Origin of the sequence: Nocardioides terrigena (assembly GCF_003047265.1) — a bacterium.
GTDB lineage: Bacteria > Actinomycetota > Actinomycetes > Propionibacteriales > Nocardioidaceae > Nocardioides > Nocardioides terrigena.
The window spans coordinates 1-56,396 of sequence record NZ_PZYY01000002.1 but is presented as its reverse complement, the minus strand read 5'-3'; the positions used below and the strand labels follow the sequence as shown (position 1 = coordinate 56,396).

The 56,396-nt window shown below is 72.1% G+C and carries 53 protein-coding genes and 1 riboswitch (1 of these 54 running past the window's edge); of the genes, 20 read left to right on the top strand and 33 right to left on the bottom strand.

Going from position 1 to position 56,396, the window contains the following annotated elements; all coding sequences use genetic code 11:
• The 4 genes from DAE25_RS04255 to DAE25_RS04240 all read right to left on the bottom strand — a co-directional run.
• Positions 1-110: the 5' portion of an amidohydrolase gene (locus tag DAE25_RS04255; RefSeq protein WP_107765013.1), read on the bottom strand. 1,084 nt of this gene lie to the left of the window's left edge; the window shows 110 of its 1,194 coding nt (coding positions 1-110); it begins with the start codon at positions 108-110; the stop codon falls past the left edge of the window.
• Between the two features lie 73 nt (positions 111-183).
• Positions 184-1,158, bottom strand: coding sequence for a methylmalonyl Co-A mutase-associated GTPase MeaB (meaB, locus tag DAE25_RS04250; protein WP_199907431.1), 975 nt, complete (start codon positions 1,156-1,158; stop codon positions 184-186).
• Complete coding sequence (gene scpA / locus DAE25_RS04245) at positions 1,158-3,335, bottom strand: methylmalonyl-CoA mutase (protein ID WP_107765012.1); 2,178 nt, start codon at positions 3,333-3,335, stop codon at positions 1,158-1,160. Before scpA ends, meaB begins: the two co-directional genes overlap by 1 nt.
• Complete coding sequence (locus DAE25_RS04240; RefSeq protein ID WP_107765011.1) at positions 3,332-5,146, bottom strand: methylmalonyl-CoA mutase family protein; 1,815 nt, start codon at positions 5,144-5,146, stop codon at positions 3,332-3,334. The genes scpA and DAE25_RS04240 overlap by 4 nt, the downstream gene beginning before the upstream one ends.
• Before the next feature lie 153 nt (positions 5,147-5,299).
• Between DAE25_RS04240 and DAE25_RS04235 the strand changes: the two genes are divergently transcribed.
• From DAE25_RS04235 to DAE25_RS04220, 4 genes are all read left to right on the top strand, one after another.
• On the top strand, positions 5,300-6,388 hold the full coding sequence (locus DAE25_RS04235; protein WP_107765010.1) for a glycosyltransferase: 1,089 nt from the start codon (positions 5,300-5,302) through the stop codon (positions 6,386-6,388).
• Positions 6,389-6,482: 94 nt separating this feature from the next.
• Positions 6,483-7,196 (top strand): succinate dehydrogenase cytochrome b subunit, encoded by a 714-nt coding sequence (locus DAE25_RS04230; RefSeq protein ID WP_234410848.1) that lies wholly within the window; start codon positions 6,483-6,485, stop codon positions 7,194-7,196.
• A gap of 19 nt (positions 7,197-7,215) precedes the next feature.
• The gene (locus tag DAE25_RS04225; protein ID WP_234410889.1) at positions 7,216-9,264 is read left to right on the top strand and encodes a fumarate reductase/succinate dehydrogenase flavoprotein subunit; all 2,049 of its coding nucleotides are present in this window, start codon (positions 7,216-7,218) and stop codon (positions 9,262-9,264) included.
• Positions 9,261-10,004 carry a succinate dehydrogenase/fumarate reductase iron-sulfur subunit gene (locus DAE25_RS04220; protein ID WP_056887277.1) on the top strand — a complete coding sequence of 248 codons (744 nt, stop codon included), beginning with the start codon at positions 9,261-9,263 and terminating at the stop codon, positions 10,002-10,004. The genes DAE25_RS04225 and DAE25_RS04220 overlap by 4 nt, the downstream gene beginning before the upstream one ends.
• A gap of 225 nt (positions 10,005-10,229) precedes the next feature.
• Here the strand turns inward: DAE25_RS04220 and DAE25_RS04215 are convergent, their stop codons facing one another.
• The 4 genes from DAE25_RS04215 to DAE25_RS04200 all read right to left on the bottom strand — a co-directional run bounded on the left by DAE25_RS04215 (position 10,230) and on the right by DAE25_RS04200 (position 13,311).
• Positions 10,230-11,180, bottom strand: coding sequence for a hypothetical protein (locus DAE25_RS04215; RefSeq protein ID WP_107765007.1), 951 nt, complete (start codon positions 11,178-11,180; stop codon positions 10,230-10,232).
• 314 nt (positions 11,181-11,494) lie between these two features.
• The gene (locus tag DAE25_RS04210; RefSeq protein WP_107765006.1) at positions 11,495-11,716 is read right to left on the bottom strand and encodes an SCO4848 family membrane protein; all 222 of its coding nucleotides are present in this window, start codon (positions 11,714-11,716) and stop codon (positions 11,495-11,497) included.
• 2 nt (positions 11,717-11,718) lie between these two features.
• The gene (locus DAE25_RS04205; protein ID WP_107765005.1) at positions 11,719-12,777 is read right to left on the bottom strand and encodes a YihY/virulence factor BrkB family protein; all 1,059 of its coding nucleotides are present in this window, start codon (positions 12,775-12,777) and stop codon (positions 11,719-11,721) included.
• Positions 12,778-12,792: 15 nt separating this feature from the next.
• Positions 12,793-13,311 (bottom strand): 2'-5' RNA ligase family protein, encoded by a 519-nt coding sequence (locus tag DAE25_RS04200; RefSeq protein ID WP_107765004.1) that lies wholly within the window; start codon positions 13,309-13,311, stop codon positions 12,793-12,795.
• 61 nt (positions 13,312-13,372) lie between these two features.
• Between DAE25_RS04200 and trpS the strand changes: the two genes are divergently transcribed.
• Entirely contained in the window at positions 13,373-14,422 is a 1,050-nt protein-coding gene (gene trpS, locus DAE25_RS04195) for a tryptophan--tRNA ligase (RefSeq protein ID WP_234410847.1), read from the top strand.
• 69 nt (positions 14,423-14,491) lie between these two features.
• Positions 14,492-15,724: a lipase family protein gene (locus DAE25_RS04190; RefSeq protein WP_199907430.1), complete on the top strand. Its 1,233-nt coding sequence runs from the start codon at positions 14,492-14,494 to the stop codon at positions 15,722-15,724.
• Positions 15,725-15,726: 2 nt separating this feature from the next.
• Here the strand turns inward: DAE25_RS04190 and DAE25_RS23030 are convergent, their stop codons facing one another.
• From DAE25_RS23030 to DAE25_RS04180, 3 genes are all read right to left on the bottom strand, one after another.
• Positions 15,727-15,900, bottom strand: coding sequence for a hypothetical protein (locus DAE25_RS23030; protein ID WP_159083564.1), 174 nt, complete (start codon positions 15,898-15,900; stop codon positions 15,727-15,729).
• A 179-nt stretch (positions 15,901-16,079) separates the two neighbouring features.
• Positions 16,080-17,288, bottom strand: a complete 1,209-nt coding sequence (locus DAE25_RS04185) for an MFS transporter (protein ID WP_107765002.1) — start codon at positions 17,286-17,288, stop codon at positions 16,080-16,082.
• Between the two features lie 139 nt (positions 17,289-17,427).
• Entirely contained in the window at positions 17,428-19,638 is a 2,211-nt protein-coding gene (locus tag DAE25_RS04180) for an NADP-dependent isocitrate dehydrogenase (RefSeq protein ID WP_107765001.1), read from the bottom strand.
• Positions 19,639-19,834: 196 nt separating this feature from the next.
• Here DAE25_RS04180 and DAE25_RS04175 point away from each other — a divergent pair, with 196 nt between their 5' ends.
• Complete coding sequence (locus tag DAE25_RS04175) at positions 19,835-20,935, top strand: aquaporin (protein WP_234410846.1); 1,101 nt, start codon at positions 19,835-19,837, stop codon at positions 20,933-20,935.
• Between the two features lie 3 nt (positions 20,936-20,938).
• Here DAE25_RS04175 and DAE25_RS04170 read toward each other — a convergent pair whose 3' ends face one another.
• Complete coding sequence (locus DAE25_RS04170) at positions 20,939-21,646, bottom strand: hypothetical protein (RefSeq protein WP_159083563.1); 708 nt, start codon at positions 21,644-21,646, stop codon at positions 20,939-20,941.
• A 106-nt stretch (positions 21,647-21,752) separates the two neighbouring features.
• Between DAE25_RS04170 and DAE25_RS04165 the strand changes: the two genes are divergently transcribed.
• A complete protein-coding gene (locus DAE25_RS04165; protein ID WP_107764999.1) occupies positions 21,753-22,727 on the top strand; it encodes a malate dehydrogenase in 975 nt (324 codons plus the stop codon).
• Between the two features lie 107 nt (positions 22,728-22,834).
• On the opposite strand, the gene DAE25_RS04160 is transcribed toward DAE25_RS04165, so the two are convergent.
• The 5 genes from DAE25_RS04160 to DAE25_RS04140 form a co-directional block, all read right to left on the bottom strand.
• A complete protein-coding gene (locus DAE25_RS04160; RefSeq protein WP_107764998.1) occupies positions 22,835-23,239 on the bottom strand; it encodes a DUF3017 domain-containing protein in 405 nt (134 codons plus the stop codon).
• Positions 23,236-24,084, bottom strand: a complete 849-nt coding sequence (locus DAE25_RS04155) for a bifunctional methylenetetrahydrofolate dehydrogenase/methenyltetrahydrofolate cyclohydrolase (RefSeq protein ID WP_107764997.1) — start codon at positions 24,082-24,084, stop codon at positions 23,236-23,238. Before DAE25_RS04155 ends, DAE25_RS04160 begins: the two co-directional genes overlap by 4 nt.
• 35 nt (positions 24,085-24,119) lie before the next feature.
• Positions 24,120-25,712, bottom strand: coding sequence for a bifunctional phosphoribosylaminoimidazolecarboxamide formyltransferase/IMP cyclohydrolase (gene purH / locus DAE25_RS04150; protein ID WP_107764996.1), 1,593 nt, complete (start codon positions 25,710-25,712; stop codon positions 24,120-24,122).
• 27 nt (positions 25,713-25,739) lie between these two features.
• A riboswitch (ZMP/ZTP riboswitch) is annotated at positions 25,740-25,818 on the bottom strand.
• 20 nt (positions 25,819-25,838) lie between these two features.
• Positions 25,839-26,444 carry a phosphoribosylglycinamide formyltransferase gene (gene purN, locus DAE25_RS04145; RefSeq protein WP_107764995.1) on the bottom strand — a complete coding sequence of 202 codons (606 nt, stop codon included), beginning with the start codon at positions 26,442-26,444 and terminating at the stop codon, positions 25,839-25,841.
• A complete protein-coding gene (locus tag DAE25_RS04140) occupies positions 26,441-27,706 on the bottom strand; it encodes a cell division protein PerM (RefSeq protein ID WP_107764994.1) in 1,266 nt (421 codons plus the stop codon). The genes purN and DAE25_RS04140 overlap by 4 nt, the downstream gene beginning before the upstream one ends.
• A 113-nt stretch (positions 27,707-27,819) precedes the next feature.
• On the opposite strand from DAE25_RS04140, the gene DAE25_RS04135 reads away from it, so the two are divergent.
• Positions 27,820-29,709: a SigE family RNA polymerase sigma factor gene (locus tag DAE25_RS04135; RefSeq protein WP_107764993.1), complete on the top strand. Its 1,890-nt coding sequence runs from the start codon at positions 27,820-27,822 to the stop codon at positions 29,707-29,709.
• A gap of 58 nt (positions 29,710-29,767) precedes the next feature.
• On the top strand, positions 29,768-31,000 hold the full coding sequence (locus DAE25_RS04130; RefSeq protein WP_107764992.1) for a hypothetical protein: 1,233 nt from the start codon (positions 29,768-29,770) through the stop codon (positions 30,998-31,000).
• A gap of 70 nt (positions 31,001-31,070) precedes the next feature.
• Here DAE25_RS04130 and sucD read toward each other — a convergent pair whose 3' ends face one another.
• Together sucD and sucC are read right to left on the bottom strand one after the other, a co-directional pair.
• On the bottom strand, positions 31,071-31,952 hold the full coding sequence (sucD, locus tag DAE25_RS04125; protein ID WP_107764991.1) for a succinate--CoA ligase subunit alpha: 882 nt from the start codon (positions 31,950-31,952) through the stop codon (positions 31,071-31,073).
• 18 nt (positions 31,953-31,970) lie between these two features.
• Positions 31,971-33,137: an ADP-forming succinate--CoA ligase subunit beta gene (gene sucC, locus DAE25_RS04120; protein ID WP_056887258.1), complete on the bottom strand. Its 1,167-nt coding sequence runs from the start codon at positions 33,135-33,137 to the stop codon at positions 31,971-31,973.
• 127 nt (positions 33,138-33,264) lie between these two features.
• Between sucC and DAE25_RS04115 the strand changes: the two genes are divergently transcribed.
• A complete protein-coding gene (locus DAE25_RS04115) occupies positions 33,265-34,617 on the top strand; it encodes a cryptochrome/photolyase family protein (RefSeq protein ID WP_107765414.1) in 1,353 nt (450 codons plus the stop codon).
• 6 nt (positions 34,618-34,623) lie between these two features.
• On the opposite strand, the gene DAE25_RS04110 is transcribed toward DAE25_RS04115, so the two are convergent.
• Positions 34,624-35,058 carry a cobalamin B12-binding domain-containing protein gene (locus tag DAE25_RS04110; protein WP_107764990.1) on the bottom strand — a complete coding sequence of 145 codons (435 nt, stop codon included), beginning with the start codon at positions 35,056-35,058 and terminating at the stop codon, positions 34,624-34,626.
• A gap of 213 nt (positions 35,059-35,271) precedes the next feature.
• On the opposite strand from DAE25_RS04110, the gene DAE25_RS04105 reads away from it, so the two are divergent.
• Entirely contained in the window at positions 35,272-36,120 is an 849-nt protein-coding gene (locus DAE25_RS04105) for a M23 family metallopeptidase (RefSeq protein WP_107764989.1), read from the top strand.
• Between the two features lie 17 nt (positions 36,121-36,137).
• Here DAE25_RS04105 and pcrA read toward each other — a convergent pair whose 3' ends face one another.
• The 6 genes from pcrA to DAE25_RS04075 all read right to left on the bottom strand — a co-directional run bounded on the left by pcrA (position 36,138) and on the right by DAE25_RS04075 (position 42,901).
• Positions 36,138-38,552, bottom strand: coding sequence for a DNA helicase PcrA (gene pcrA / locus DAE25_RS04100; protein ID WP_107764988.1), 2,415 nt, complete (start codon positions 38,550-38,552; stop codon positions 36,138-36,140).
• A 45-nt stretch (positions 38,553-38,597) separates the two neighbouring features.
• Positions 38,598-38,957 carry a hypothetical protein gene (locus DAE25_RS04095; protein ID WP_107764987.1) on the bottom strand — a complete coding sequence of 120 codons (360 nt, stop codon included), beginning with the start codon at positions 38,955-38,957 and terminating at the stop codon, positions 38,598-38,600.
• 16 nt (positions 38,958-38,973) lie between these two features.
• On the bottom strand, positions 38,974-39,432 hold the full coding sequence (locus DAE25_RS04090; RefSeq protein ID WP_107764986.1) for a universal stress protein: 459 nt from the start codon (positions 39,430-39,432) through the stop codon (positions 38,974-38,976).
• Between the two features lie 14 nt (positions 39,433-39,446).
• Complete coding sequence (locus DAE25_RS04085; RefSeq protein WP_199907429.1) at positions 39,447-40,868, bottom strand: APC family permease; 1,422 nt, start codon at positions 40,866-40,868, stop codon at positions 39,447-39,449.
• Between the two features lie 93 nt (positions 40,869-40,961).
• On the bottom strand, positions 40,962-41,630 hold the full coding sequence (locus DAE25_RS04080; protein ID WP_107764985.1) for a LuxR C-terminal-related transcriptional regulator: 669 nt from the start codon (positions 41,628-41,630) through the stop codon (positions 40,962-40,964).
• Complete coding sequence (locus tag DAE25_RS04075; protein WP_107764984.1) at positions 41,627-42,901, bottom strand: ATP-binding protein; 1,275 nt, start codon at positions 42,899-42,901, stop codon at positions 41,627-41,629. Before DAE25_RS04075 ends, DAE25_RS04080 begins: the two co-directional genes overlap by 4 nt.
• 144 nt (positions 42,902-43,045) lie before the next feature.
• Between DAE25_RS04075 and DAE25_RS04070 the strand changes: the two genes are divergently transcribed.
• Both DAE25_RS04070 and DAE25_RS04065 read left to right on the top strand, forming a co-directional pair.
• Positions 43,046-44,260, top strand: a complete 1,215-nt coding sequence (locus DAE25_RS04070; protein WP_159083562.1) for a PspC domain-containing protein — start codon at positions 43,046-43,048, stop codon at positions 44,258-44,260.
• Between the two features lie 10 nt (positions 44,261-44,270).
• The gene (locus DAE25_RS04065; RefSeq protein WP_107764982.1) at positions 44,271-44,621 is read left to right on the top strand and encodes a hypothetical protein; all 351 of its coding nucleotides are present in this window, start codon (positions 44,271-44,273) and stop codon (positions 44,619-44,621) included.
• 3 nt (positions 44,622-44,624) lie between these two features.
• Here the strand turns inward: DAE25_RS04065 and DAE25_RS04060 are convergent, their stop codons facing one another.
• Both DAE25_RS04060 and DAE25_RS04055 read right to left on the bottom strand, forming a co-directional pair.
• The gene (locus DAE25_RS04060; RefSeq protein ID WP_107764981.1) at positions 44,625-45,713 is read right to left on the bottom strand and encodes a glycerophosphodiester phosphodiesterase; all 1,089 of its coding nucleotides are present in this window, start codon (positions 45,711-45,713) and stop codon (positions 44,625-44,627) included.
• Between the two features lie 52 nt (positions 45,714-45,765).
• Positions 45,766-46,848: a glycerophosphodiester phosphodiesterase family protein gene (locus DAE25_RS04055; protein ID WP_107764980.1), complete on the bottom strand. Its 1,083-nt coding sequence runs from the start codon at positions 46,846-46,848 to the stop codon at positions 45,766-45,768.
• Between the two features lie 77 nt (positions 46,849-46,925).
• Between DAE25_RS04055 and DAE25_RS04050 the strand changes: the two genes are divergently transcribed.
• Genes DAE25_RS04050 through DAE25_RS04030 form a run of 5 tightly spaced genes read left to right on the top strand, consistent with a single transcriptional unit; the run spans position 46,926 to position 51,361 of the window.
• Positions 46,926-47,468 carry a YbaK/EbsC family protein gene (locus DAE25_RS04050; protein ID WP_234410845.1) on the top strand — a complete coding sequence of 181 codons (543 nt, stop codon included), beginning with the start codon at positions 46,926-46,928 and terminating at the stop codon, positions 47,466-47,468.
• Positions 47,469-47,471: 3 nt separating this feature from the next.
• A complete protein-coding gene (locus DAE25_RS04045; protein ID WP_107764978.1) occupies positions 47,472-48,206 on the top strand; it encodes a YqjF family protein in 735 nt (244 codons plus the stop codon).
• A gap of 47 nt (positions 48,207-48,253) precedes the next feature.
• Positions 48,254-49,294, top strand: coding sequence for an LLM class F420-dependent oxidoreductase (locus DAE25_RS04040; protein ID WP_107764977.1), 1,041 nt, complete (start codon positions 48,254-48,256; stop codon positions 49,292-49,294).
• Positions 49,282-50,220, top strand: coding sequence for an oxygenase MpaB family protein (locus tag DAE25_RS04035; RefSeq protein WP_107764976.1), 939 nt, complete (start codon positions 49,282-49,284; stop codon positions 50,218-50,220). Before DAE25_RS04040 ends, DAE25_RS04035 begins: the two co-directional genes overlap by 13 nt.
• Complete coding sequence (locus DAE25_RS04030) at positions 50,213-51,361, top strand: acyl-CoA dehydrogenase family protein (protein ID WP_107764975.1); 1,149 nt, start codon at positions 50,213-50,215, stop codon at positions 51,359-51,361. Before DAE25_RS04035 ends, DAE25_RS04030 begins: the two co-directional genes overlap by 8 nt.
• A gap of 6 nt (positions 51,362-51,367) precedes the next feature.
• Here the strand turns inward: DAE25_RS04030 and DAE25_RS04025 are convergent, their stop codons facing one another.
• The 4 genes from DAE25_RS04025 to DAE25_RS04010 form a co-directional block, all read right to left on the bottom strand.
• Positions 51,368-51,646 carry a hypothetical protein gene (locus DAE25_RS04025; protein ID WP_107764974.1) on the bottom strand — a complete coding sequence of 93 codons (279 nt, stop codon included), beginning with the start codon at positions 51,644-51,646 and terminating at the stop codon, positions 51,368-51,370.
• Positions 51,647-51,675: 29 nt separating this feature from the next.
• Complete coding sequence (locus DAE25_RS04020; protein WP_107764973.1) at positions 51,676-52,524, bottom strand: hypothetical protein; 849 nt, start codon at positions 52,522-52,524, stop codon at positions 51,676-51,678.
• The gene (locus DAE25_RS04015; RefSeq protein ID WP_107764972.1) at positions 52,521-53,030 is read right to left on the bottom strand and encodes a SigE family RNA polymerase sigma factor; all 510 of its coding nucleotides are present in this window, start codon (positions 53,028-53,030) and stop codon (positions 52,521-52,523) included. Before DAE25_RS04015 ends, DAE25_RS04020 begins: the two co-directional genes overlap by 4 nt.
• Before the next feature lie 162 nt (positions 53,031-53,192).
• Complete coding sequence (locus DAE25_RS04010) at positions 53,193-53,456, bottom strand: hypothetical protein (RefSeq protein ID WP_107764971.1); 264 nt, start codon at positions 53,454-53,456, stop codon at positions 53,193-53,195.
• 72 nt (positions 53,457-53,528) lie between these two features.
• Between DAE25_RS04010 and DAE25_RS04005 the strand changes: the two genes are divergently transcribed.
• Positions 53,529-54,830 carry a glycoside hydrolase domain-containing protein gene (locus DAE25_RS04005; protein WP_107764970.1) on the top strand — a complete coding sequence of 434 codons (1,302 nt, stop codon included), beginning with the start codon at positions 53,529-53,531 and terminating at the stop codon, positions 54,828-54,830.
• 18 nt (positions 54,831-54,848) lie between these two features.
• On the opposite strand, the gene DAE25_RS23765 is transcribed toward DAE25_RS04005, so the two are convergent.
• A complete protein-coding gene (locus DAE25_RS23765; protein WP_234410844.1) occupies positions 54,849-56,282 on the bottom strand; it encodes a DUF222 domain-containing protein in 1,434 nt (477 codons plus the stop codon).
• Between the last annotated feature and the right edge of the window lie 114 nt (positions 56,283-56,396).

Genomic DNA, 56,396 nt, shown 5'->3' with positions numbered 1-56,396 from the left:
AGCTCGGGGTGGGCGTGCAGGTCACGACGCAGGTCGACCAGCTCGTCGGAGTACTTCTCGACGACCTCGTCCACCAGCGACGCGGCGTCGGTCTGGGAATGGTCAGGCATGAGACTCCCCATGCTAGTTGAGGCAGCGACCCGTCCGGTCGGGCTTGCGCGATGCGGGACGGTGCGTGCCCCGTCAGCCCGCGTCGTACGCCGCGAGGATGCGGTCGGCGGCCATCGGGGCCGGCAGCTCCCCGGAGAGCACGGCGGCGCGCACCTCGTCGCGGATAGCGGCGACCGAGGCGGAGCGGCGCAGGCGCTGGTCGAGCTCGTCGCGGACCAGCGACCAGGTGAAGTCGAGCTGCTGGCCGGCGCGCTTGCGGTGCAGCCCGTCCTCGCCGAGGTGCTCGCGGTGGGCCTGGACGCGCTGCCAGACGTCGTCGACCCCGACCTGCGTGAGGGCCGAGCAGGTGACGACCGGGGGCGCCCACTCCCCCTTGCCGTGGACGAGCCGCAGGGCACCGGCGAGCTCGCGGGCCGCGCCCCGGGCCTCCTGCTCGCGGTCGCCGTCGGCCTTGTTGACCGCGATCACGTCGGCGATCTCCAGGATGCCCTTCTTGATGCCCTGGAGCTGGTCGCCGGTGCGGGCGAGGGTGAGGAACAGGAACGTGTCGACCATCCCGGCGACGGTGACCTCGGACTGCCCGACGCCGACCGTCTCGACCAGCACCACGTCGTACCCGGCGGCCTCGAGCACCAGCATCGCCTGGGTGGTGGCCCGCGCGACGCCGCCCAGGGTGCCCGCGGACGGGGATGGCCGGATGTAGGCGTGCGGGTCGACCGACAGCGACGCCATCCGGGTCTTGTCGCCCAGCACCGAGCCGCCGGTGCGCACCGAGGACGGGTCGACCGCGAGCACCCCGACCCGGTGGCCGGCGGCGGTCAGGGACGTGCCCAGCGCCTCGATGAAGGTGGACTTGCCGACGCCGGGGACCCCGGAGATGCCGACCCGCGTCGAGCCCGCCGTGCTGCCGAGCTCGGTGAGCAGCTCCCGGGCGGCCACCCGGTGGTCGGCCCGCGACGACTCGACGAGAGTGATCGCGCGGGAGACCGCCGAGCGCTGCCCGTCCCGGATGCCCTCGACGAGGGCGGCGACGTCGGGAACCGCCATCAGGCGGTGCGCAGCTTGGCCAGCAGGTCGAGCGCCGAGTCGGCGATCACCGTGCCGGGCAGGAACACCGCGGCGGCACCCATCTCCTGGAGGGTCGCCACGTCGTCGGGCGGGATGACGCCGCCGATGACGACCATGATGTCCGGACGGCCCTGGTCGGCCAGCGCCTGCTTGAGGGCGGGCAGCAGCGTGAGGTGGCCGGCGGCCAGCGACGAGACCCCGACGATGTGGACGTCGGCGTCGACCGCCTGCTGGGCGACCTCCTCGGGCGTGGAGAACAGCGGACCCACGTCGACGTCGAAGCCGAGGTCGGCGAAGGCGGTGACCACGACCTTCTGGCCGCGGTCGTGACCGTCCTGGCCCATCTTGGCGACCAGGATGCGCGGTCGGCGCCCCTCGGCCTCCTCGAAGTCGTCGGTCGCGGCCAGCACGCGGGCGACCTTGCCGTCGGGGGCCCCGTCCTCGCCCCTGCCTGCCTCGTCGCGGTACACACCGCTGATCGTACGAATGACGGCCTGGTGCCGGCCGTAGACCTTCTCCAGCGCGTCGGAGATCTCGCCGACCGTGGCCTTGGCGCGGGCCGCGTCGACCGCGAGGGCGAGCAGGTTGCCGTCGAGCGAGCTGTCGCCGGCGTCCCCCCGCTCGGCGCTGTTCGTCAGCGCCTCGAGCGCGCGTCGTACGTCGTCGTCGTCGCGCTCGGCACGCAGCCGCTCCAGCTTGGCGATCTGCTGGCGGTAGACGTCGTCGTTGTCGACCCGGAGCACGTCGAGCTTGTCCTCGGCGGGGAGGCGGAACGTGTTGACGCCGATGACCTTCTGGTGCCCGGAGTCGATGCGCGCCTGGGTGCGGGCGGCCGCCTCCTCGATGCGCATCTTGGGGATGCCCTGCTCGATGGCCTTGGCCATGCCACCGGCCTTCTCGGCCTCGAGGATGTGCGCCCACGCCCGCTCGGCGAGGTCGTGGGTGAGCCGCTCGACGTAGTAGGAGCCGGCCCACGGGTCGATGACCTCGGTGGTGCGCGACTCCTGCTGCAGCAGCAGCTGGGTGTTGCGCGCGATCCGGGCGGAGAAGTCGGTCGGCAGCGCGATCGCCTCGTCGAGGGCGTTGGTGTGCAGCGACTGGGTGTGGCCCTGGGTGGCCGCCATCGCCTCGATGCAGGTGCGGCCGACGTTGTTGAAGACGTCCTGCGCGGTGAGCGACCAGCCGCTGGTCTGGGAGTGGGTGCGCAGCGACAGCGACTTGGGGTTCTGCGGGTCGAAGTCACGCACCAGCCGCGCCCACAGGGCCCGGGCGGCGCGCATCTTGGCGACCTCCATGAAGAAGTTCATCCCGACCGCCCAGAAGAACGACAGCCGCGGGGCGAACTGGTCGATCGTCAGGCCCGCACCGAGGCCGGCGCGGATGTACTCGACACCGTCGGCCAGCGTGTAGGCCAGCTCGAGGTCGGCCGTCGCCCCGGCCTCCTGGATGTGGTAGCCGGAGATGGAGATCGAGTTGAAGCGCGGCATCCGCTGCGAGGTGTACTGGAAGATGTCGCTGATGATCCGCATGCTCGAGGCCGGCGGGTAGATGTAGGTGTTGCGGACCATGAACTCCTTGAGGATGTCGTTCTGGATGGTCCCCGCGAGCTGCTCCGGCTTCACCCCCTGCTCCTCGGCCGCCGCGATGTAGAGCGCCATCACCGGCAGCACTGCGCCGTTCATGGTCATCGACACCGACATCTCGTCGAGCGGGATGCCGTCGAAGAGCGTGCGGGCGTCGTAGATCGAGTCGATCGCCACCCCGGCCATCCCGACGTCGCCGCGCACCCGCGGGTGGTCGGAGTCGTAGCCGCGGTGGGTGGCGAGGTCGAAGGCGACCGACAGGCCCTTCTGACCGGCCGCGAGGTTGCGGCGGTAGAACGCGTTGGACTCCTCGGCGGTCGAGAAGCCGGCGTACTGCCGGATCGTCCACGGCTGCGTCGTGTACATCGTCGGGTAGGGCCCGCGCAGGAACGGGCTCAGGCCCGGCCAGGTGTCGAGCGCGTCGAGGCCCTCGAGGTGCTCGGGGCCGTAGACGGGCAGGATGTCGATGCCCTCGGGGCTCCCCCACGCCTCCGCCTCGGTGGTCGAGGTGCGAGCGGGCTGGGCCGCCCCGCCCAGCGGCAGTCTCGCGAAGCTGTCCGGAATGCTGCTCATGCGAGGGCCTCTCTCGTCCGGGTGAGGAACGCCAGCGCGTCCACCCCCATGGCTGCACTGTCGTCGACGCCGTCGACGGGCCTGCCGGCGATGATCACGTGGGTCGCGCCCGCCTCACGGAGGGCGGCGACGACGTCGGTCCCCCACTCGGCGTACGCCGTGTCGGTGCCGGCAAGGCAGGCGACCGACTGCCCGTCGTACGCCGCGAGCACGGCCTCGACGCCGTCCGTCGGGCCGGCGACCTCGACCGCGATGCCGCCGGCGGCGAGGAGGTTGCTGGCGAAGGTCGCGCGGGCGGTGTGCGCGGCGACCGGACCGAGGGTGGCGAGGAAGACCGGCGCGGCGGCCGGGTCGTCGCGCAGTGCCTCGAAGGCCGCTCCGTGGCGACGGACCGGGTCGGGCTCGCCGTCGCGCTCGGGGAGCGTCTCGGCGAGGTGGGGGAACTCGGTGAGACCGGTCAGCGGGCGCCGGCGGGTGGCCACCTCACCGGCCCGCACGGCGGCGGCCTCCTCGACGCGGCCGAGCAGGGAGCCGTCCGCGAGGGCGGCCAGGACGCCGCTGCGCCCGTCGTACGACGCGGCCTCGATGCGGCCGAGCTCCTCCCACGCCACGCGGGCGAGGTCGTCGGTGAGCCGCTCGACGGCGTACGAGCCGCCGGCGGGGTCGGCGACCCGGGCGACGTGGGACTCGGAGATGAGCAGCGACGAGGTGTTGCGCGCGACCCGGCGACCGAGCGCGTCGGGGACGCCGAGGGTGATGTCGAAGGGCACCACGGTGACGGCCTCGGCCCCACCGGCGCCGGCGGCGAAGGCCGCGACGGTGCCGCGCAGCATGTTGACCCACGGGTCGTACTTGCTGAGCATCGGCCGGCTGGTGACGACGTGCTGGCACATGCCCGCCACCTCGTCGCTGCCGCCCGACAGCTCGACCACCCGCGCCCACAGGCGGCGCGCGGCCCGCAGCTTGGCAATGGTCGGGAACTGCTCGTCGGTGGCCGCGAGGCGGAACTCGACGAGGCCGAGGGCCTCCTCCAGCGAGAGACCGGCGGCGGTGAGGACACGGAGGTACGCCGCGCCCGTGGCGATCGCGTACCCCAGCTCCTGGGCGTCGGTGGCGCCGCGGTCGTGCAGGGCCGTGGCGTCCACGACCACGCCGAGGACCCCGTGCTCGAGCGCGAGCCGGGCCACGTCCACCAGGGCGTCGAGGCCGGCGTCGACGTCGAGCCCGTGGCGCAGGTGGGCCCCGACGGGGTCGACGCCGAGGTTGGTGCCGGGGTGCCCGTCGACGCCCTGGTCGTCGAGGAAGGCCAGCAGCGCCCGGGCGGCGGCCACCGGCTCGTGCGGCGCGTCGAGGGTGACGGGCGCCAGGTCGGCGAGGACCCGGTGCAGCACCGTCGGCAGGTCGGCGGCCACCAGGCCGCGACCGAGCTCCACCCACAGCGAGGTGGCGCCGTTCTCGAGGTCGACGAGCACGGCCTCGTTGGCGGCCTTCGCGTCCGGACCGAAGACCCAGGAGCGGATGTCCCAGTCACCGGCGCGGGTCGGCCGACCGCTGGTGGCCAGGTCGGCCAGGCTGTCGCGGGTGCCGATGGGCGCGACCGCGATGCCGTCGAGCGTGGTGCGGCTGAGCTTGTCCCACACCGCCGAGTCGGGGTCGTCCTCGCCGAGGCGACGGGCCTTGCGCAGCACCGCCGCCGTGGCCGCCTCCCACGCCGCGGCGTCGTGCTGGTCGTCGGGTGAGGCCAGCCGCAGCGAGCCCTGCACGGGCTCCAGCTCGGCCGGCTCGTCGAGGCCGCCTTCAACGTCGGTCATGGAGCGCAGGATAGGCCCGTCCCGCCGGCGGGGTCAGGGGCGTGGTCCTGTGGGATACGTCTCACACCGTCGCCCGGAGGCTTCACCGGGTGTTGACCCGCCGTTGACCTGCCGGACCCACACCGAGGACCCCGGACGCGGCAGGCTGTCGCCATGGACACCCGTCGGATCGCCCTGGTGACCGAGACGTTCTATCCCGCCGTCGACGGCACCACCACCACGCTCAAGCAGCTGGCCGACCACCTCATCGACGCCGGGCACGAGGTGCTGCTGGTGGCACCCGGTCCCGGCCTGTCGACCTACCGGCGCAGCCAGGTCGCACGCATCCGGCCACTCGACCGGCCCGGCCGCCAGGTGCGCGAGGCACTGGCGCGCTTCGAGCCGGACCTCGTCCACACCGTCTCCCCCGGCACCCTGGGCCGCAAGGCGCTCAAGCACGCCCGGCGCCTCGGCGTACCGACTCTGGTCGTGCAGCACACGCCGCCCACCGAGCTCCCCCGGGAGGTCTGGCAGGCCAAGGTCGCGGCCCGCGCCGACCGGCTGCTCGTGACCTCCGACTTCCTCGCCGGCCGCATGCACCAGCTCGACCTCGACCCCGCCGTGTGGGAGCCCGGGGTCGACACCCGCGCCTTCGCCCCGCAGCTGCGGGACCAGTGGCTCCACGACAAGTGGTCGCGCGCGCGGTCCCGCGAGGGGCGCCGGGTCGTCGTCGGCTACGCCGGCAGCCTGCACAAGCGCCACGGCGTACGACGCCTCGTCGAGGTCGCGGACCTGCCGGGCATCCAGCTCGTGGTGATCGGCGACGGCCCGCAGCAGACGTGGCTGCGACGCCATGTGCCGGCCGCGCGCCACACCGGCGCCCTGCTGACGGGCGACCTCGCCACTGCCCTGGCCTCGCTCGACGTGCTCGTGCACCCGGGCGAGGAGGAGACGTGCTGCCACGCCCTGCGCGAGGCCGCCGCGAGCGGGCTGCCGGTGGTCGCCCCGCGGGCCGGTGGCGCGCCCCGGGTCGTGCGCGACCTCGAGACCGGGCTGCTCTACGACCCGGCCACCGGGAGCGGCCTGCGCCGGGCCGTCGAGTCGGTCGCCGGCGACCGCCACCGGGGGCTCCTGGGAGCCCGCGGCCGCGAGCTCAGCACCCGCACCTGGCGGGACGCGTGCAGCGAGCTGGTGGCCGAGCACTACGCCCCGCTGCTCGCGTCGGAGGAGCTCGCCGGGCGGCGTCCCACGACCGTCCGCTGACCCGCCCGGCCTAGTCGCTAAGGCTCGCCTAACCCGGCGTATGTCACACTCCCCGGCCCCCACAGGCGGGGATGCTGGCGGTACCGTGACCCCCGTGGCAACCCATACTTCAGCCCCGACCCTGGTGAAGGGTTCCCGGGCGGCCCGTACGACCATCACGCTCAAGATCCTGATGGCCGCCAGTGGCATCGTCTTCATCGGCTTCGTGCTCACGCACATGTACGGCAACCTCAAGGCGTTCGCCGGCCATGACTCGTTCAACGAGTACGCCCACCACCTGCGCACCTTCGGCGAGCCGATGCTCCCGTACGAGGGGCTGCTGTGGGTCGTCCGCGTGGGCCTCATCGTGGCGCTGGTCGTGCACGTCGCGAGCGCCTACGCCCTCGCGCGTCGTGCCTCCACCGCGCGCACCCAGAAGTACGCCGTGAAGAAGAACGCCTCGTCGTCGATCTCCTCGCGCACCATGCGCTGGGGCGGCGTCACGATCCTGGTGTTCCTGGTCTGGCACCTGCTCAACTTCACGATCGTCAAGATCAACCCGTCGGGCGGCGCGACCAACGACCCCTTCAACCTCATGGTCGACACCTTCGACCTGTGGTGGATGACGATCATCTACCTCGTGGCGATGGTGGCCCTCGGCCTCCACCTGCACCACGGCACCTGGAGCGCGCTGCAGACGCTGGGCCTCACCGGCACCGCCGCGGCCCGCCAGCGCGCGAAGACCGCCGGCTGGGTGGTCGCGGTCGTGATCGCCGGCGGCTTCTCGCTGGTGCCCCTGTTCGTCCTCCTCGGCGTCATCTCCAAGTAAGGGAGCCCCAGACATGGCCATGACCGATGCCTCCGGCACCGTGTTCACCAACCAGCCGTCCGTGCAGACGTCCGACGACGCCTCGGGCTACTACACCCCCGGCGCGCCGCTGGTCGACGCGAAGGCGCCGACCGGTCCGATCGCGACCCGGTGGACCAACCGCAAGTTCGAGAACCGCCTCGTCAACCCGGCCAACCGCCGCAAGCTGACGGTCATCATCGTCGGCACCGGCCTGGCGGGTGGCTCGGCCGCCGCGACGCTCGGCGAGGCCGGCTACAACGTCAAGTCCTTCTGCTACCAGGACTCGCCGCGTCGTGCCCACTCGATCGCCGCCCAGGGCGGCATCAACGCGGCCAAGAACTACAAGGAGGACGGCGACTCCACGCACCGCCTCTTCTACGACACCGTCAAGGGTGGCGACTACCGTTCGCGCGAGTCGAACGTCTACCGCCTCGCCGAGGTCAGCGCCAACATCATCGACCAGTGCGTCGCGCAGGGCGTCCCGTTCGCCCGCGAGTACGGCGGCCTGCTCGACAACCGTTCCTTCGGCGGCGTGCAGGTCTCCCGGACGTTCTACGCCCGCGGCCAGACCGGCCAGCAGCTGCTCATCGGCGCCTACCAGGCGCTCGAGCGCCAGGTGGCGGCCGGCACCGTGACGACGTACACGCGTCACGAGATGCTCGACCTCGTCATGGTCGACGGCAAGGCCCGCGGCATCATCGCCCGCGACATGGTCACCGGGGCGATCGAGACCCACACCGCCGACGTCGTGGTGCTCGCCTCCGGCGGCTACGGCAACGTCTTCTACCTCTCCACCAACGCGATGGGCTGCAACGTCACCGCCGCGTGGCGTGCGCACCGCAAGGGCGCCTACATGGCCAACCCCTGCTACACGCAGATCCACCCGACCTGCATCCCGGTCTCCGGCGAGCACCAGTCCAAGCTGACCCTGATGAGCGAGTCGCTCCGCAACGACGGCCGCATCTGGGTGCCGAAGAACAAGGAGGACTGCGACAAGGACCCGCGGGACATCCCCGAGGAGGACCGCGACTACTACCTGGAGCGGATCTACCCGTCCTTCGGCAACCTGGTCCCCCGCGACATCGCCTCCCGGCAGGCCAAGAACATGTGCGACGAGGGTCGCGGTGTCGGCCCGATGGTGGGTGACTTCCGTCGTGGCGTCTACCTCGACTTCGCCGACGCCATCGCCCGCCTGGGCAAGGCCGGCATCGAGGAGAAGTACGACAACCTCCTCGACATGTACGAGCGGATCACCGGCGAGAACCCCTACGAGGTCCCGATGCGGATCTACCCCGCCGTGCACTACGTCATGGGCGGCCTGTGGGTCGACTACGACCTCCAGTCCAACGTCCCGGGCCTGTTCGTGACCGGTGAGGCCAACTTCTCCGACCACGGCGCCAACCGCCTCGGTGCGTCCGCCCTGATGCAGGGCCTCGCCGACGGCTACTTCGTGCTCCCCAACACCATCCGCGAGTACCTCGCCGACGGTCCGTTCGAGACCGTCACCGAGGACCACCCCGAGGTCGTCGCCGCCCACGAGGCGGTCCAGGCCCGCATCGAGCGGTTCCTGTCGATCAACGGCGAGCGGTCGGCCGACAGCTACCACAAGGAGCTGGGCCACCTGATGTGGGAGTACTGCGGCATGGAGCGCACCGCCGAGGGCCTGCGCAAGGCCATCGACGGCATCCGTGAGCTCAAGCGGGACTTCTGGTCCAACCTCAAGGTGCTCGGCACCGCCGACTCCCTCAACCAGAGCCTGGAGAAGGCCGGCCGCGTCGCCGACTTCCTCGAGCTCGGCGAGCTGATGTGCATCGACGCCCTCAACCGGCGCGAGTCCTGCGGTGGACACTTCCGCGGCGAGTCGCAGACCGAGGACGGCGAGGCGCTGCGCATCGACGAGGAGTTCGCCTACGTCGCCGCCTGGGAGTTCGCCTCCGCGCACGAGAACGACCCCAACGAGCCGCAGGTCTCGATGGGCACCCCGGTCCTGCACAAGGAGGACCTCCTCTACACCGCGATCGAGATGAAGCAGAGGTCCTACAAGTGAAGCTCACGCTCAACATCTGGCGCCAGGCCGACGCCGCGGCGACGGGCGAGATGCGTACCTACGCGCTCGACGGCGTCTCGGAGGACATGTCCTTCCTCGAGATGCTCGACGTGCTCAACGAGCAGCTCAACGCCAAGGGCGAGGAGCCGATCGCGTTCGACTCCGACTGTCGCGAGGGCATCTGTGGCACCTGCGGCCTGATGATCAACGGCCAGGCCCACGGCCCGGAGGTCACCACGACCTGCCAGCTGCACATGCGCTCCTTCAAGGACGGCGACGAGATCACCATCGAGCCGTGGCGCGCCGACGCGTTCCCGGTCGTCAAGGACCTCGTCGTCGACCGTGGCGCCTTCGACCGGATCATCCAGCAGGGCGGCTTCATCTCCGCCAACACGGGCTCCGCCCCCGAGGCCAACTCGGTGCCGGTCCCCCGCGACAAGGCGATGCGCTCCTTCAACATGGCCACCTGCATCGGATGCGGTGCCTGCGTGGCGGCGTGCCCCAACGGGTCGGCCTCGCTCTTCATGGGTGCCAAGATCACCCACCTCGGCGAGCTCCCGCAGGGCCAGCCCGAGCGCGACTCCCGGGTCGTCAACATGGTCGGCCAGCACGACCACGAGGGCTTCGGTGGCTGCACCAACATCGGTGAGTGCGCCGCGGCGTGCCCCAAGGAGATCCCGCTCGACGTGATCAGCCAGCTCAACAAGGACCTGCGCACCGCGCTCAAGCACGGTCACTGATCCTCCCGCTCACTCCCCTGGCCCGTCCGGACTCGCGTCCCGGCGGGCCAGCGGTGTCTGTGGCCTCAGGCCCCCCGTCCACCACCTCCCCGGTGGGCGGTGAGCAGGCCACATCTCTCCCGCGCAGTGCAGGCGGCTGACTGACCGCCCACGCGCGCGGCGTACGACGACACGCCGGCGGGCGGTGAACCAGCCACTGTCCTGCGTCTGCGGACTGTGGCCCACTCACCGCCGGCGCGACGGGTTGAGGGGTCGTACGACGTCCGAGAGCCGTCGGAAGAGCATCACCCAGAGATCCCCGAACTCCGGCGCGGGCCCGTCGTACCCTCCCTCGACCAACGACCGGTGGACTCGTCGGACAGTCGTCCGGGGGTTGCGCATCAGCTCCTTGGTGACCTGCTCGTAGCCGACCCCTCCTCGCCGGTACGCCGCGTAGCGGTCGATGTCCCCGGTGTACTGGTCGCGGTCCTCCTGGTGCTGGCTGCCCTCGTACTCCACGACACGGCGCCACGCTGGGAACCACAGGTCCGGCGTGATGACCAGGCCGTCGGCGAGCTCGAGGGGCTCGTTGACCTCGGGCTGGGGCATTCCGGAGAAGCGGACCAGCGCCAGGAGCTCCGCCTCCGGCAGCGACCGGCACCGCCCGTCGAGGTGCTCGATCAGCCACTGTGCCTCGGCGCAGCCGCGACGCCACGGCTGCTCGATCGCGAGCGCCTCCAGCACCACCACGTCCATGAGGTCGCTGTGCAGCAGGGCACTCCCGACCTTGATGGCATCGATGACCCGCGCCTCGGCGCAGTATGCGACGAAGGCGGCCTCGGCGCTCGCGCCCGTCCCGTCCTCCGGTGGCATGGCGACCGTGCGGTGCAGGAAGACGCCGGCCAGGGCCAGGTGGTGGTCGCCCTCCACGACGAAGTGCAACGGTGCCCTTGGCCCGTGGTCGAGACCGAGCTCCTGGAGTCGCGTGATGCCGGTGGTCCGCGCGCCCTCGGGCAGGGCGAGTCGAGCCGCCCGCAGCTCGTCGGCGAAGCACGGGACATGGGCCCGGTGCTGGTAGACCCCATGGTGGAGCCGGACGAACTGCACACCTTCGAGCACGCGGGGCGTGACGCCGGCCGCGAGGGCCTCGGCTCGGGTGAAGGGGCCGGCACGGAACTCGGTCGGGACGACGAACATGCCCCGATCCCGCCACACCCTCGTCAGCCCCGCCACAGCCTCGTCGAGCCCTGTGGAACGCGGTGGAGGCCAGGCGCCGTGTGGGCGGGTAGCGGGCCGACGTGCGGGTCGTACGGACCGGCGCGCGCCCGGCCACACGGGGTGCTGCGACACGCTGGCGGGCGGTGACCAGGCCACATCCCACCGGGCCGCTCATGTGGCTGGCTCACCGCCTACGCGCGCGGCGTACGACAACACGCCCGCCGGAGGTGACGCAGCCACACGGGCCCGCTCAGGAAGGTGGCTGGCTCACCGCTACCGGCAGAGCTGTGGCCTCAGGAACGCGAGCGCAGCACCTTCGCACCCCAGGCGGCGAAGACACCGCCGAGCGCGAGGTTGGCGACGATCAGCACCGAGTGGGCGATCCAGTAACCCGCGGGACGGTCCTCGCCGGCTGCGTGGGCGGCGTACAGGTTCTTGGTGAACATGCCCCAGGTGAGGAAGCTCCAGGCGGCGACCCCGATCAGGAACACCCCGTGCTTGCGGGTCATCTGCATGCTCACTTCCTCCTCCTGACGACGGCGACGAGCGCCAGCATGGTCGCGGCGCCGGCCGCGAAGGCCCCCAAGGGCCGCTGGGACGCCTCGGGAGCTCCCAGGGTGGGACTGTGCCGGGCGGCCTGCTGGAGATCGATCTGCGGGCCCTCGACGTCGCCGGCGCGCCACGCGTCGCGCTCACGTTGCTCGCGGGCGACCGGGGACGTGTGCGCCCAGGCGGCGGCTAGGACCACGACCCGGGAGAAGTAGTTCATCCAGACGACCAGGATGAGCGCGATGCCGAACGCCTGGGCGGCGGGCGCGTCCTTGGTGCCGGCCAGCAGGTAGGTCGACAGCTGCTTGAGGGCCTCGAAGGCCAGTGCCCCGAGCAGCGCTCCGGACCACAGCGACCTGGAGGGGACGTTGGGAGCCGCGAGCACGCGGAAGAAGGCGAAGAAGAGCACCGTGCTGGCGACGAGGCCGAGGGCGAGGCCGAGGGCCCAGACCAGCGGCTCCACGCCGAGGCCGAGGCCGAGGAACTCCAGGATCGGCGTCGCCAGCTTGGTCGCGACCCCCGAGATCGCCACGCTGAGGAGCAGGACGGTGCCGAGCGTCAGCAGCGCGATGACGTCGCGGAGCTTGCCCAGGAAGAAGTTGGGCTGCTCCTTGTCCGGCTCCTCGAAGACCGCGACCAGGGCGGTGCGCATGCCCGAGAGCCAGCCGAGGCCCGAGTAGAGCGCGACCAGGAGACCGACGGTGGCGATCCCCGAGGCGGACGACTGCAGCGAGTCCAGGCTGAGCTCGCCCGGACCGTCGCCGACGATGCCCGGCAGCACGCCGTTGATCGCCGTCTCCAGGTCCCGCTCGGCGTTGGGGTAGGCCCCCGAGACGAACCCGACCACGGCGAACGCGAGCGCGATGATCGGGAAGAAGGACAGGAACGCGAAGTAGGTGACTGCCGCCGCCAGGGCGCTGCCGTTGACCTCGCCGAAGTGCTGCACCGTCCGCACGAGGTGGTCGAGCAGGGGCCGACGCTCACGCGCGTCCTCGATGCGCTGCTTGACGGTCTCGATCAGTGGCATGGGAGCTCCTGCGGATCAGGCGAGCGGCTGCAGGGCGAACTCCCGCGTGGGCTGCCACCCTGCACCCTCGTCGTGGACGTACAGCGAGAACGCACCCGCGGTGAACTCGCACTCGAAGTCGGCGAGCTCGCCGAAGGCCCGGTCGAGCTGGGCGTCCGCGAGGTGGTGGGCGATGGTGACGTGGGGGTGGTACGGGAAGTGCAGGTCGACCGCGAGCGGCCCCCGTCGTACGGCGTCGGCGAGCAGCTCGCACTGGGAGATGCCCTCCACGAGCGTCACGAAGACCACGGGCGAGACGGGCCGGAAGGTGCCGGTGCCCCGCAGGTGGATCCGGAACTCCTGCACACCGGTCGCGGCACGCTCGAGGTGTGCCTCGACGGCCGGCAGGTCCTCGGCGGGGATCTCGACCGGGGGGATGAGGGTGATGTGGGTGGGGATCTGCGTCGCGGTGGTGTCGCCCACCGAGGTGCGGTAGTCCTGGAGCTGGGTCGCCCACGGCTCGGGGATAGCCACTGCCACGCCGATGGTCACCACCAGTCGACCCTAACCGGTAACCCGTTCGCGCCCGCACGGAGAGGGTTCATAGACTCCCCCGGTGACCGAGTCCTACCAGGCAGCCCTCGCCCGCAGCGCCGAGCTCGACAAGATCCTCGACACGGATCCCGGCTCGCTGCGCATGCTGACCGGGGACCGACCGACCGGCGCCCTGCACATCGGGCACTACTTCGCGTCGATCCGCAACCGCGTCAAGCTCCAGCAGCGCGGGGCGGAGATCTGGCAGCTGGTCGCCGACTACCAGGTGATCACCGACCGCGAGGCCCTCGGCGACGTCGCTGGCAACGTCCGTGGCCTGGTCATCGACAACATCGCCGCCGGCCTCGACCCGGAGCGGGCGACGATCTTCACGCACTCGTCGGTCCCGGCGCTCAACCAGCTGATGCTGCCGTTCCTGAGCCTGGTCAGCGTCGCCGAGCTCCAGCGCAACCCCACGGTCAAGGACGAGGCCAAGTCGGCCGGCATCACCTCGATCGGCGGCCTGCTGCTGACCTACCCGGTCCACCAGGCGGCCGACATCTTGTTCTGCAAGGCCAACGTCGTGCCGGTGGGCCGCGACCAGCTCCCGCACCTCGAGCAGACCCGGGTGATCGCGCGCCGCTTCAACGAGCGCTACGGCCCGACCTTCCCCGAGCCCGGGGCGCTGCTCTCCGAGGCGACCCTGATCCTCGGCACCGACGGCACCAAGATGAGCAAGTCCAAGGGCAACGTCATCGAGCTGCGGATGACCGCCGACGAGACGGCGAAGAAGATCAAGGGCGCGAAGACCGACTCCGACCGGGTCATCACCTACGACCCGGACACCCGCCCCGAGGTCGCCAACCTGCTGCTCCTCATCTCGCTCTGCGAGGGCACCCCGCCCGAGGCGGTCGCCGACGAGATCGGCGACGGCGGCGGCGGCGCACTCAAGAAGCGGCTCACCGACGCGGTCAACACCGAGCTCGAGCCGCTGCGCGCGCGACGGGCGGAGCTCGAGAAGGACCCGGCGTACGTCGCGGGCATCCTGCGCCGCGGCAACGAGCGCGCCAACGAGGTCGCCGAGCAGACGCTCGCCGAGGTGCGCGAGCGGATGGGCATGGTCTACACCTGAGCGGAGGTCGTGTGACGTCGGTCACGTGACGGTGGTCACGGCAAGTGACCCGTGAGTAACCTGCCGCACATGGCAGCCGCTCGCGCTCTCGGCGCTCTCGTCGCAACCCTGTCCACCACGCTCCTGGCCACGACGCTCGCCGCGGCCCCGGCCGTGTCGGCCGTCGACGAGCCACCCCGCCCGGCCTTCTACGAGGCTCCGGCGACGCTGCCCTCGACCAACGGGGCGGTCATCCGCTCCGAGAAGCTCACCTTCCTGCTCGACCCCCTCGACGCGACCAGCCTGGTCCGCAACGCCACCCGCGTCCTCTACCGGACCACCGATCGCACCGGGCAGCCGATCGCGGTCAGCGGCACCGTCCTGGTGCCCAGCTCCCCGTGGATCGGCGTCGGGAGCCGGCCGGTGATCGGCTACGCCCCCGGCACCCAGGGGATGGCCGACCGCTGCGCACCGTCGCGACAGTTCTCCGAGGGGATCGAGTACGAGGGCCTGGTCATGGAGGGCCTGCTGCAGCGCGGCTACGCCATCGCGATGCCCGACTACGAGGGCCTCGGCACCGCGGGCGTGCACACCTACATGGACCGCGTATCCCAGGGCCGGGCCACCCTCGACGCGGTGCGCGCCGCGCAGCGGCTCACCGGCACCGGGCTGTCGTCCAGCAGCCCCGTCGGGCTACAGGGCTACTCGCAGGGTGGCGGCGCGGCGGCCGCGGCCGTCGAGCTCGCGGCGTCGTACGCCCCGGACCTCCGGCTCAAGGGCGCGGTCGTCGGCGCCGTGCCGGCCGAGCTCGGCGCCGTGGCGACCAACCTCGACGGCGGCCCGTTCTCGGCGTTCGCCTTCTTCGCGCTGCGCGGCCTCGCCGCGAGCTACGACATCGACCTCGCGCCGTACCTCAACGACGCGGGTCGCGCCACGATGGACGCCGTCGAGCAGGACTGCGTCTTCGACCTGCTCGACAACGCCTTCGTGCGCTCCGAGACCCTCAGCGCCGACGGCCGGCCGATGTCCGAGCTGATGACCCGTGAGCCGTTCCGCACGGTCATCGCCGACCAGCGGATCGGCACGACCAGGCCGACCGTGCCCGTCCTGGTCAGCCACTCGACCCTCGACGACACCATCCCCTACGCCGTGGGCAGGGCGATGGCGCGGGCGTGGTGCGGCAAGGGCGCCAACGTGCGCTTCTCGCCCAACGTCGCGCCCCTGCACGTCGGCGGCATCGTGCCGCACGCCGCCGAGGCGCAGGTGTTCTGGGAGGCCCGGTTCGCCGGGCTCCCCCAGGTCAGCAACTGCTGGCTGCTCTGACGTCAGGCCGTCCAGGCGACGCTCTCGATGACGTGGTCGGCCCAGGGGTTGATGCCGATGAGCTCCTCGCGCCGCGAGATCAGCTCGACGACGTCGTGGGTACGACGGTCGCGCAGCTGGCGTCGGCGCTCCAGCTCGGTGTCGTCGCGGTGTCCGTGCTCCTGCTGCTGGCTCATCGAGGCCTCCCCGGGGTCGTGCGGCGACCCGGGTCTCGGGCGCCGTACGGCCATCCTCGGCCGCGGGTGCTAACGGACGGTTGAGTGCGTGTTACGGCGGCGTTCCGATTCGGACGACTTCCGTCATCCCGCGTCACCGGCCGTTCACCGGGAGGTCGGCGGGCCCGTCGCGGCGACCGTCAGGCGGGACTGCGGCGGTGCAACGTCGCCGACACCAGCAGCACGGCCAGGCCGGCCACCGACAGCGCGACGCCGACCAGCGCGGGCGCGCGGTAGCCCGCTCCCGCGGCGATAACCAGGCCGCCGAGCCAGGCGCCGAGCGCGTTGGCGACGTTGAGCGAGGCGTGGTTCATCGCGGCACCCAGCGTCTGCGCGTCGCCGGCGACGTCCATCAGCCGCAGCTGCAGGTTGACGACGAGCACCGAGCCGAGGGCGGTGATGAGGAAGACGACCGGCAGTGCCGCCCAGCCGTAGGGCGAGAGCAGCCAGAACAGCAGCAGCGACACCGCCATGCCGACCGAGCCGATGATCAGCGAGCGGAAGATCGACCAGTCCGCCATCACCCCGGCCAGCCAGGTGCCGGCGACCATGCCGAGCCCGAAGCTGAGCAGGAAGAGCGGCACGGCAGCCTCGGACAGCCCACCCACCTCGGTGACGGTGGGAGCGATGTAGGTGTAGACGGCGAACATGCCGCCGAAGCCGATGGCGCCGGCGACCAGGGTCAGCCACACCTGCGGCAGCGCGAAGGCGCGCAGCTCCCGGCGACCGGACGCGTCCTTGTCGCCGCCGATCGAGGGGACGTAGAGCGCGACGAGCGCGAGCGTCACCACGCCCAGCGCGGTCACCGCCCAGAACGCCGAGCGCCAGCCGAGGTGCTGGCCCATCCACGTCGCGGCCGGCACGCCGACCACGTTGGCGACACTCAGGCCGAGCATCACCGACGCCACGGCGCGGCCCTTGCGGGCCGGGCTCGCGAGGCTCGCGGCCACCAGCGACGCGACCCCGAAGTAGGCCCCGTGCGGCAGCCCGGCGGCGAAGCGCGCCAGCATCAACCCGCCGTACGACGTCGCGAGCGCGCTCATCGCGTTGCCCACGGCGAAGGCGACCATCAGCCCCAGCAGCAGCCCGCGCCGGGGCAGCCGCGCGCCGAGGAAGGCGATCACGGGTGCGCCGACGACGACCCCGAGGGCGTAGGCGGAGATCACGTGCCCGCCGGTCGGGATGGAGACACCGACCCCGGCGGCGATCTGGGGCAGCAGGCCCATGGTCACGAACTCGGTGGTGCCGATCGCGAAGCCGCCGGTGGCGAGGGCCAGCACGGCGAGGGCGAAGTGCGGGGCGCGGACGGCGGGCGTGTGGTCGACGGGGGTGTCAGCAGTGGTCGTCATGGGTGGCACTCAGTCTCCAAGGGTCGGCCCGGACCGCCTATTCCACGACGGGACGGCGAGTGACGGCCCCCACAACGACAGCACGGTGCCTGCGGCCCACGGCGTGGACCACAGGCACCGCACGGTGCCGGGGCTTGCGTCAGAGCGTGCCGAGTGCCTCGTTCAGGGTCGCCGACGGACGCATGACCTTCTCGGCCTTGGCGTCGTCGGGCTCGTAGTAGCCGCCGATGTCGGCCGGCTGCCCCTGGACGGCGAGCAGCTCGCCGACGATCTTCTCCTCGTTGTCGCGCAGCGTGGTCGCGAGCGCACCGAAGGCCCCCGCGAGGTCGGTGTCGTCGGTCTGCTTGGCGAGCTCCTCGGCCCAGTAGAGGCCGAGGTAGAAGTGCGACCCGCGGTTGTCGATCGTGCCCAGCTTGCGACCCGGCGAGCGGTCCTCGTTGAGGAACGTCTCGGTGGCCCGGTCCAAGGTCTCCCCCAGGATCCTGGCCCGCGGGTTGTCGTCGTAGCCCGCGAGGTGCTCGAGGCTCGCGGCCAGCGCGAAGAACTCGCCCAGGCTGTCCCAGCGCAGGTAGTTCTCCTTGACGAGCTGCTGCACGTGCTTGGGCGCGGAGCCGCCGGCGCCGGTCTCGAAGAGGCCGCCGCCGTTCATCAGCGGGACGACCGAGAGCATCTTGGCGCTGGTGCCGAGCTCGAGGATCGGGAACAGGTCGGTGTTGTAGTCGCGCAGCACGTTGCCGGTCACCGAGATGGTGTCCTCGCCCTTGCGGATCCGCTCGAGGCTGTAGGCCGTGGCGTCGGCCGGGGTCATGATCTCGATGGTCAGGCCCTCGGTGTCGTGCTCGGGGAGGTACTCCTTGATCTTGGCGATCAGGTTGGCGTCGTGGGCACGACCCTCGTCGAGCCAGAAGATCGCCGGGACGCCGGTGGCGCGGGCCCGGGTGACGGCCAGCTTGACCCAGTCGCGGATCGGGTCGTCCTTGGTCTGGCAGGCGCGCCAGATGTCGCCCGGCTCCACGTCGTGGGAGATCAGCACGTCGCCGGCGGCGTTGCGGACCTCGACCCGGCCGGCCGCGGGGACCTCGAAGGTCTTGTCGTGGGAGCCGTACTCCTCGGCGGCCTTGGCCATCAGGCCGACGTTGGGCACCGAGCCCATGGTCGAGGGGTCGAAGGCACCGTGGGCACGGCAGTCGTCGATGACGACCTGGTAGATGGAGGCGTACGACGAGTCGGGGATCACCGCGAGGGTGTCCTGCTCGGCGCCCGCGGCGTTCCACATGTGGCCCGAGGTGCGGATCATGGCCGGCATCGAGGCGTCGACGATGACGTCGGACGGCACGTGCAGGTTGGTGATGCCCTTGTCGGAGTCGACCATCGCGAGGTCCGGGCCCTCGGCGATGCCCTGCTCGACGGCCTTCTTGATGGCCTCGCCCTCGGGGAGCTTGTCGGTGGCGGCCAGGAGGGCGCCGAGGCCGTCGTTGGGGCTGATGCCCGCCGCGGTCAGCTGCTCGCCGTACTGCTCGAAGAGCGTCGGGAAGAACGCCTGCACGACGTGGCCGAAGATGATCGGGTCGGAGACCTTCATCATCGTGGCCTTCAGGTGCACCGAGAACAGCACGTCGTCGGCCTTGGCGCGGGCGACCTGCTCGGTGAGGAAGCGGCGCAGCGCGGCGACGCGCATGACGGTGCCGTCGACGACCTCGCCGGCCAGCACCGGGATGGCCTCCTTGAGGACCGTCTCGGCGCCGTCGGTGGCGACGTGCACGACGGTGAGGGTGTCCTCGGCGTCGAGGACGACGGACTTCTCGTTGGAGCGGAAGTCGTCGGCCCCCATGGTGGCCACGTTGGTCCGGCTGTCGCTGCTCCATGCACCCATCGAGTGGGGGTGGGCCTTCGCGTAGTTCTTGACGCTCGCGGGGGCGCGGCGATCGGAGTTGCCCTCGCGCAGGACCGGGTTGACGGCCGAGCCCTTGACCTTGTCGTAGCGCGCGCGGGCGTCCTTCTCCTCGTCCGTCTGCGGGTTCTCCGGGTAGTCGGGGAGGTCGTACCCCTTGTCCTGGAGCTCCTTGACCGCGGCCTTGAGCTGCGGGATGGAGGCGGAGATGTTGGGCAGCTTGATGATGTTGGCCTCGGGCTTCGTGGCCAGCTCGCCCAGCTCGGCGAGCGCGTCGTCGAGGCGCTGCTCGTCGGTGAGGCGGTCGGGGAACTGGGCGATGATGCGTCCGGCGAGGGAGATGTCGCGCGTCTCGACCTCGACACCGGCCGTCCGCGCGTAGGCGGACACGATGGGCAGGAACGAGTACGTCGCCAGCATCGGGGCTTCGTCGGTGTGGGTGTAGATGATCTTGGCCATGGGTACGACGGCTCCTGGTGATCGACAGCGGTGATCGGTGTGATCGACGCGGTGGGTACGCCGACCGGGCAAACTAACTTGACGTCAAGATACCTGACGGGTCGGCCCGCCCAACCTTCGCACCCACCCCCCGCGGATCGCTAGAGTGCTGGTTGTTCCCACGGGGGTGGGACACCCGCACTCAGGAAGGCGCGACATGACCGAGATCGCCGAGGACACGCCCACGACCGGACAGAAGTTCTCCGCCGAGGTGCTGGGCACCTTCGTGCTGGTCTTCTTCGGCGTCGGCGCCGCCGTGATGAGCGGCGGGGACTACGTCGCCACCGGTCTCTCCTTCGGGCTCACCGTGGTGGTGATGGCCTACGCCGTCGGTCGGGTCTCCGGCGGACACTTCAACCCCGCCGTGACCGTGGGTGCCGCGCTCGGTGGTCGCCTCCCGTGGAGCGCGACCCCGATCTACATCGGCGCCCAGCTGCTCGGGGCCCTCCTCGCCGGGCTGCTCCTCTTCGGTCTGCTCCACGGCTTCCCCGGCTACACCGCCGAGGGCAACATCGGGGCCAACTCCTTCGGGGACCAGGGCAGCGGCTACGCCATGTGGGCGGCCTTCCTGCTCGAGATGCTCATGACCGCCGTCTTCATCTGGGTGATCCTCGGCGTCACCGACGCCCGCAACGAGTTCCAGGCCTTCATGGGCCCCCTCGCGATCGGCCTGGCCCTGGCGATGATCCACTTCGGGTCGATGGGCGCGACCGGCACCTCGGTCAACCCGGCCCGCTCGATCGGTGTCGGCGTCTTCGGCGGCACCGACGCCGTCCTCCAGCTCTGGCTCTTCATCCTGGCCCCGCTGATGGGCGGCGCGATCGCCGGGCTCACCTACCCGCTGATCTTCGGCCACGGCACCGAGCCGGTCCCGGGCTCGGGGCTGTCCTTCGGTGGCGGCCGCAAGCAGCAGGCGATGTACGCGCCGCCGAGCGGCTACGAGCAGCAGTGGAACCAGGGCCAGCCGCAGCAGTGGCAGCCCGGCCCCCCGGCCCAGTCGTGGGGTGCCCAGGACCCGTACGGCCCGCCCGCCCAGGACCCGTACGCCCAGCCCGCTGCCCCGCAGCAGTGGGGCCCGCCCGCCCCGGAGCAGCAGCAGCCCGGCCAGTGGGGCCAGCCGGCGCCCCAGCAGCAGCCCGGCATGCCGCCCCAGCAGGGTCAGCCGGGCCAGCCCCCGCAGGGCCAGCCGCAGCAGTGGGGGCAGCCGCTCCCCGACGACGGCGAGGACGGCCGCACCCAGGTGCGCAGGCCCGACTGATCGTCACCCGCTGGTGAAGCCCACCAGCTCCAGGTCCGAGGACGCCCCCTCTTCGAGCACCAGGCCGATCCCCCGGGCGTAGAACGCCTCGGTGGTGACGCCCGGCTCGAGCGGGGTGCCGTCCTCGACCTGCACCAGCGCCTCGAAGGCGTCGTACGGCGTCGTACGGCGCGCGTCGATCGCCAGGACGCGCGACTCGTCCTCGGCGATGCCGGGCGCGCTCTCCTGCGCGAAGCCGTCGCCCACGCGGGGCGTCGCGGGCATCGCCAGCCCGGCCTGCGCCCCAGCCTCACCGGCCGACCACACGCCCTCGTCGCCGAGGTGCCACACGTTGCCGCCGCGGTCCTGGGCGAACCACGCCGTCGACCGCTCGGCCACCCGGCCGCGCCCCGTGCGCTCGACGGTGTCCACGGCGGTGGCCTCGACCCCCGCCACCCGGGTGGTGCCGGACACCGTGACGACGACCGTGCGCCCGTCCGAGGACTCGTAGGTCCACTCGCTGCCCGGGGCGAGGGGGAACCACGGGTTGTCGACGGTGGCGACGAAGTCGGCCGGGTCCGGGCTGGGCGTGGGGATCACGAGGCCGTCCACGCCGGAGGGGGGTGCGGTCTGGGGCGCGCCGGCCCCGCAGGCCGTCAGCGCCATGGCGAGAGGCAGCGCCAGTGCGGCCGCGACACGGCGCCGGGGCGCTGGGGAGGGGCCGTCGAGCATGGCGCCAGCATGCCCGACCGCGGGTCAACCCTCTGGCCGTGGGGGGCGGCTGCGCTGCTAGCGTCGGGCGCGGTAACCCCGTCATCGCACAACTTCAGGAGTCGTCGTGAGCACCACACCTCTCAAGGTCGCCGTCACCGGCGCCGCCGGCCAGATCGGCTACAGCCTGCTCTTCCGCCTCGCTGCCGGAGCGCTGGGCGACCGCCCGGTCGAGCTGCGCCTGCTCGAGATCGAGCCCGCTCTGCCCGCCCTCGAGGGCGTCGTGATGGAGCTCGACGACTGCGCCTTCCCGCTGCTCGCGGGCGTCGAGATCGGTGCCGACCCGGCCGCCATCTTCGACGGCGTCAACGCCGCCATGCTCGTGGGCGCCATGCCCCGCAAGGAGGGGATGGACCGCGCCGACCTGCTCGCGGCCAACGGCAAGATCTTCACCGGCCAGGGCAAGGCGCTCAACGACAACGCCGCCGACGACGTCAAGATCCTCGTCACCGGCAACCCGGCCAACACCAACGCGCTCATCGCGATGAGCAACGCCCCCGACATCCCCGGCGAGCGCTTCAACGCGCTGACCCGCCTCGACCACAACCGTGCGAAGACGCAGCTGGCCAAGAAGCTCGGTGTCTCCGTGACCGAGATCCAGAACCTCGCGATCTGGGGCAACCACGACGACTCGATGTACCCCGACCTCTTCAACACGACGGTCGGTGGTCGCTCGGCCGCCGAGCAGGTCGACGAGGCCTGGATCACCGGCGAGTACATCCCGACCGTCGCCACCCGCGGTGGCGCGATCATCAAGGCCCGCGGCGCCTCCTCGGCCGCCTCGGCCGCCAACGCCACGATCGACCACATGCACGACTGGCTCAACGGCACCACCGAGTGGGTCTCGATGTCGGTCCCGTCCGACGGCTCCTACGGCGTCACCGAGGGCATCGTGTCCTCGTTCCCGTGCACCGTGAGCAACGGCGAGTGGTCGATCGTCCAGGGCATCGACCTCAACGACTTCTCCAAGGAGCGCATCGCCGCCTCGGTCGCGCGCCTCGAGAGCGAGCGCGACCAGGTCAAGGAGCTCGGGCTTATCTGATCCAGGCCGCGTCAGCGGACTGGATGATGGTGGTTGAGCGAGGCGCGTGACCGAGGAACGAGGTCACGACCGCCGTGCCGAAACCCGGCAGCCCCGACCGGCCCGGCCTAGACCCCGGGCTGGTCGGGGATCGACCCGGCCAGGAAGATCAGCGCCGCGCCGAGCCCGACGAGCATCAGGACGTCGAGCGCCTTGAAGCGTACGGCGAGCATGCCGGCGTCGCGGTTGGGCAGCAGCAGGCGCACCAGGCTGCCGAGGAGCAGCACCCCGCCGAAGACTCGGATCCCGGTGCGCCACTCCCCCGTGACCACGACGCCGACCCCGACGATGCAGGTCGCCAGCACGAGCAGGTAGAACGCACCCCCGATCGTCGAGGGGTAGCGACGCTCCTCCTCGAGGTCGAGGTCGGGGTCCGGCTGGACACCGTCGACCAGCTCCTCGGCCGACACCGGAGGCACGCTCTCGGGCGGCGCGATGTAGGGCTCGCGCTGGTCGTCGGCGGGCTCGGTCATGCCCCGACGGACCTCTCGGCCATGGTGACGATGTTGGACAGCAGCATCGCGCGGGTCATCGGACCCACGCCGCCGGGGTTGGGCGACACCCAGCCGGCGGTCTCCCACACGTCGTCGGCCACGTCGCCGGCGATCGTGCCGTCGACGCGGGAGACCCCCACGTCGAGCACCGCGGCACCGGGCTTGACCATGTCGCCCGTGATGATCCCGGGCACACCGGCCGCGGCGACGACGATGTCGGCGTTGCGCACGTGGGCGGCCAGGTCGCGGGTGCCGGTGTGGCAGAGGGTGGCGGTGGCGTTCTCGGAGCGGCGGGTGAGGAGCAGGCCGAGCGGGCGGCCGACGGTGAGCCCGCGCCCGACCACGACGACCTCGGCCCCGGCGATCTCGACACCGTGGCGACGCAGCAGCTCGAGGCAGCCGACCGGCGTGCAGGGCAGCGGCCCGTCCTCGCCCAGCACCAGCTTGCCGAGGTTGTAGGGGTGCAGGCCGTCGACGTCCTTGGCGGGGTCGACGCGCGACAGGAGGCGGAACTCGTCGAGGCCGGTGGGCTGCTGGACGATGAAGCCGGTCACGGCCTGGTCGGCGTTGAGGCCGTCGATCAGCTCCTCGACCTCCTCCTGCGTCGCGGTGGCGGGCAGGTCGTGCCGGAAGGACGCGATGCCGATCTTGGCGCAGTCCTTGTGCTTGGCGCCGACGTACCACTGGTTGCCCGGGTCGTCGCCCACCATCACGGTGGCCAGGCCGGGGGTCACGCCGCGCTCACGCAGCGCGGTCAGCCGCTCGGCCAGCTCGGCCATGATCGTGGCGAGGGTCGCCTTGCCGTCGAGGGTCTGTGCAGTCACGTCGTGGGTCCCATCAGTCGCTGGCGCGTCGTCGGTCAGTGGAAGAAGTGCCGGGTGCCGGTGAAGTACATCGTCACGCCCGCCGCGCGGGCGGCCTCCACGACCTCCTCGTCGCGCACCGACCCTCCCGGCTGGACGATGGCGCGCACGCCCGCGTCGAGGAGGACCTGCGCGCCGTCGGCGAAGGGGAAGAACGCGTCCGAGGCGGCGTACGAGCCGGCCGCGCGCTCGCCGGCCCGCTCGACGGCGAGCCGGCAGGAGTCGACGCGGTTGACCTGGCCCATGCCGACGCCCACGGAGGCACCGTCGCGGGCGAGCAGGATCGCGTTGGACTTGACCGACCGGCAGGCGCGCCAGGCGAAGGCCAGGTCGGCGAGCTCGGCGTCGGTCAGCGCCTCCCCGGCGGCGAGCGTCCACGAGGCCGGGGCGTCGCCGCCCTGGTCGAGGCGGGCGTCGATGGCGTCGGTGGCCTGGATCAGCAGGCCGCCCGAGATCGGCCGGGTCTCGACGCCACCGGTGGCGGCGGGCGCGCACACCAGGATCCGGATGTTCTTCTTCGCGGCCAGCACCTCGACCGCGCCGTCCTCGTAGCCGGGCGCCACGACGACCTCGGTGAAGACCTCGGCCACCTGCCGGGCCATCGCGACACTGACCGGCACGTTGGTGGCGATGACGCCGCCGAAGGCCGACACCGGGTCGCACTCGTGGGCCTTGCGGTGCGCGTCCGCGACGTCCGCGCCGATCGCGATGCCGCACGGGTTGGCGTGCTTGATGATCGCGACGGCCGGGTCGGCGAAGTCGTACGCCGCGCGGCGGGCCGCGTCGGCGTCGACGTAGTTGTTGTAGGACATCTCCTTGCCGTGCAGCTGCTCGGCCTGGGCCAGGCCCGGCTCGGGCACGAAGCCGCTGGCGTAGACGGCGGCGCGCTGGTGCGGGTTCTCGCCGTAGCGCAGCACGGCCTGCTTGGTCCACGTCGCGCCCATCCACGCCGGGAAGCCGGAGCCCTCGGAGGTGTCGGTGAGCACGTTGCCCATCCAGCTGGCCACGTGCACGTCGTACGTCGCGGTGTGGACGAAGGCCTCGGCGGCCAGGGCGCGGCGCTCGGCCAGCGTGAAGCCGCCGGCGGCGACGGCGCGGAGGACGTCGTCGTACCGGTCGGGCGAGGTGACGATGGCGACGCTGGGGTGGTTCTTGGCCGCGGCCCGGACCATCGACGGGCCGCCGATGTCGATCTGCTCGACGCACTCGTCGGGCGAGGCGCCCGACGCGACGGTCTGGGTGAAGGGGTAGAGGTTGGACACGACGAGGTCGAACGGCTCGACCTCGAGCTCCGCGAGCTGCCGCACGTGGGACTCGAGGCGGCGGTCGGCCAGGATGCCCGCGTGCACGCGCGGGTGCAGCGTCTTGACGCGTCCGTCGAGGCACTCCGGGAAGCCGGTGAGGTCCTCGACCCGCGTGACGGGCAGGCCGAGGCCGGCGATCAGGGCGGCCGAGCCGCCGGTGGAGACGAGCTCGACACCGGCGTCGTGCAGGCCGCGGACCAGCGCGTCGAGGCCGGTCTTGTCGTAGACCGAGACGAGCGCACGGCGGACGGGGACCTGGTCGTGGACGAGAGCGGGGTCGGACACGGGAGACTCCTGAGGTCGAGCGGTGGAGGCGAGCACCCAGGCGGTCGATGCTCTGCGCGGTTCACTCCCCGGTGGTCGCCCACCTGCGCCAGTCGTGTGGGGCCAGAGTAGTGGAACCCGGCCTCGTCAGCCGAGTCGCACCCGGCGCCCGTCGAGCTCCCAGCCGTCGCGCGCCATGATCCCGACGGTGTCCACCAGCATCGTCCGCTCGGCGACCTTGATCCGCTCGTGGAGGGTGGCGCTGGTGTCGTCGTCGAGGACCGGCACCACCGTCTGGGCGATGATCGGTCCGGTGTCGACGCCGCCGTCGACCACGAAGAGGGTCGCGCCGGTGACCTTGACTCCGTAGGCCAGCGCGTCCGCCGGCCCGGTGGTGCCCGGGAACGCGGGGCACAGCGCCGGGTGGGTGTTGACGACCCGGCCGGGGAAGCGGGTGAGGAACTCGTCACCCACGAGCTTCATGAAGCCCGCCAGCACCACGACGTCGGGCTCGAAGGCCGCCACCGTGTCTGCGAGCGCACGGTCCCAGTGGTCGCGGGAGGTGAAGTGGCCGAGCTTCTTGACGAAGGTCGGCACGCCCGCCCGGTCGGCGCGCGCGAGGCCCTCGATGTCGTCGCGGTCGGCACCCACGGCCACCACCCGCGCGCCGTACGACGGGTCGGTGCAGGCGTCGAGCAGGGCCTGGAGGTTGGTGCCGGAGCCGGAGACGAGGACGACGAGGCGAGCGGTCACCCGGCGGATTCTAGGGCGTGGCGGCGCTGCCACCACGTCATGACCAGACCGCCGACGAGACCACCGACGCCGAAGGCGGTGATGGCGTGCACGAGCACGTCCGTGACGAAGGGGCCCACGTGCTGCATGCGGCCCGGTCCCGCGACCCCGCCGGCCACCGAGGCGAGCGCGGCGAAGGCGACGCCCGCCACGATGCCGCCGCCGCACCCGCGCAACGCCCCGTGGTCCCAGCGCAGCGTCGGACGGCGTCGCTGCCACCACGCCGTGGCGAGGGCCGCGACGACGGGCGGGACTGCGACGAGGGAGGCCACCCAGCCGGCGGTGGCGCCGGCGCCGGGGAGGGCCGCGAGCAGCGGCAGCAGGGGCAGCGGTCCGAGGACGACGAGGCCCGGGGAGACCATCGTGCCGCCGCCCACCGCGAAGCCGGGGCCGAGCAGGAAGGAGCCGGAGAAGAGGACGGCGTTGGGCGCGAGGCCCACGTTGACGAGGGAGTAGACGACCGCGTCGCCGGCCGAGAGGTGCAGCTGGGACATCGTCGTGGCCGCATCGCCCGCCCCGACGAGCAGCGCGGCCACGAAGGCCAGCGCCGAGGCGGCGAGGAACCAGCCGAGCACGGACAGCGCGGCACCCACCCCGTCGCGGACGACGGCGGGGGCCAGGGCGGCCCAGATCGCGGCCCGCCCAGAGCCGATCGCGATCGCAGGGGCCGCGACCGCGAGGGTCATCAGCAGGCTCCACCAGACCACCCGGGCGGTGGAGGGCTCGGTGTCGACCGAGGCGGCGACGGAGGCGACGACGACGGCCACGACGGCGTACCCGACGAAGAAGAGGGCGACCGCCGCCGGGACGGTGAAGTCCCGCTCGCCGTCGGCGATCCGATCGGCGTCCGGGCCGTGGCCGGACACCGCGTCGCCGACACGGTGGCCGATGCGCCACATGGCCCAGGCGGACATCGCGGTCACACCGAGGGGCACGATGCCGACCTCTGCGCCCTGCACGGTCACGCCCGACCCGTGGCCCATCAGCCACGCCAGGGCGCCGATCCGCATCCCGTCGCTGGGGGTGCCGTGGGCGCCGGCGTCGGCGGTGAACCAGCCGATCACCCCGGCCGCCGCCAGCACGAGCAGCGGTGCCAGGGCGGCCGCCACGCCTCCGAGCGAGGCGACGAGGGCCAGGGGCCGCTGCCGGTCGCGGCGGCCGTCGGCCGAGGGGCGGTCGGAGGCGCGCGGTCCCGCGGCGCGGGGAGGGAGCAGGGAGGTCATGGCCCCGCCATCATCACCCGCCGTCGCACGACGTCCGCGGAGGCCACGCCGAGGGGCCGCGATGCCCCGTCCGGTGTGCTTCTCCCCCGCCCCTCACGTACCGTGGACGGGCCATGAGGAGCCCTGACGCGTTCGACGACTTCTACGCCGGCTCGCGCGACCGTCTCCTGCTGGAGACCTACGCGCTGACCGGCGACGTCCCGGCCGCGCGCGCCGCGGTGCGGGACGCGTTCGCGGTCGCCTGGCAGCACTGGCGCAAGGTCGGCCGGCTCGAGGACCGGGAGTCCTGGGTCCGCCCGCTCGCACACGGTCGCGCGCAGCGTCGGCACACCGCCCGCCCCTGGCACCGGGAGAAGGGCCTCGACGACGAGGTCAGGGCCACCCTCGAGGCGCTCTCGGGGCTGAGCAGCGTCGAGCGCAAGGCCCTCGTCCTCACCAGCCTGTCGCCCCTCCCCCTCGACGACATCGCCCAGACGATCGGGGTCCCCCGCCGCGAGGCCGAGCGTGCACTGCAGAGCGGCACGTCACAGTTCTCGATCGCGCGCGAGGTGCCCAGCACGCACGCACGCCGTCTCCTCGAGGACCTGCGCGGCCCGCTGGCGAGCGAGCGCTGGCCCCGCGCCTCCATCGTGCGGCGCCAGGGCACCGCGCGGCGTCGTACCCACACCGTGGTCGGGACCGGCGTCGCCGTCGCCGCCCTGCTGGTCTCCGGCACCGTCGTCGCCTCGGGCGGCGCCGAGCCGACCACCCTGGAGCGCGAGCCGACCACCTCGGGCGTCACCACGAGCGCCGTGGAGGAGGCCGACGAGGTCCTCGCCCTCGACGAGTCGACGCTGCTCACCGACGACCAGCTCGGGCGCTACGACCGCCGGCTCTCGTGGACCGAGCGGTCCACGAAGGCCAACCTCGGCGGTGACGGGCTCGTCGTCCCCTGCCAGCTCGAGCGCTTCGCCGACCCGGCCGGGGTCGGCGCCCTGGTGCGGGACTTCGACGGGTCCGAGCGGGTGACCCGGACGACGAGGAAGAACCGGGGCGGCAACCGCACCCAGGAGCGCCGGGTGGAGCAGGTCCGGTCGACGGTCACCGAGTTCGTCGAGCTGTCGGCCGACGAGGACCGGGCCGCGGCGGCATACACGACGGCCCTGCGCTGGTACACCGAGTGCCAGGACCCCCGCACCCAGCTGCTCGCCACGCACCGCGTCGCCCGCGTCGGCGACGACGCCGTGGTGCTCTCGCTGCGCAGCTGGGCCAAGCAGCCCGGCGGCATCAGTGTCGCCCTCGCCCGCACCGGCCAGGCCCTGGTCACCACGGTGGTCCGTTCGCAGGGCCCCGCGCCCGACGCCCGCACCGCCGCCACCGGTCTCGCCGCCTCCGTCAACGCCCTCTGCGGCAGCCCCGGCGCCGGCACGTGCGCCGGTCCCCCGCGGGCCGTCCGCGTCTCGCCCTACCCCGTCGGCCGTCCCGCCGGCATGCTGGCGGCCGTCGACCTGCCACCCGTCACCAACGCGCGCGGCCCGTGGGTCGGCACCGACCCGGAGCGGGCACGCACCAACTTCGCCTCGACCCGCTGCGACAACACGACCTTCGACGCCAAGGGCCTCAAGCACAACCTGACGCGGACCTTCCTCTTCCCGGCCAACACGCAGGTCGACACCTTCGGCCTCACCCAGACCGTCGCGACCATGCCCGAGAAGCGGGCGCGGCAGTTCGTCGAGGAGGTGCGCGACCGCATCCGCCGCTGCGGGCAGGCCAACCTCGGCACCACCGTCCAGCCGATGGTGCAGCGCTCGCGCGGGCAGCAGGAGATCACCGTCTGGGACCTGGACATCGAGATCTCCGACTCCCGCTCGGTCGAGTTCCTGATGGCGATCATGCGCGACGGCAAGGCCGTGTCCCAGCTCGGCTTCACGCCCGACCAGGGCATGACGATGACCCGGGCCGACTTCACCGCCGTCGCCGACCGCGCCCTCGACCGGCTCAGCGACCTGCCCAGCGCCCGCTGAGGCAACTTCGCGGCCCCCGCCCGCGTCTCCCCTCGACACGTCCGTCGAAGGGGGATCCATGTCCAGGAACGCTGCCGCACTGCTGCTGCTGGTGCTCGCCGCGGGAGGGTGCGGCTCGTCACCGACCGCGCCCGTCGCCGAGTCGGACGCCTCCCGTGCTCCGGCGTCGGCCCCCGCGGACCCGGCGATCGCGGTGCCCGGTGACTTCCCGCTCACCGAGGGGATGCCGCCCAACGAGTCGGGCGAGGACATCGTCGTCGCCGGCGCGCGGGGGGTGGGGATGCGGATGCTCGACTTCTGCGGCACCCGGCCGCTGCGCGGGCTGGAGGTCGCGGACCGGGCCACCGCCGCGTCCAGCGGCCCCGAGTACTCCTCCACCCGCGACCTGATGGTCTTCGCCGACCCGCAGCGCGCGTCCGCCGTGGCGGCGCAGGTGCTGGACGCCGCGCACGGGTGCCCGGTCGAGGAGTCCGGCCCGGACAGCGAGACGCTCACCGAGGTCCGGGCGTCCGACGCCGGCCCGGGCGCCGCCACGGTGGTCCACACCTACGCGACCGGCGGGCTGGTGGGCGTCGGCGCCGAGATCATCGAGGTGGTCCCCGTGGGCACCGCCCTGCTCGTCACGTCGTCGTACGCCGAGTGGAGTCCCGGGCCGGTCCTCGACGACGGCATCACCCAGGGGCGCCAGGCGCTGGCCCCGGTGCTGGAGGCGATGCGAGCCTTCGGTGGGACGGTGCCCTCGACCCCTCCCTCGACAGCCGCCTCGGCCGTCCCTGCGGACTTCCCCCTCGGTCTCGACCTCCCGGAGGACGGGGGGGACTTCGACGTCGTCCCACCCTCCCCCGAGGCCGACGGGGTCGGCGAGGTCGAGGTGTGTGGGTCGACCGTCTGGCCGGCCGGCGCGTCGGAGGCGCGGCTGGCCGTCAACGCCCACGGGCCCGAGCACGTCGACGCCCGCGACCTCGTCGTGCTGGCCGACGCCGACGTCGCCTCGACCGTGGTGCCCCAGGTCCGCGGGGTCGTCGAGGGGTGCACCGACGCCCCGGGCCACCAGGTGTGGACGCTCCACGGGGCCGACACCGGCCACGACTCGGTGACCTTCAGCCTCACCTGGGACAACGGCCTCGGGGCCTCGGTCTTCCAGCTCACCCGGGTGGGCAGCGCGCTGCTGATGACCCACGTGTACGGCGAGGGCACCCTCGACGGTGCCGACCGGACGGTGCGCGAGCGGACGGCCCTCACGAGGCGGATCGCCCCGGCGATGTGCGCCTTCACCGCCGCCGGCTGCTGAGCGGCGCTCCCCCGGACGTCGTACGGCCCGGCAGGTGTCCCTGCCGGGCCGTACGAGGATGCCGGGTGGATCAGAGGGAGTTGAGGATCTCCCGCATGAGCTCGGCGGTCTCGGACGGCGTCTTGCCGACCTTCACGCCCGCGGCCTCGAGGGCCTCCTTCTTGGCCTGCGCGGTGCCGGACGAGCCGGACACGATCGCGCCGGCGTGGCCCATCGTCTTGCCCTCGGGGGCGGTGAAGCCCGCGACGTAGCCGACGACCGGCTTGGTGACGTGGTCCTTGATGTAGGCCGCGGCCCGCTCCTCGGCGTCGCCACCGATCTCGCCGATCATCACGATCGCCTTGGTCTCCGGGTCGTTCTCGAAGGCCTCGAGGGCGTCGATGTGGGTGGTGCCCACGATCGGGTCGCCACCGATGCCGATGGCGGTCGAGAAGCCGAAGTCCTTGAGCTCGAACATCATCTGGTAGGTGAGCGTGCCCGACTTGGACACGAGGCCGACCGGGCCCTTGCCCGCGATGGTGTGCGGCGTGATGCCGGCGAGCGACTCACCGGGCGTGATGATGCCCGGGCAGTTGGGACCGATCATCCGGGTGGACTTGCCCTGCAGGTAGGACCACACCTCGGCGGTGTCCTGCACCGGCACGCCCTCGGTGATGACCACGAGCAGGCCGATGCCCGCGTCGATGGCCTCGATGCAGGCGTCCTTGGTGAACGCCGGCGGCACGAAGACCACGCTGACGTCGGCGCCGGTCTCGGCCATCGCCTCCTTGACGTTGCCGAAGACGGGCAGCTCCTGGCCGCCCAGCTCGACGGTGGTGCCGGCCTTGCGGGCGTTGACGCCACCCACGATGGTGCTGCCGGCGTCGAGCATGAGGGTGGTGTGCTTGGAGCCCATCCCACCGGTCATGCCCTGGACGATGATCTTGCTGTCCTTGTTGAGGTAGATCGACATGTTCTCTTTCTCCGTCCCTCAGGCCTGGTGGGCGAGCTCGGCGGCCTTGTCGGCCGCGCCGTCCATGGTGTCGACCTGGGTGACCAGCGGGTGGTTGAGCTCGTTGAGGATGCGGCGACCCTCCTCGACGTTGTTGCCGTCGAGTCGGACGACGAGCGGCTTGGTGGCCTCGTCGCCGAGGATCTCGAGGGCGCCCTTGATGCCGTTGGCGACCTCGTCGCACGCGGTGATGCCGCCGAAGACGTTCACGAACACGCTCTTGACCTGCGCGTCGTGGATGATCACGTCGAGGCCGTCGGCCATCACCTGGGCGTTGGCGCCGCCACCGATGTCGAGGAAGTTGGCGGGCTTGACCCCACCGTGCGCCTCGCCGGCGTAGGCGACCACGTCGAGGGTGGACATGACCAGGCCCGCGCCGTTGCCGATGATGCCGACCTCGCCGTCGAGCTTGACGTAGTTGAGGCCCTTGTCCTTGGCCTTCGCCTCGAGCGGGTCGGCCTCCTCGCGGATCTCGAAGGCCTTGTGGTCCTCGTGGCGGAACTCGGCGTTCTCGTCGAGCGAGACCTTGCCGTCGAGGGCCTCGAGCTTGTCACCGGTGAGGCGGGCGAGGGGGTTGACCTCCACGAGCGTGGCGTCCTCCTCGACGAAGACGGTCCACAGCTGCTGGATCATCGTCACGGCCTGCTCGAAGACGGGCTCGGGGAACGCCGCCTCGGTCGCGATCTCGCGCGCCTTGGCCTCGTCCACGCCGGTGCCGGCGTCGATGGCGATCTTCTTGACGGCGTCGGGGTTGGTCTTGGCGACCTCCTCGATCTCCACACCGCCCTCGACGCTCGCGATGCACAGGTAGGACCGGTTGGAGCGGTCCAGCAGGAAGGAGAAGTAGTACTCCTCCTCGATCGAGGCCCCGGGGACCACGAGCACCCGGTTGACCGGGAGCCCCTTGATCTCGAGGGCGAGGATCGCGCGGGCGGCCTCCTCGGCCTCCTCCGGCGACTTGGCGACCTTGACGCCGCCGGCCTTGCCGCGACCCCCGGCCTTGACCTGGGCCTTGACGACGACGACACCACCGATCTCCTCCGCGGCCGCGCGAGCGTCCTCGGGGGTCTCGACGGTCTTGCCGAGCGCGCCGGCCACTCCGTGCTTGGCGAAGAGCTCCTTCGCCTGGTACTCCATCAAGTCCACGACGTACCCGTTCCTTCTCGTCTGCGTATTCGTCCAGGATTTCCTCTCGGCACCCTAGACCTGTCGGGCGGGTCACATCGAGGTCGGGCGTGGTGGCCCTGCTCACGCCGCCGATACGTTGGACGACATGTCTGCGGTGATGTGGTTCCGACGCGACCTCCGGGTCCGCGACCAGCCGGCCCTGCGTGCGGCGCTCGCCGACGGCCCCGCCGTGGCCCTCTTCGTCGTCGATCCACGCCTCTGGAAGGGCGCCGGGGACGCCCGCCGGGCCTGGCTCGCCGGGACGCTGGCGGCGCTGGACCAGCGCCTCGGTGGACGACTGGTCGTGCGGTACGGCGACCCGGTCCGGGTCGTGCCGGAGGTCGCCCGCGAGGTCGAGGCGTCGGCCGTGCACGTCTCGGCCGAGACCACGCCGTACGGGCGGCGACGCGACGCGGCCGTCGACGACGCGCTGGGCGAGGTGCCCCTCACCGCCACCGGCTCGCCGTACGCCGTGGGACCGGGGCGCGTCCTCAACGGCTCCGGCGGGCCCTACCAGGTGTTCACGCCGTTCGCGAAGGCCTGGCGGGCCCACGGCTGGGTGGACCCGGCGCCCACCCCGCGCGACCCCGACCTGGTCGACCTCGACTCCGACGACCGGGCCACCCGGCTGCTCGGCGAGGCCGCCGGCACCGGTCCGGCAGGCATGCCGACGCCGGGCGAGGACGCGGCCTGGCGCCGGTGGCGGCACTTCCGCGACGAGCTGGTGACCGACTACGCGACCGACCGCGACAAGCCGGCCGTGGACGGCACGTCCCGGCTGTCCCCCTACCTCCACCTCGGGGTCGTGCACCCGCGCTCGTTGCTCGCCGATCTCGGCGACGTCCGCGGCCAGGGCGCCCACACCTTCGAGACCGAGATCGCCTGGCGCGAGTTCTACGCCGACGTGCTCTGGCACCACCCCGACTCCGCGTGGGCCGACCTCAAGCCCGCCCTGCAGGGCATGCGCTACGACGAGCCGGAGGACGCGATCGAGGCGTGGCGCACCGGGACCACCGGCTACCCGATCGTCGACGCCGGGATGCGCCAGCTGCTGCACGAGGGCTGGATGCACAACCGGGTGCGGATGATCACCGCGAGCTTCCTCACCAAGGACCTGCACGTGTGGTGGCCGGTCGGCGCCCGCCACTTCCTCGACCAGCTCATCGACGGCGACGTCGCGTCCAACAACCACGGCTGGCAGTGGGTGGCAGGCACCGGCACCGACGCGTCGCCGTACTTCCGGGTCTTCAACCCGGTCACCCAGGGCACCAAGTTCGACCCCGACGGCGATTACGTGCGGCGGTGGGTCCCCGAGCTCGAGCACCTGCCCGGCAAGCTCGCTCACGAGCCGTGGAAGTCCGACGTCGGCTACGAGAAGGACTACCCCCTGCGGATCGTCGACCACGCCGAGGAACGCACCGAGGCACTCGAGCGGTACGACGCGGTGCGCGGCCGCTGAGCCGGATCAGGCCGGTGCGGGGTCCTGCTCGGCGTCGGAGAAGTACTCGGCGACCCAGCCGGTGACGTCGGTGGTCGGAGCGCCCGGGGTGAACACCTTGGCCACCCCGGCCTCGCGGAGCAGGGGGACGTCCTCCTCGGGGATCATCCCGCCGCCGAGGACGACGATGTCGTCGGCGTCGCGCTCGCGGAGGAGCCGGCCGAGCTCGGTGAAGAGGGTCGAGTGGGCGCCGGGGAGCACGAAGAGGCCGATCAGGTCGGCGTCCTCCTGGATGGCCGTCTCGACGACCTGCTCCGGGGTCTGGTGCGGGCCGGCGTAGATGACCTCGTGGCCGGCGTCGCGCAGGGCACGGGCGACGATCTCGGCGCCACGGTCGTGGTCGGCGAGCCCGGGCTCGCCGACGACGACACGGAGGCGACGGGACGTGGTCGGCGTGCTCATGGACGGGAGGCTAGTCCCGCGACGTGAGCCACCCCACACCTCGATGGCCCGATCGGGCCATCTATCGTGAACCGCTGCGCAGGCCGAGGGGCTCGTCCACAATCGACGGGTCCGCTGATTTCGGCGGTCGTGACCTTTCCGTTACAGTCTGGGGTCGGTTCGCCCAACGGCGGCCGACACCCATCCCCCACCACGGCAGATTGAGGACGTTCTATGGGCAACCACCGAGCGCATCGCGGCCCCCGCCGCAGCACCTCGGCAGCACCCGTCGTCGCCGTCCCCGTCGTGGGCAAGCGCAGGGCCACCGCCCCCGCTCGACGCAGTCCCCTCCTCCGCTCCCTCCCTTCGGCGCCGATCCTCCTCGGCGTCACCGCCCTGGCCATCTCGGCCGGCGGAGCCGTCACCGCCTCGGACGCCGACCTCGCCGGGCAGGTCACGTCCGGCAGCACCTCCATCGCCGCCGCCGGCACCATGGGCATCGCCCAGGTCGCGCCGACGACCAGCCGCGACGCCGTCGTCTCGCGTGACTCCCGCCGCGACGCCCAGGCCGACGCGGCCAACCAGGAGCTCATCGAGGCCGCCGAGGCGCAGGCCAAGGAGCAGCACGCCGCGCTGGAGCAGTTCGCCCAGGCCGCCGAGAAGCAGTCGGCCAAGATCCGGGAGAACCAGTGGGTCCTCCCGCTGGCGAGCTACCGGATCTCCGCGACCTTCGGCGCCTCGAGCTACCTGTGGTCGAGCGTCCACACCGGCCTCGACATGTCTGCCCCGTCCGGCACCGCGATCCGCGCCATCGCCAACGGCGTGATCACCGAGACCGGCTACGACGGCTCCTACGGCAACAAGACCGTCCTCACCCTCGAGGACGGCACCGAGCTGTGGTTCTGCCACCAGACCTCGATCGACGTCAGCGTCGGCGACACCGTCCGCGGCGGCGAGGTCATCGGCACCGTCGGCTCCACCGGCAACTCCACCGGCCCGCACCTCCACCTCGAGGTCCGTCCCGGCGGCGGCGACCCGGTCGACCCCTTCACCGCGCTCCTCGAGCACGGTGTGACGCCCTGACCTGATCTGATCCGCGTCTAGAGCTTCTCCACCGGCGCGTAGCGCAGCAGCAGCCGCTTGACGCCCTCGGACCCGAAGTCGATCGAGGCGACCGACTTGTCTCCCGCTCCCTCGAGCGTCACGACCGTGCCCAGCCCGAACGAGTCGTGCAGCACCCGGTCACCGGGCTCCAGCGACGGGATCTCGCGCGCCGGTTTGGCCTTTGACATCGCATCGGCGCGCGCGGCGGCCGAGGAGAAGTTGCGGCGACCCGCAGCGGTGGGCGCGCCCAGCCGCGCGGCGGAGTTGGCGGCCAGGTCGGGCCGGCCCCAGCGGGTCTGCGCCTCGGCGGTGCGACGCCAGTCGACGAGGTCGACGGGCAGCTCGTCGAGGAAGCGGCTGGCCGGGTTGTGCGAGGGGGCTCCCCAGGCGGACCGCACCATCGCGCGGGAGACGTAGAGCCGCTCGCGGGCCCGGGTGACGCCGACGTAGGCGAGGCGGCGCTCCTCCTCCAGCTCGGTCTGGTCGCCCAGGGACCGCTGGTGAGGGAAGACCCCGTCCTCGAGACCGGACAGGAACACGACCGGGAACTCGAGCCCCTTGGCGGTGTGCAGGGTCATCAGGGTGACCACGCCGACGTCCTCGCCATCGGGGGCGTCGGGGATCTGGTCGGCGTCGGCCACCAGGGCGACCCGCTCCAGGAAGTCACCGAGCCCGACACTGACGACGCCCTCCTCGACCTCCGCCGGGTCGGCGCTCGGGCCGGGCTGCGGGTCGTCGGAGAACTCGCGGGCCACGGCGACGAGCTCGGCGAGGTTCTCCACGCGGGTGGCGTCCTGGGGGTCGTCGCTGGCCTCGAGCTCGGTGAGGTAGCCCGAGCGCTCGAGCACCGACTCGAGCACCACGTCGGGACGCTCCCCCGCGTCGACCATCGACTGGAGCTCCTGGACCATCGCGACGAAGCCCTGGATGTTCTTGAGGCTGCGGGTGGCCAGCCCGGGCGCCTGGTCGGCTCGGACGAGGGCCTCCCAGAAGGTGATCCGCTCGCGCTCGGCCAGCGCCTGGACGCAGGCCTCGGCCCTCTCGCCGATGCCGCGCTTGGGGGTGTTGAGCACCCGCCGGACGGAGATCTGGTCGGCGGTGTTGACCAGCATCCGCAGGTAGGCCAGCGCGTCGCGCACCTCGCGCCGCTCGTAGAAGCGCACCCCACCGACGACCTTGTAGGGCTGGCCGGTGCGGATGAACACCTCCTCGAAGACGCGTGACTGGGCGTTGGTGCGGTAGAAGACGGCCACGTCCGAGGGCTTGCGGCCGGCGTCGACGAGCTTGTCGATCTCCTCGCTCACGAAGCGGGCCTCGTCGTGCTCGTCGTCGGCCACGTAACCGACGATCCGCTCACCGTCACCGGCCTCCGACCACAGGCGCTTGTCCTTGCGGGAGGCGTTGTTCGAGATGACCGAGTTTGCGGCCGTCAGGATGGTCTGGGTCGAGCGGTAGTTCTGCTCGAGCATGATCGACGTCGCGTCGGGGAAGTCCTGCTCGAAGTCCATGATGTTGCGGATGTTGGCGCCGCGGAAGGCGTAGATCGACTGGTCGGCGTCACCGACGACCATCAGCTCGCTGGGCTCGTCGCCCGGGCCGTCGCCACGCTCGAGGTCGTGGCCGCAGAGCTGGTGGATCAGGGCGTACTGCGCGTGGTTGGTGTCCTGGTACTCGTCGACGAGCACGTGCCGGAACCGGCGGCGGTAGTTCTGCCGGATGTCCGGGAACGCCTGGAACAGGTGCACGGTCAGCATGATGAGGTCGTCGAAGTCGAGGGCGTTGGCCTCGCGCAGGCGCCGCTGGTAGGTCGCGTAGGCCTTGGCGTAGGCCTCCTCGAAGCCGTTGCGGGCGTCCTTGGCGGCGTCCTCGGGGTCGCGCAGCTCGTTCTTGTGGTTGCTGACCCAGTGGAGCACCGCGCCGGGCTGGTGGCGCTTGGGGTCGAGCTCGAGATCCTTGAGCACCAGCGTCATCAGTCGCTTGGAGTCGGCCGAGTCGTAGATCGAGAAGTTGGACTTGAAGCCGAGCCTGTCGATCTCCTTGCGCAGGATGCGCACGCAGGCAGAGTGGAAGGTGCTGACCCACATGATGCGCGCCCGCCGACCGACGAGCTCCTCGACGCGCTCCTTCATCTCGGCCGCGGCCTTGTTGGTGAAGGTGATCGCCAGGATCGACCCGGGGTGGGCCTTGCGCTCGGAGATGAGCCACGCGATGCGGCGGGTGAGCACCCGGGTCTTGCCCGAGCCGGCGCCGGCGACCACGAGGAGAGGCGCCCCGGCGTGCACGACGGCGGCCGCCTGGGGCTCGTTGAGGCCCTCGAGCAGCTCCTCGCGGGACGGCCCGCTGCGGGTGCTGCGGGCCTCCTCGACGGGCGGTGCGGACTCGAAGCCGGGCAGCGGGAAGGGGATGCTCATCTCGTCCCCAACCCTACGTCGCGGGACGGACAGTCGCGGACCCGATCAGGCGGCGTGCGCGGGCGCCCAGAAGATGGCCACCCCGATGTTGAGCACGGTGAGCAGGAGCAGCCCGACCCACAGCCCCTGCGGGATGCTGGGCTTGCGCACGTTGGCCATCACCAGCACCAGCAGCACCAGGGCGACAGCGAACTTCACCGCGATCTTGGTGTGGTCGACGGCGGTGTCCCCGGCCTCGAGGACACCGACGAGGAGCAGGCCGGTGAGGAACGCCGTGCCGATCCCGTCGCGCATCGCCGGGTTGACCCGCTTGTCGGTGTCGCGCGCCTGGACCGCGAGTCCACCGAGGAGCGCGGCGAAGCCGAGGACGTGCAGGAACAGCAGGACCAGGCGCAGGATCTCCATGGCCGCAGCCTAGTGGTCAGGCCTTGCGTCCCTTGCGGGGCGCAGGGCGTACGACGAGCACCGGGCACGGCGCGTAGTGCTGCACGCGCTGGGCGGTGCTGCCGACCAGCACGCTGTCGCTCAGGCCCCGGCCGCCGGCGGCGACCACGACCAGCCCGGCGTCGTACTGCTTGGCCGCCTTGATGATCTCGTTGGCCGCCGACCCGCTGCGGATCCGCTTGTGGACCTTGGGGCCCCACCCGTCGAAGACAGCCGCGATCGAGGCGACCGCGCTCTCGGCGGCGTCGCGGAACGATCCCGTCGGCCACGCACCCTTGTTGTCGGACACGTCGTCGGCGAACGCGACGGACGCGAGCGGGCGGATCACCGCGACCACCGAGACGTCGGTGATCTTGTCCGGGTCGGCGAAGGACTTGAGGTGCTTGGCAGCCGCGAGCGACTGCTTCGATCCGTCCGTGGCGACGATGACGTGCATGTCAGACCTCCAGGTCACTTCTCGAGGGGCGGAGCGGTGGCGGCGGTGCCCTTGCTGCCGAAGAGCTTCTCGGCGGCGTAGAGGACGACACCGACGGCGAGCAGGCCGGCACACCAGTACAAGGACGTCGGGTCGTCGTAGATCGCGTAGTAGAGGATGGCGAGGTTGCCGATCAGCCCCACGATGAGCAGCGGTGTGTTGGCCCGGAACGCCCGCTCGTCCTCGTCCTGTCCACGCAGCTTGAGGCAGGTCACGATCACGAGCGCGTAGATCGCCAGCAGGAACACCACGGTCACGAGCGCGAGGCGCTCGACGATGTCGAGCGACCCGCCCGCCTGCGTCACCAGGGTGCCGGTGACGAGCAGGCCGCCCACCACCAGTCCGCTGAACAGCAGGCCCACCCAAGGGCTGCGCCGGGTCGGGTGGATCTTGGCGAAGACCCCGGGGACGACGTCCTCGCGCGCCATGCCGTAGAGGATGCGCGGCTGCGTCACCAGTGTGACCAGGGTGGTGTTGGTGATCGCGACGAGCGCGATGACGGTGAAGATCGTCGTCATCAGGTCCGTGGAGAAGGGCAGGATCCCCTGCTTGACCACCTCGAGCAGCGCGACGTCGGAACCGGCGAGCTGGTCGGTCGGCACCGTCAGGGCGGCCGCCATGGAGACCAGCACGTAGACGATGCCCGCGACGATCATGCCGCCCACGAGGGAGCGCGGGAACGCCTTGTACGGGTCGATCGTCTCCTCCGCCACGTTGGCGGTGTTCTCGAAGCCGGTCATCGCGAAGAAGGAGAGCGCCACGCCCGCGAGGACCGCCAGCGCCGGGTTGCCGGAGACGCTGATGTCGGTGAGCACGCCGAAGTCGGCGTTGCCCTCGGCGACGTACCAGACGCCGATGATCATGACGATGATCAGCCCGCTCAGCTCGACGAAGGTCATCAGCATGTTCATCACGACGGACTCGGTGATGCCGATGTAGTTGATGAGGACCAGGGCGGCGACGAAGACGAGCGAGACGAGCAGCGCCGGCGGTCCGCCGTCGAGGAGCTCGGAGAAGTACGACGCGAAGCCCGCCGCGAGGGAGCCCGTCGCCGCGAAGCTCGCGGAGAGGAACGAGACCGTGACCAGGAACGTGAGCGCCTTGTTGTTGAAGGCCTTCTGGACGTAGAGCGAGGAGCCCGCAGCCTGCGGGTACTTGGTGACCAGCTCGGCGTACGCCGATCCGGTGATCGCCGCCACCGTGACCCCGGCCGCGAAGGCGATCCAGAACGCTCCACCGACCGCCGCCGCGACCAGTCCGATCAGGACGTAGATGCCCGACCCGAGGACGTCCCCGAGCGTGTAGAAGAACAGCTGCACCCCGGTGATGGACCGCTTGAGGCCGCTGTCGTCGTCCTCGTCGATGCGGTTGGTGCTGGTGACGGTGGAGTCGGCCACGGGTGGCCCTCACTTCCCGAGTGGAGTTGTGGATTGCCCACGACCCCACCGGAAGCAAGGAGCCTTTGTCAATCCGCTCCACCCCGTTGGCGCTCAGAGCAGGCGACGGTCCGACGCCCACCGGGTGAGCTCGTGGCGGCTCGAGAGCTGGAGCTTGCGCAGCGTCGAGGACATGTGGGTCTCGACGGTCTTGACGGAGATGAAGAGCTCGCGGGCGACCTCCTTGTAGGCGTACCCACGGGCGATGAGGCGCATCACCTCGCGCTCGCGCTCGGTGAGCCGGTCGAGGTCCTCGTCGACCGCGGCGACGTCGATGGAGCCGGCGAACGCGTCGAGGACGAAGCCGGCCAGCCGCGGTGAGAAGACGGCGTCGCCGTCGGCCACCCGGGCGATCGCGTCCACGAGCTCGGGGCCGGTGATGGTCTTGGTGACGTAGCCGCGGGCACCGCCGCGGATGGTGCCGATGACGTCCTCGGCGGCGTCGCTCACCGACAGTGCGAGGTAGCGCGCCTGGGGCGACGGCGCCTGGCGCATCACCTCGACGCCCCCTCCCCCGGGCAGGTGCACGTCGAGGAGCACCACGAGCGGCTGGTGCTCGCGGATGGCGGCCACCGCCTCCGCGACGTCGGCCGCCTCGGCCACGACGTCGACCTCACCGGCACCCGCTCCCGCGAGCTCGGCGCGCACACCGGCACGGAACATCGCATGGTCGTCGACGATGACGACGCTCACCGGGCGGACGGGACGGACGGGCTCGGTCATGACTCTCCTCGTGCTGCGGGGTTGGTGCGCAGGGGCATGTGCAGGCGGACCTCGGTGCCGGCACCGGGCGACGTACGGACCTCGGCACTGCCGCCGTGGCGGGCCATGCGGTCGATGATGCTGTTGCGGACACCGTGGCGGTCGGCCGCCACCGCGTCGAGGTCGAAGCCGGCGCCACGGTCGCGGACGAAGACCTCCACCGCGTCGGACGTCGCCTCGGCGTAGACGTCGACCCGTGGCACCCCGGCGTGCCGGGCCGCGTTGACCACCGCTTCGCGGGTGGCGTTGGCGACGGTCCGCACGGCCTCGGAGTCGGCGCAGTCGCCGACGGTGACGACGTCGACGACCACCGGGTGGGTCTCCTCCACCGAGGCGGCCACGTCACGCAGCGCCCCGGCCAGGGTGGTGTCGTCGGTCGCCTCGCCCTCGAAGAGCCAGGTGCGCAGGTCGCGCTCCTGGGCGCGGGCGAGCCGGGCGACGGTGGTCGCGTCGCCGGAGTTCTTCTGGATCAGGGCCAGGGTCTGGAGCACCGAGTCGTGCAGGTGCGCGGCCATGTCGGCCCGCTCCTGGGTGCGGACGCGCTCGGCCCGCTCGGCGCCGAGGTCGTTGACCAGGCGCAGCGCCCACGGCCCGACGACGAGCGCGAGCCCCAGGATGCCGAGCAGCCCGGCCACCACGACCGGGCCGGCGAACCGGACCGAGCCGGTGGTGACGCCGAAGACCACGAGGGCGACCACGACCAGCCCCAGGCCGATGACGACCCGGGCGTACGCCGCCCAGCCGCCGTTGCCGAAGACCGCGCGGAAGGGGTCGATCCGGCCCGTGGAGTCGAGCCACCGCTCCCGCTGCGCCTCGTCGGCCTGGCGCCACAGCAGCGCGATGCCGGCGACCCCGAGGACCACCGGCCAGAACAGCACGCCCTGGCCGAAGACCGCCTCGAAGCCGAGCACCCCACCGAAGAGGAGGGCGCCGATCGCGATCGCCGGCCCGGCGCTGGCGAGCCGTCCCGCCCGTCGCGGCCGGCGTCCCCCGCGGCGGGCGCTGGCCAGGCCGGGCGCCTCGTCGTCGAACCCGCTGTCCGCCGGCAGGAAGACCCACAGCGCGGCGTACAGCAGGATGCCGAGGCCGTCGATCAGCGCGAGCACCACGAACGCCACCCGCACCCACAGCACGGCGATGCCGAGGTGGCGCGCGAGGCCGGCCGCGACGCCGCCGGCCACGGGGGCGGACGTGTCGCGATAGGCACGGCGTACGGACAGTGGGGTACTCATCGTGCCACCATCGTCGCAGGCCAGGGCCACCCTTCCCATGAGGCACGACCCCGACTCGACCCTGAGGTCCGGCCCCGTGGGCACCGGCACCTTTCAGGGTCGTCACCGATGGTCCGACGACGACGCAGAGCCCACGCTGGAGCCATGGACACGACCACACCCCCTCCCGACCAGCCGGAGCCGCCGGCCACCGACCCCCCGGCGCCGGTCACCCCGCCGACCACCGAGGGTCCCCGCGTCTCCAGCGAGCAGATGCGCGACCTCGGGCGGCTGCGCCGCTCGGTCACCGACCGCCGCGTCGCCGGCGTCGCCGGCGGTCTGGCCCGCCACCTCGACGTCGACCCGATCATCGTGCGCGTCGCGCTGGTGGTGCTGGTCTTCTTCGGCGGCTCGGGCCTCCTGCTGTACGCCGCCGGCTGGTTGCTGGTGCCCGAGGAGGGCACCGCCGACCAACCGCTCGGCCTCGACGAGCGCAGCCGCCGGATCGCCCTGATCGGGGCGGGCGTGCTGGCCGGACTGGCCGCGCTCGGCGACTGGGCCGGAGCCTTCTGGTTCCCCTGGCCGGTCGTCATCGTGGCGCTCGTGGTGCTGTGGTTCCTCAACCGCAACCAGCAGCACGCGGTCCCGCCCACGTCGGGCTACGGGTCGAGCCTCACCGGCTCGACGTACGACGGCTTCGAGCAGGCGGGACCCACCTACGCGGGACCGGCGTACACCGGCCCCACCTACGACCCGGCCGCCTACGTGCGCCCCCGCAACCCCCGCAAGCGCGGTCCCCTCCTCTTCTGGTCGACGCTGGCGCTCATCGCGATCGGGATCGGGACCCTGGGCGTCATCGACGCCGCCGGCACCGACGTCCCCGACGCCGGCTACGCCGCCCTCGCCATGGCCGTCACCGGCGTGATGCTGGTCCTCGGCGCCTTCTGGGGCCGGGCCGGCGGGCTCATCCTGGTGGGCCTGATCGCCGCGATCGCCACGGTCGCCGGCACGGCGTCCGAGGACCTGGAGGGCACCCGGCTCGCCTACGCCCCCACCTCCGTGGGCGAGGTGCGCGACAGCTACGACCTCGGCACCGGTGAGATGACGCTCGACCTGTCCGGCATCACCGACGTCGACGGCCTCGACGGCCGCGACATCACCGTCGACGCCGGTGTGGGCACCGTCGAGGTCGTCGTCCCCCGGGGCATGGACGTCTCGGTCGACGCCTCGGCCGGCGTCGGCAACGTCGAGGTCTTCGAGCAGGAGAGCGGCGGCTTCGACGTCCAGCAGGACGGCTTCGTCGACGGGGGCGACGAGGTCCCCGACATGACCATCGAGGTGGACCTGGGCATCGGCCAGGTCACCGTGCGCGAGCAGTGAGGACGAGACGATGAGCAACGACGAGAGCTACGACGGTCCCCGCGACCGCAGCGACATCCACCAGAACACCAGCCAGGGCCTCGAGGAGGACCTGCGCGACCACGAGCGCTCGCAGACCGCGGCGCTCGTCCCCGAGGCGGTCCGCGACACCTCCGGACGTCACCCCGTCAACGTCGGGCACCTGGTGATGGGCGTGGCCTTCCTCGGCCTCACCGCCATCTGGGCGCTCTTCGAGTCCGGCACGATCGGCTCGGACGACCTGCGCTGGCTGATGCCGCTCCCCTGGCTGGCGGCCGGCGTGGCCGGGTTGCTGGCCGTCGTGCTGACCGGCCGCCGCCGCGGGGACACCGGGACCTACTAGCGCTCAGTCCTGGTCGGCGAGCCAGTCGGCCAGGGCCTGCGCCGCGATGTCGGGGTTGTCGGAGAAGAGTCCGTCGACCCCGGCGTCGAGGAACGCCAGCGACTCGGCGTACATGTCACCGGGCGCGTTCGGGTCGGTCCCGACCCGGAAGTTGGTCGCCATGAACTGGTTCTCCCGGCGCAGCGTCCACACGTGCACGACCAGGCCCGCCGCGTGGGCGTCGTCCACCACCGCAGACGGGGCACCCGTGGCACCGGACGCGTCGCGCGGCAGCACCCAGTTCTTCGCGGCGCCCAGGCCGTCGGCGTACGTCGCGATCGTCCGCAGGCCGGCGGCCGTCACCATCGAGGCGTACGTCGTGCCGGGCAGGTCGAAGGGACCGCCCGCGCCGTCCACGAGCTGGGCGAGGTCCACGTCGACCATCGCGTCGAGGTCGCGCAGGTTGGAGACCTCGAAGGACTGGATGACGACCTCGTCGTCGGCGTCGTCCATCCTCCGCTTCTCGAGCGCGGCCACGAGCGGCTCCTCGAGGGACAGCCCGATGGAGTCGAAGTACGTCGGGTGCTTGGTCTCCGGGTAGACGCCGACGCCCTCGCGCCGGGCCAGCTTGAGCACCTCGTCCAGGGTCGGGACGCGGAAGTCGCCGTCGTACGCCGTGTTGTCCGGGCGCACGCCGGGCAGCCGCTCGACGGCCCGCAGCGTGCGGAGCTCCTTGTAGGTGAAGTCCTCGGTGAACCACCCGGTCACCGGGCGGTCGTCGATGGTCTTGGTGGTGCGCCGGTCGGCGAACTCGGGGTGGTCGGCGACGTCGGTGGTGCCGCTGATCTCGTTCTCGTGGCGGGCGACGAGGACGCCGTCCCTGGTCGAGACGAGGTCGGGCTCGATGTAGTCGGCGCCCTGGCGGATCGCGAGCTCGTACGCCGCGATCGTGTGCTCGGGGCGGTAGCCCGAGGCGCCGCGGTGGCCGATCACCACCGGGTCGGCCGACAGGTCGGTGCTGGGTCCCGCCTGCGCGGCGGTCGGGACGAGGAGGGTGGTCGCGGCGGCGGTCAGGGCGACGGCGGCGGCGAGGCTGGTCTTCCGAGAGGTCATGCCCCGGAGCCAAACGAGCGCGGGCGGCTGGGCCGCGAGCGCGGGGTGAACGTCAGGTGACGCGTCCGACGACATCCGGCGCGAGGACCTCGCGGGCCGTCCGGAGCGCGATCTCGGGGTGGTCGGTGATGACCCCGTCCACCCCGGCGTCGAGGAGCGCGCGCACCTCGCCGGCCATGTCGCCGGGGGCGTCGAGGGCGCTGCCGCGACGCAGGTTGGTGGGCAGGAACCGGTTCTCGGCGCGCACCGTCCAGACGTGCACGGTCAGCCAGGCCCGGTGGGCGTCGCGGACCAGGCGGGACGGCTCACCCACCGCACCGTCGGTGTCGCGTGGCAGTACCAGCGCCTTGTGCGGGCCGATCCCGTCGGCGTAGTCGTCGATCCACGCGAGCCCCTCGCGGGTGACCAGGTCGCCGTACGTCGTGGGGTCGCCGAGCGCGGCCAGGTCGGCGGGCCGGCGGTGCGCCACGTCGAGGAGCTGGACGACGGGCAGCCGGGTGCGACCGGCCAGCCGCCGGAGGACGGTCGTCTCGAAGGACATCAGCGTGACGCGCGCCCAGGGGTGGTCGAGGCCGTGCCGGGCCAGGTCGGCGAGCAGCGGGCGGTCCAGCGGCAGCCCGATCGCGTCGAAGTACGCCGCGTGCTTGAGCTCGACCATCACGCCCACGGTGCGCCCGCGTCGGACGGACTCGGCGCCGACCATGGCGAGCACCTCGGTGAAGGTCGGCACGCCCTCGCGCCCGTCGTACGCCGTGTTGTCCGGGCGCAGGCGCGGCATCCGCTCGCGCGTCGCGAGGGTCTTGAGCTGGGCGAGGGTCATGTCCTCGACGAACCAGCCGGTCAGCTCGGTGCCGTCGATGGTGCGGGTGGTGCGCAGGTGCGCGAGCTCGGGGTGGTCGGCGACGTCGGTGGTGCGGCTGATCTCGGACTCGTGGCGGGCGACGAGCACGCCGTCGCGGGTGATGACGAGGTCGAGCTCGATGTCGTCGACGCCCATCCGGATGGCGGTGCGGTAGGCGTCCAGGGTGTGCTCGGGGCGGTGCCCGCTGGCCCCGCGGTGGGCCACGACCGCCGGGGTCAGGACGAGACTGGAGGTCCGGTCGAGGAGCGGTCCGGTCGTGCCGAGCACGGTCATGGGACCACGGTCGGGTCCGCACGAGGCGACGGCGGGACGCCCGCACGACGTCAGGGTGAATGGCACATGATGGTCGGGTGACGCTGCCGAGCTTTCCGCGACTCGAGTCCCTGCCCGTCCTCGACCACCTCGACCTGGTCGCCCCTCCGGTGGCCGCGGCGCTGGCCTCGTGGCCGGCGGCGGACCGGGCGGCGGTGGTCGAGATCGATCCCGACCTCGCCGACACCGCCGCGATGACGGCCGAGTACGACCTGCCGCTCGCCGCGTCGGGCAACTGCGTGGTCGTCACCGGCCGCCGCTCCGGTGAGGAGCGCACCGCCGCCTGCGTGGTCCGCGCCGACACCCGGGCCGACGTCAACACCCTGGTCCGGCGCCTGCTCGACGTCCGCAAGGCCACCTTCCTGGCGATGGACCGGGCCGTCGAGGAGTCTGGCATGGAGCACGGCGGGATCACCCCCGTCGGGCTGCCGGCGGGCTGGCGGCTGCTCGTCGACGAGCGGCTGCTGGGCGAGCCGGTGGTGATCCTGGGCGCCGGCGTACGACGCTCCAAGCTGCTGCTGCCCGGCAGCACCCTGGCCGACCTCCCGGGCGCCGAGGTCGTGCCCGCCCTGGGGACGTGACGCGTGGAGCCCGAGCCGATCACCCCGCTCGCGCCCCGCGCCGCCGGGCGCACGGTCTTCACCCAGCGCTGGTCGGAGCTGGCGTTCCTGCACTGGGCGGTCCCGCCGGAGCGGGTGCAGCCGTACCTGCCGCCCGGGACGCGCCCCGACACGCTGGACGGGGCGACGTACGTCGGACTGATCCCCTTCTGGATGCAGGGCATCGGGCTCCTCGGCGGCCCCGGGCTCCCGTACGTCGGGTCGTTCCACGAGACCAACGTGCGGCTCTACTCGGTCGACGAGCAGGGGCGCCGGGGCGTGGTGTTCGTCAGCCTGGACGCCTCGCGGCTCGCGCCCGTGCTCGCCGCCCGCTGGGGTCCCCGGCTGCCCTACCTGTGGTCGCGGATGCGTCGTCGGCGATCGGGGACGCAGGTGACCTACACGTGCCGGCGGCGGTGGCCCGGACCGCGCGGTGCCCGGTCCCGGATCGCGGTGAGCGTCGGCGCGCGCCTCGAGGCCGGCGAGCTGGAGCACTTCCTCACGGCCCGGTGGGGTCTGCACCTGGTCGACCGGGGCGGACGCACCCGCTTCTGGCCCAACGAGCACCCGACCTGGCCGCTGCACCACGCCACCGTCGACGAGCTCGACGACGGGCTCCTCGCCGCGGCGGGCTTCGGCGACCTGGCCGCCCGGGCGCCGGACCACGTGATGTTCTCGCCCGGGGTCGACGTGGTCTTCGGTCCCCGGCTGCGCCGCTGAGCGACGGTCCTTGCGATCGTGACAGTAACGGTGTCACAGTTGGCCCCATGAAGCTCTCCATGCCGCTCATGTACGCCGGGAACCCGCGCGAGGCCGCCGACCAGGTCAGCGCCCTCGAGAAGGCGGGCCTCGACACCGTCTGGGTGGCGGAGGCCTACGGCTTCGACTCCCCCACGCTGATGGGCTACCTCGCGGCCAAGACCGAGACGATCGAGATCGGCTCGGCGATCCTCAACATCTACTCGCGCACCCCCGGAGCGCTGCTGCAGACCGCGGCCGGTCTCGACAACGTCTCCGGCGGCCGCGCGATCCTCGGCCTCGGCGCGAGCGGCCCCCAGGTCATCGAGGGCTTCCACGGGGTCCCCTACTCCAAGCCGCTGGGCCGCACCGCCGAGGTGATCGACATCGTGCGCCGCGGGCTCAAGCGGGAGCCGCTGACCAACGACGGCATCATCAAGCTGCCGCTCACCAAGGAGGACGGCGCGGTCACCGGCCTCGGCAAGGCGCTCAAGATCCTCACCCGCCCCGAGCGGGACTCGATCCCGATCTACATCGCCGGCCTCGGCCCCAAGAGCGTCGAGCAGGCCGCCGAGATCGCCGACGGGTGGATCCCGATCCTGTTCCACCCCGAGAAGGCGCACCAGGTGTGGGGCGACGCGCTCGCGGCCGGGAAGGCCAATCGCTCGGCCGGCCTGGGCCCGCTCGAGATCAACGCCGGCGGCATGGTCGCCATCGGCGAGGGCCCGGAGACCAAGGCGCTGCTCGACCTCGCCCGCCCGACCTTCGCGCTGTACGTCGGGGGCATGGGCGCCCGGGGCAAGAACTTCTACAACGACGTCGCCCGCTCCTACGGCTACGAGAAGGAGGCCGCGGAGATCCAGGACCTCTACCTCTCGGGCAAGAAGAAGGAGGCCGAGGCGCTGGTCCCCACCGAGTGGCTGGAGGCGGCCAACCTCGTCGGCCCCGCGTCGTACGTGAAGGAGCGGATCGCCGCCTTCCGCGAGGCCGGCATCACCAACCTCTCGCTCACGCCGGCGACCGACGACCCGGCCGCCACCATCGCGCAGGTGAAGGAATGGGTCTCCTGACCCGAGGGGGCCGGCCACGGCTGCTGGCCCATCCCCGCCGCTACGACAACCTCCGACGGATCCGCGCGCTCGACCCCGAGCGGGACGCCGACGAGATCCTCGGCCTGACCGCGCGCCGCGAGTTCCCGTGGGACTACTCCCAAGGGACCGGGATCGCGTTCATGCGCGACTACGGCGTGCCGTCGATCGCGCGGCTCCTGCACGAGACCGGTGAGTTCGAGCACGACGGCATGAAGCGCTACGACGACACGATCCTCATCGGCCAGGAGGCCACGGTCGACGGGATCGACAGCGAGCGCGGCCACGCCGCCGTGCGCCGCCTCAACCGGATCCACGGCCACTACGACATCCCGAACGACGAGCTCGCCTACGTGCTGGCCACCACCATCGTCGGCCCGGTGCGCTGGATCTCGCTCTACGGCTGGCGTCCGCTCGACCCCCACGAGCTCGTGGCGATCACCAGGGTGACCACGCGCTTCGGCGAGCTGATGGGCATCAAGGACCTGCCCACGACGTACGACGGCTACCTGGAGCTGCTCGTCGCCTACGAGCGCGCGCACTTCGCGCCTACGCCCGCCGGCCACGCCGTCGCCGAGGCGACGATCGAGATCGGGAGCAGCGTCGTTCCCGCGCCCCTGCGCCCCCTGGTCCGACGGGTGTCGGTCGCGATCATGGACGAGCCGCTGCGGATCGCGCTCGGGATGCCCGCGCAGCCCGCCTGGCTCGGCCGGCTGGTCCGCGGCGGCCTGCGGGCACGCGGGTTCCTGCTGCGCTTCGCTCCCCCTCGGCGCGAGGAGTTCCGCCACCGCGCGACCACCTATCCCGGTGGACACCGGCTCGCCGACCTCGGCCCGCTGTCCATGCTCGACGCCCTCAACTCCCCCTCGCACGCCGGTCCGACCCTCCCTAGGAGCACCCATGCCTGAGCGCCCGTCGATCCTCGAGCAGGAGCACGAGGACTTCCGCGCCACCGCCCGCACGTTCATGGAGCGCGAGGTCGCGCCGTACCACGCGAAGTGGGAGGCCGACGGCATCGTCGACCGCGACGTGTGGCGCAAGGCGGGCGAGGCGGGGCTGCTGTGCTTCGACGTCGAGGAGGAGTACGGCGGCGCCGGGATCTCGGACTTCCGCTACAACATGGTGCTCGCCGAGGAGGCCTCGCGGGTGGGGGCCTCCGGGCCCGGTTTCGCCGTGCACACCGACATCATCGTGCCCTACATCTCCACCCTCGGGACCGAGGAGCAGAAGCGGCGCTGGCTGCCCGGGCTCGTCTCCGGCGAGCTGATCTCGGCCATCGCGATGACCGAGCCGGGCGCCGGGTCGGACCTGCAGGGCATCCGTACGACGGCGGTCGACGCCGGCGACCACTACGTGCTCAACGGGTCCAAGACGTTCATCAGCAACGGGATCCTCTCCGACCTCGTCATCGTCGTCTGCCGCACCGATCCCGAGGCCGGCCACCAGGGCATCAGCCTGCTGGTGGTCGAGCGCGGGATGGAGGGCTTCGAGCGGGGCCGCAACCTCGACAAGATGGGGCTGCACGCCCAGGACACCGCCGAGCTGTCGTTCACCGACGTCCACGTCCCGAAGGCCAACCTGCTCGGCGCTCCCGGGTCGGGATTCGTCTCGTTGATGGAGAACCTGCCCCAGGAGCGGATCTCCATCGCCTGCATCGCGGTCGCCGCGATCGAGCACGTGCTGGAGCTCTGCCTGGCCTACGCCCGGGAGCGCGAGGCGTTCGGCAAGCCGATCGGGTCGTTCCAGCACAACCGGTTCGTGCTGGCCGAGATGGCGACCGAGGCCCACATCGCCCGGGTCTTCGTCAACGACTGCGTGCTGCGGCTCAACGCCGGCACCGTCGACACGTCGCTCGCCTCGATGGCGAAGTGGTGGACCACCGAGCTGCAGAAGCGGGTCGTAGACGCGGGCGTGCAGCTGCACGGCGGGTACGGCTACATGAGCGAGTACCCGATCTCCCGGGCCTACACCGATTCCCGGATCCAGACGATCTACGGCGGGACCACCGAGATCCAGAAGGAGATCATCGGGAGGATGCTGGGGCTGTAGGCCGGCTCAGAGCGGCACGTCGTCCGGGACGATCCGGGTGACGACGACGTCGGAGCCCTCCCGCTCCGCGACGAGGCGAGAGCCCTCCAGCCGCCCGATCGACTCGCGCACGACCGCCACGTCGAGATGCGTGTCGTGGGCGATGTCGGCGTCGCGGACGGGGACGACGTTCGGTCCCCACTCCTCGGGTGGCACCTCGAAGGGATCGAAGTCGGTCTGCGCGGCCGCCCAGAGCTGCAGGGCGGACTCGTGCACGATGTCGTCGGTGGTGTGGTCGTCCGGCATCCTCACGACGCTACCTGTCGTCCGGCCTGCTAGTCGACGACGAAGGTGATGGACTCCCGAGCCCGTCTGGCCATGTCCACCAGGTCCCTCGGCGCGTCGTTGTCGCGCCACTGGTCGACCACGACCGGAGTCCCGTCGATGTCCAGGACCCAGAAGTCGATGACGACGCTCTCGGGATTGGGACCTGCGCCGGAGTAGGTGATTCCGCGATCGCCACGAGGTGTCTGGGCGACGCGGTAGTAGTTCGGACAGTCGACGTCGACCCGTAGCCGCAGGTGGACCGCGGCGCGGCCGAAGACCTCCGTCGCCGTCGGCGACTCGAGGACCGTGCTCCGCGGCAGCTCGGTCAGCCGCTTCGCGAGGTCCTGCGGCGTGTCGCCCAGATCCGAGGTCGTACGGTCGCGGAGGCAGCCCGTGCCGTCGGCCAGCGCGGAGGGCATGTAGGCACCGAAGCCGGCAAAGGTCGCGTAGGCGTAGTGCACGACCGGAAAGCCAGAGACTGACCAGTTCATTCCCTCGACGGCCAGGTCGACCTCGATGGCCCCGCCGGACGCGTCAGTGCCGACGGGCAGCCGGTAGGTGACCCCTGACTCGAGTGGGACTCCGTTGTCGGGCAGGAGGTCGGGCGTCGCGGAGTCGTCTCGCGTGCTCGCAGGGCCCTGGTCGGTCCCGGGGGCGGAGAGCTCGACCGTCAGGACGCCGTAGGCAGCCGAGCCCACGAGCACGGTCGCGGCGGCCACCGCACCGAGCCGCACGACGGTGCGACGACGTCGGCGTACGCGACCGCCGCTGATTATGCCGACGATGTCGGGCGGCGGAGCGGTCCGCCTCTCCGCCTCGCGGGTCAGCGTCCCACGGAGCTCCTCGTCGAGGTTCATGACGTGCTCACCGCCTCTCCCACGCCTGCTGCCGCCAGCGCCCGTCGCAGCGCTCCGATGGCCGCCGACGACTGGGACTTCACGGTGCCCCTGGCGCAGCCGAGCACCTCGGCTATCTGGGCCTCGCTCAGGCCCTCGTAGTAGCGCAGCACGATCACCGCCCGCTGCCTCTCCGGCAGTGCACACACCAGCGGCCAGAGCAGGCAGCGGTCGACCACCTGCAGCTCCTCGGACTCCCCGGGCGTCTCCGGCAGCTGCTCGCTCGGCCTCTCGCGGGTCCAGGCGCGGCGGCGGCTCGAGACCAGGGTGGTGGCGAGCATCCGACGTACGTAGGCCTCGGGGTGCTCCACGCGGCTGATGCGACCCCAGTTCACGTAGGCCTTCTCCAGCGTGGTCTGCAGGAGGTCCTCCGCGCCCGTCGGCGACGCGGCCAGCAGGTAGGCGAGGCGGTAGAGCGACGTCCAGCGAGCGGCGACGAAGTCGGCGAAGTCCTGGTCGTCGGTCATCGGTCGATCCCTTCCACCGAGACGTCCCACAACGATGATGCGCCCTCCGCGGCGGCGTGGCTACGGGCGGCTGGTGGAGGACGATCCCTCCACCACTTCAACGCCTCGAGGACGCCCGACGGTTCGGTCGGATCTCGCGCGAGCCCGGATCAGGGGTGGTGGCTACACCTCAGCGTCCCCCGCGAGCGCGCGCTCCGCACGGACCAACCAGGCCAGGCTCCGGACGCTGGCCCACGACCCCGACTGCAGGCCCTGGGACGCCGCGAGGGCCGACTCGTAGAGGCTCCTCGCCTCCGGTCGCCCGGCGCACTCGACGGACAGCATCGACAGCGCCTCGACGCTCTCCCACGACCCCGCCTTGAGCCCGGAGGCGGCCTCGAGAGCCCTCTCGAGCGGGGGCAGGTGGTCTTGCCGGCGTCCGAACACGTCATCTCCTCTGTCTGGGGGCCAGACGATAGTGGCTCGCCGACGCTTGCCGGGCGCCCTATCCTTCTCGCCATGCGAATCTCGGGGGTTCCTCTTGCACGACGCTGCCTGGCCACGCTCGCCCTGGTGGCGACCGCAGCCGCCACCCTCACGCTACCGACGCCGGCCTACGCCGCCCCGGGAGGCGGCGGCGCCGAGCCCGGGTCACTGACCGGCTACGCGTTCGACACGTGCGCGACCCCGGCGCAGGAGGTGATGGACGCGTGGCGGCTGTCCTCGCCGTACGCCGGCATCGGCATCTACGTCGGCGGTAGCAACCGCCTGTGCGACCAGCCCGAGCTCGACGCGGACTGGGTCGGCACCCAGCAGCGCCGGGGCTGGCACCTGTTGCCGCTGTGGGTCGGGCCGCAGGCCAGCTGCTCGGGCTATCCGGACGTCATGTCGTCCGACCTGGCCGCCGCCGGCCGGGAAGGACGGCGCGAGGCCGCGGCCGCGGTGAGCACCGCGCGCGGTCTCGGCATCGGCCGGGGCAGCACGCTGTACTACGACCTCGAGGACTACGACATCGCCCCGGACAACTGCCGCCGCGCGGCGCTGTCGTTCCTCTCCGGGTGGACGAAGGCCCTGCGCGGCTCGGGCTACCGCTCGGGCGTCTACTCCAACATCGGCGCCGCGATCACCTCCCTGGACTACGCGCACCGCGTCTCCCGCGGCTCGTACGCGATGCCCGACGACATCTGGTTCGCCTGGGACAACGGCCGGTCGGACGTGCGCACCGACAAGCGCGTGCTGAGCGACGAGTGGGACGACCACGACCGCGTCCACCAGTACGCGCTCGACGTCACGCAGACGTTCGGCGGCTACCCGATGGTCGTCGACGCCAACTGGGTCGACGTCGGCCGTGGGTCGGTCGCGCCCCGCAGCCGTCCGCTGTGCCGTGGCGTGGACGTGGACCTGCGCCGCTACCCGACCCTGGGCAAGGGACGCAGTGGTGACGCCGTCCGCGCCGCGCAGTGCCTGCTGCGCCGCCAGGGTCTCCTGACGGCTCCCCTCACCGGCCGGTACGACGCGCGCACGGCCGCCGCGGTCGGCAAGGCCCAGCGCAGGCTCGACCTGCCCGAGACCGGCCGCCTCACCCGCAGCACCTGGACCGGGCTGCTCGCCCGCGGCGGACAGCCGCTGCTCAAGGTGGGCGACACCGGCGCGAGCGTGCTCCGGCTCCAGCGCGCCCTCACCGCGGCGCTCGGCCGGCCCGTCCGCATCGACGGCGTCGTCGACAAGGGGACCGCCCGCGCCGTCGCGGCGTACCAGCGCAAGACCGGGCTGCCGGCGACCGGGGTGGTCACCCCCGAGGTGTGGGACAGCCTGACCTGAGCCTGGCCCGGACCCGGCTCAGGCCGCGAGGCCCAGCAGGGCGCGGCTCACGACGAGCTCCGCCGGACTGGCCGTCGTCGCGGGTGCCCCGATCCGTCGCGTGCCGGTGTGGTCGACGAGGTAGATCGCACCGTGGGGGTCGCGCCAGACGTAGATCCCGGCGAACGGCTGCTGCACCTGCCACGCCCCGTGGGTCTTGATCCGGTGGTGGTGCTGGGTCATCGGGCCGTAGTTGCCCACCCTCGACTGCCCCGGCGGTCTGTCCGCACCGTGCCGGAAGGCCACGGTGTGGTCGATCTGCTGGGTGCGGGACGTGCTGGATCCCCACGGGAAGGTGTCGGCCGGCGTCATGAGATGCACGGCCCGCCGATGTCGGTCGGGGATCTCGTAGGCGTCCACAGGCGCCTGGCCGGCCAGGTCGATCACCGGGCTGACGGTGAACCTCGCGTGCGGGCCGAGGTGGTGACGCAGCCAGGCCTCGGTGACCGGTCCCTGGCCCTCGACGCGAGCGACACCGGTCTCCTCGTCGCCGGCGTAGACGTGGACCATGAGGGCGACGGTCGGCATGAGGGCGTCCCAGTCGACCTCGGGTCGCTCTCCCGTGCGCTCGGCATCGTGCTGGGGATCGTGCACTGGCTCCTCGGCGGGGCCGTCAGGGTCGTCCGGCCGGTCGCGCCACGCGGAGTACGCCGTCATGAGTGCGACGGCGCGCTGGGGGTCGGTGAGCACGAGGACGGCCTTGACCCGGCGATGGCCCTCGGGGTCGGTGTCGCCGAGGTCGGCCAGGATGCGGGCGAGGTGCGCCACGATCGCGTCCAGGCGGGCGACGACGTGGAAGGGTGCGCGGACGTAGAAGCCGCGCATGCCGTCCTCGGTGGAGCGGGTCGCGTCGGCGAACTGTCGGCGGGCCTGCTCCTCCTCGCGGGCGGCCGCAGCCTCCGGGTCGCTGGCGGCGATCGCACCGGTGACGAGCTCCTCGAAGCGGGTCCAGGGGATGCGGCCGTCGGCGGACTCGGCGACACGCGAGTCGACGTACGCCGCCTGCTCGAGCGTGAGGTCCCGGGTGCGCCGGGCGACGAACCGGGCGTAGGACGCCCGGACCTCGAGGGCCTCGACGCGCCGCCACAGCTGGGGCAGCCGGATGACGAGGTCGAGGGCGTCGGCGATCAGCGAGGAGGCCGCCCACGAGGTGATGCCCACCCGCGCACCCAGCTCGGCGCAGCAGAACTCCGCGACCTCGGGCGTCCCCACGCCGCCGAACCTCCTGGCCCGCTCCCGGCCCGGCAACCCGATCAGCGCGGGGTCGAGGCGGTCGGGGTTGTTGATGATCGCGTGCTGCACGGCGATCCGCAGGACCTGGACCTCGCACTCGCGCTGGGTGCGCGCCACCTCCTCGGCGTGATCGAGGAGCGCGGCCCCGGTCAGCTCGTGGAGGTCGGTGGTCAGGTGCATGACCCCACTCAAGCACCGACCACCGACATTTAGGTTGGCAGCAGGTCAGCGGGCGGTCCGAACCACCGACCGGGACACGGTGTGATCCCTGACCGTTGAATGGGCCGCCCGCAG

Coding starts and splice junctions, on each gene's coding strand:
- DAE25_RS04225 (WP_234410889.1), top strand. CDS start 7,216: ATGACCGATGCCTCCGGCACCGTGTTCACCAACCAGCCGTCCGTGCAG.
- sucD (WP_107764991.1), bottom strand. CDS start 31,952: ATGTCGATCTACCTCAACAAGGACAGCAAGATCATCGTCCAGGGCATG.
- DAE25_RS04205 (WP_107765005.1), bottom strand. CDS start 12,777: ATGCCACTGATCGAGACCGTCAAGCAGCGCATCGAGGACGCGCGTGAG.
- scpA (WP_107765012.1), bottom strand. CDS start 3,335: ATGAGCAGCATTCCGGACAGCTTCGCGAGACTGCCGCTGGGCGGGGCG.
- DAE25_RS04065 (WP_107764982.1), top strand. CDS start 44,271: ATGAGCAACGACGAGAGCTACGACGGTCCCCGCGACCGCAGCGACATC.
- DAE25_RS04185 (WP_107765002.1), bottom strand. CDS start 17,288: ATGACGACCACTGCTGACACCCCCGTCGACCACACGCCCGCCGTCCGC.
- DAE25_RS04060 (WP_107764981.1), bottom strand. CDS start 45,713: ATGACCTCTCGGAAGACCAGCCTCGCCGCCGCCGTCGCCCTGACCGCC.
- DAE25_RS04210 (WP_107765006.1), bottom strand. CDS start 11,716: ATGCAGATGACCCGCAAGCACGGGGTGTTCCTGATCGGGGTCGCCGCC.
- DAE25_RS04115 (WP_107765414.1), top strand. CDS start 33,265: ATGTCTGCGGTGATGTGGTTCCGACGCGACCTCCGGGTCCGCGACCAG.
- DAE25_RS04240 (WP_107765011.1), bottom strand. CDS start 5,146: ATGACCGACGTTGAAGGCGGCCTCGACGAGCCGGCCGAGCTGGAGCCC.
- DAE25_RS04135 (WP_107764993.1), top strand. CDS start 27,820: ATGAGGAGCCCTGACGCGTTCGACGACTTCTACGCCGGCTCGCGCGAC.
- DAE25_RS04235 (WP_107765010.1), top strand. CDS start 5,300: ATGGACACCCGTCGGATCGCCCTGGTGACCGAGACGTTCTATCCCGCC.
- DAE25_RS23030 (WP_159083564.1), bottom strand. CDS start 15,900: ATGAGCCAGCAGCAGGAGCACGGACACCGCGACGACACCGAGCTGGAG.
- DAE25_RS04170 (WP_159083563.1), bottom strand. CDS start 21,646: ATGCTCGACGGCCCCTCCCCAGCGCCCCGGCGCCGTGTCGCGGCCGCA.
- DAE25_RS04175 (WP_234410846.1), top strand. CDS start 19,835: ATGACCGAGATCGCCGAGGACACGCCCACGACCGGACAGAAGTTCTCC.
- meaB (WP_199907431.1), bottom strand. CDS start 1,158: ATGGCGGTTCCCGACGTCGCCGCCCTCGTCGAGGGCATCCGGGACGGG.
- DAE25_RS04030 (WP_107764975.1), top strand. CDS start 50,213: ATGCCTGAGCGCCCGTCGATCCTCGAGCAGGAGCACGAGGACTTCCGC.
- DAE25_RS04215 (WP_107765007.1), bottom strand. CDS start 11,180: ATGTTCGTCGTCCCGACCGAGTTCCGTGCCGGCCCCTTCACCCGAGCC.
- DAE25_RS04140 (WP_107764994.1), bottom strand. CDS start 27,706: ATGACCTCCCTGCTCCCTCCCCGCGCCGCGGGACCGCGCGCCTCCGAC.
- DAE25_RS04105 (WP_107764989.1), top strand. CDS start 35,272: ATGGGCAACCACCGAGCGCATCGCGGCCCCCGCCGCAGCACCTCGGCA.
- DAE25_RS04080 (WP_107764985.1), bottom strand. CDS start 41,630: ATGACCGAGCCCGTCCGTCCCGTCCGCCCGGTGAGCGTCGTCATCGTC.
- DAE25_RS04005 (WP_107764970.1), top strand. CDS start 53,529: ATGCGAATCTCGGGGGTTCCTCTTGCACGACGCTGCCTGGCCACGCTC.
- DAE25_RS04075 (WP_107764984.1), bottom strand. CDS start 42,901: ATGAGTACCCCACTGTCCGTACGCCGTGCCTATCGCGACACGTCCGCC.
- DAE25_RS04035 (WP_107764976.1), top strand. CDS start 49,282: ATGGGTCTCCTGACCCGAGGGGGCCGGCCACGGCTGCTGGCCCATCCC.
- DAE25_RS23765 (WP_234410844.1), bottom strand. CDS start 56,282: ATGCACCTGACCACCGACCTCCACGAGCTGACCGGGGCCGCGCTCCTC.
- DAE25_RS04020 (WP_107764973.1), bottom strand. CDS start 52,524: ATGAACCTCGACGAGGAGCTCCGTGGGACGCTGACCCGCGAGGCGGAG.
- DAE25_RS04070 (WP_159083562.1), top strand. CDS start 43,046: ATGGACACGACCACACCCCCTCCCGACCAGCCGGAGCCGCCGGCCACC.
- DAE25_RS04160 (WP_107764998.1), bottom strand. CDS start 23,239: ATGACCGAGCCCGCCGACGACCAGCGCGAGCCCTACATCGCGCCGCCC.
- DAE25_RS04055 (WP_107764980.1), bottom strand. CDS start 46,848: ATGACCGTGCTCGGCACGACCGGACCGCTCCTCGACCGGACCTCCAGT.
- DAE25_RS04095 (WP_107764987.1), bottom strand. CDS start 38,957: ATGGAGATCCTGCGCCTGGTCCTGCTGTTCCTGCACGTCCTCGGCTTC.
- DAE25_RS04190 (WP_199907430.1), top strand. CDS start 14,492: ATGGCAGCCGCTCGCGCTCTCGGCGCTCTCGTCGCAACCCTGTCCACC.
- DAE25_RS04025 (WP_107764974.1), bottom strand. CDS start 51,646: ATGCCGGACGACCACACCACCGACGACATCGTGCACGAGTCCGCCCTG.
- DAE25_RS04180 (WP_107765001.1), bottom strand. CDS start 19,638: ATGGCCAAGATCATCTACACCCACACCGACGAAGCCCCGATGCTGGCG.
- pcrA (WP_107764988.1), bottom strand. CDS start 38,552: ATGAGCATCCCCTTCCCGCTGCCCGGCTTCGAGTCCGCACCGCCCGTC.
- DAE25_RS04090 (WP_107764986.1), bottom strand. CDS start 39,432: ATGCACGTCATCGTCGCCACGGACGGATCGAAGCAGTCGCTCGCGGCT.
- DAE25_RS04130 (WP_107764992.1), top strand. CDS start 29,768: ATGTCCAGGAACGCTGCCGCACTGCTGCTGCTGGTGCTCGCCGCGGGA.
- DAE25_RS04110 (WP_107764990.1), bottom strand. CDS start 35,058: ATGAGCACGCCGACCACGTCCCGTCGCCTCCGTGTCGTCGTCGGCGAG.
- DAE25_RS04015 (WP_107764972.1), bottom strand. CDS start 53,030: ATGACCGACGACCAGGACTTCGCCGACTTCGTCGCCGCTCGCTGGACG.
- DAE25_RS04040 (WP_107764977.1), top strand. CDS start 48,254: ATGAAGCTCTCCATGCCGCTCATGTACGCCGGGAACCCGCGCGAGGCC.